Raw genomic sequence first — 55907 nt, 5'->3', positions numbered from 1 at the left:
ACGACATGGATCGAGTGCGACTACGGCCGCGGGCTCGTCGGCGCGTTCGAGCTGATCGTGTCCAATCCGCCGTACATCCCCTCGGCCGACGTCGCCGGACTCGACATCGAGGTGCGCGCGCATGATCCGCGCGCGGCGCTCGACGGCGGTGCCGACGGGCTCGACGCCTACCGCGCGCTGATTTCGCAATCTGCGGGTCTTTTGACCTCAGGAGGATTTCTGGTTGTGGAAGTCGGACAGGGTCAGAGCGGCGACGTTGAAGCGCTGATGACGGCATCCGGGTTATCCCCAACGGGGCCGCCAAAGGCCGATCTGGGGGGCATCCCGAGGGCCGTTTCCGCCCGCCGGCTGCCCCGATAAAGTCCTATTGGAACGAAAAAAAACCTCTTGGATTATCCCCCGGGAACGACTACGTTCCGGGCACAACATCGGTGCTGGCCCCGTAATCCGTTACGGGTGATGACCAGGGTTCAGCAGAGCCCGCCGATCGAAAGGTTCCAGGAACGCAGGTCATATAGAGCGCAATAGCCGAAGCTGTGCTGCTCTCGACCGCCAAGCGAACGAAAGCCTGTTATTGCGCTTGAAGACTTACGCACGAGAACTGAGCCTGTCTCAACGGGCGGAATGATTTGGTCGCTGGCGCGATTGCCGGCGGTTGGGGAACGCGTCTTTGCTGCACGCGACTTTGCTGAACGAGATGGTCGGCGACATCGAAACCACTTCGAACGGTATTGCGATTCCGTGTGCCTAGGCGCGCGCCGAATCGGACTCTGGGAATCGGACTTCTGAGAAATCGGACTGCTGAGAAATCGGACTGTGGACTGCAATAACTTCAGGGCTGGAATAAAAGGCGACAGATGAGAAACGGTCAGAACAACAAGCGGATGCGCAACCGGAATAACAACAACAATAACAACAACAATAACCGGCGCGGCCAGAATCCCCTGACACGGGTGTACGAATCGAACGGACCTGACATCAAGATCCGCGGCACGGCCTCCCACGTGGCCGAGAAATACGTTCAGCTTGCGCGCGATGCGCGCTCCTCCGGCGATCCGGTGGCCGCTGAAAACTACTACCAGCACGCCGAGCACTACTACCGGATCATCGCGGCCGCGCAGGAGCAGTTCCGGCAGAATCAGCAGCCGCCGCGCCCCGACGCCGAGGTCACCCCGACCGAAGACGGCGACGACGACAGCGACGGCTATTCGAGCTTCGGCCAGGAGCCGGGCTTCGTGCCGCAGCAGCAGCAACCTTTCATGCGCGACAACGGCCAGCAGCCGTACCAGCGCGAGCAGCAGCAGCCGCGCGAGCATCGCGAGCGCGACCAGCAGCCGCGTGAGCACCGCGAGCGCGAGCATCGTCCGCAGCCGCAATATCAGCCGCAACCGCAGAACCAGCCGCAGCCCGCGATGGCCGATGCCGGCGGCGTCGATCGCCTGCCCTCGTTCATCACCGGCGGCGCGCAGCCACAGGTCAACGGCGCCTATGAAGGCAATAATGGCGGCGCAGAACGCGGCGAACGGAGCGAGCGCTTTCCGCGCCGCCGCCGCCGTCCGCACGGACCCCGCCCCGACATGGCGGCGCAGCCCGCGCCGAGCGACGACTTCAATCCGGGCAACGAGTAATCCTGAAAATCTGTCACCCTCCCTTCACGGGGAGGGTGAATTGTCCGCGTCACGCCTCGGGTCGTGTTACGACTCTGCGTGAGTCGATTTGCGCGTCGCCGTCGAGGACGGCACCAGCACCGGACGCAATGACGGGATCAGCTGCGTGCGCTCGCGGCGCGCGGGAATCGCGCGATAGACCTGCTTGGTCGCCTCCACGATATGCACGCCGGCGAACGGCATCGACAGCGCCGCGCCGACCCGCTCCCACGCCATCGCTGAGCGCAGGAACCAGCTGCCCTGCACCGGCGGCATGAACAACGCCTCGCCCCACGACGACGGCGTGAACCAGGTCTGCCGCAACAGCTGCGTGATCTGCGCCCGCGAATAGGGCCGGCCATGGCCGAACGGCGTGGCGTCGGTGCGCGTCCAGACGCCGCGGCGATTCGGGATGATCGCGATCAGCCGCCCCGAGGGCGAGAGCACCCGCCACACCTCGCGCAGCAACCGCTCCGGGTCATCGGACATCTCCAGCGCGTGCACCAGCAGCACGCGGTCGACCGCGGCATCCGGCAGCGGCATCGAGAATTCGTCGATCAGGGTGGCCAGCGCCGGCCGGCCGGTCGGCCATTTCAGCACGCCCTGGGCCGCCGGCATGAAGGCAATGCAGCGCTCGCAGGACTCACGGAACAGGCCGAGATAGGGGGTCGGATAGCCGAGGCCGAGCACGCGCTGGCCTTCCGCGTTCGGCCACCGCGCGCGGATACCCCGGTTGATCAGTTGCCGCGCCACGATGCCGAGGCGCTGCGAATAGAAGTCGCGCAGGTCGATGACGTCCATGGTGTTTAGCCTAACACGCCCCCTGCTGCCCGGGTGCGCCGAAAATTGCATTGCCGCCGGAGCGTTAACGCCATATTTCACCCCTATATTGGGCGCGTTAAAAGCATGACCCGGAGAGATCGACACCGGTTTTTCGAAAACATCATGCTCTGAAATGTCCGTCCCGTTTGTTCGTGGAGATATCATGACCGCCGAAATTCGCACTTTCAGCTGCCTCACCGACAATTTCGGGTATTTGATCCACGATCCCGCGACCAAGGCGACCGCGTCGATCGACGCGCCGGAAGCCGGCCCGATCATCAAGGCGCTGGAGCGCGAAGGCTGGACGCTGACCGATATCCTGATCACCCATCACCATGGCGACCATGTCGGCGGCGTCGCCGAGCTGAAGCAGAAATACGGCTGCCGCGTCGTCGCCCCGCACGACCAGTCGGCCAAGATCGTCAATGTCGATCTGCGCGCCGCCAATGCCGATGTCATCAAGGTCGGCAGCCTGCTCGCACGCGTGGTCGAGACGCCCGGCCATACGCTCGATCACATCTCCTATGTGTTCGACGGCGAGAAGGCGGTGTTTGCCGCCGATACGCTGTTCTCGATCGGCTGCGGCCGGGTGTTCGAGGGCACCTACCCCATGATGTGGGACTCGCTGCTGAAGCTGCGCTCGCTGCCGGACGATTTCCGTCTCTATTGCGGCCATGAATATACCGCGGCGAATGTGAAGTTCGCGCTCACCATCGAGCCCGACAATGCGGCCCTGCAGGCGCGCGCAGCAGAGGTCACAAAACTGCGCGCCGAGAACAAGCCGACGATTCCGGTGCTGCTCGGCGACGAGAAGAAGGCCAACGTGTTCCTGCGCGCCGACGAGCCCGCGGTGGCGGCGAAGCTGCACATGAAGGGCGCCGACCCGGCGCTGGTGTTCGGCGAGCTCCGCGAGCGCAAGAACAAGTCGTGATGGCCGACCTCTCGGCTGCCGACATCATCGCGCAGCTCGCGCTGCAGCCGCATCCCGAAGGCGGACATTATCGCGAGACGTTTCGCGACGCGCGCTGCGACGCCAATGGCCGCGCGCATTCGACCGCGATCTATTTCCTGCTGGCGCGCGGCGAGCGCTCGCATTGGCATCGCATCGACGCGGTCGAGATGTGGCACTATTACGCCGGCGCGCCGCTGACGCTGCGGATTGCGGAGGACGGCGGCCCACATTCGATCACGCTCGGGCCGGATGTGGCGCGCGGCGAGCAGCCGCAGGCGATCGTGCCGGCAGACGCATGGCAGGCCGCCGAAAGCAACGGCGACTGGACGCTGGTCGGCTGCACGGTCGCGCCGGGCTTCGAGTTCGCGAAATTCGAGCTGGCGCCAAAGGGCTGGGAGCCGGCGTCGCAGGATCTTTCCCCGTCGTCCTGAGGTGCGAGCCGCGCGAGCCTCGAAGGATGAATCGGCCACAGGCGGGGCCGTCGACCCTTCGAGACGGCCGCGTTGCGGCCTCCTCAGAGTCTGACTCATAAATCACCCAACCTTAGCTGCAGCCGCGAGTCTGCGGGTCAGGAGCCTGATGTGTGCAATCAGCAGCCAGGCAGCTTCGGTTGCCACCGTCGCCTCGAAGTCCTTGGCGAGGCGGCGGCATCTGCCGAACCAAGCGAATGTGCGTTCAACCACCCACCGCCTCGGCAGAAGCTGGAAGCCTTTGACGCCTTGAGGCCGCTCGACGATCTCGACAGTCCATGGACCGCAGTCTGAGAGCGCGTCGAGGAGTTGATTTCCGCGGTAGACCCGGTCGGCAAAGACGTGGCGCAGCCGGGGGAAGTTCATCCGCACGTTCTTCAGCAGCGGTACGGCGCCATGGCAGTCCTGAACGTTGGCGGGATGAACATGAACCCCGAGGAGGAGGCCATTGGTATCCGTCACAATGTGCCGCTTGCGGCCGTAGATGCGCTTGCCTGCATCGTAGCCGCGCGGTCCGCCAGCTTGCGTGGTTGGCGCACTTTGACTGTCGATCACGGCTGCCGTCGGCTTCGGTGTCCGTCCAAGCTTTTTTCGCGCCCGTCGGACAAGCACGCTGACAATCCTCTGCCACCGGCCTGTATCCCGCCATCTATAAAAATAGCCCTGCACCGTCGAATAGGGCGGGAACTCCTGCGGCAACGCCCGCCACTGGCAGCCGGTCGAAACGATATAGAGGATCGCTTCGATCACACGACGCAGCTCCGTCTTACGCGGCCGGCCGCGCCGGTTCGCTCGCGGCAACAGGCGTCTGATCAGCGCCCACTCCGCATCGGTCATATCGCTTGCATAACGCAGATCGTCCCGCCGATATTGCTCCCGAGTGATCTTGGTCCAGGGCATCGTGCTCTCCCTCGAATCTTTGCAAATCCGATGGAATCACACCCCACTGAGATCACTCACCCATTTTTCAGTCAGGCTCTCAGGGTGACGGTGAAGCAGTAGCAACAACCTTCTTCGTAGGATGGGTAGAGCGCAGCGAAACCCATCAACTCCTGTCCCGGCGGCAAGATGATGGGTTTCGCTGCGCTCTACCCATCCTACGTTCTTTTTCTCAGCACCATATCCTTTGCCGCGATCAACCCGCCGCCGGCGATCAGGATCGCGGCGATGGCAATATTGGCGCTGGGCTTGGCGAAGCCCGCTGCGATCAGGAACGCGGTCGAGAGCAGCGGCGTCGCATAGGAGGCGGCACCGAGCACGCGGATGTCGCCGCGCTTCATGCCGATATCCCAGGCGAAGAACGCGGCCCCCACCGGACCGATGCCGAGCGCGACGACGGCGAGCCATTGCAGCGGCGTCGCGGGCCACACCGTCGTCTCCACCATCATGTGCACGAGCGCCGCAAGCACGGCGGTCGCGAGGCAGAAGCCTGCCACCGCATCGGTCGGCACCGCCTTGAGCCGGCGCGACATCACCGAATAGGACGCCCAGACGAACGCCGCGACAAAGGCGGCCGCGAAGCCTGGAATCTGCTCTTTTGTGAAGGCGCCGGTGTTGCCGGCGAACAGCAGCACGGTGCCGGCGAGCCCGAGCAGCGCGCCGACGATGTGATGCACCGCAAGCCGCTCGCCCGGCAGCAGCGACGAGAACAGCACGATCAATAGCGGCCAGAGATAATTGAGCAGGCCGGCCTCAGCCGGCGGGGCGAAGCGCAGCGCCAGGAAATACAGCGCGTGATAGCCGAACAGCCCGCCGACGCCGACGACCCAGGCGACAAGCGGCTGCTTCAACGCGCCGAAGGCTGACGGACGCAACAGGAAGCTCGCGAACGCGAACGCGGCGCCGATCGCAAAGGTCATGGCCGCGAGCTGGAACGCCGGGATAGCCCCGGTCGCGACCGTCATGACCGACAGCAGCGACCACATCAGGATGGCGGTCAGTCCGACAAGGGTGGCAGTTCGGGTCGTCATCTCAATTCAATCCGTCGTGGCCGGGCATGACTGTCCAAAGGATGGCGGTCTGCAGCCGCTCGCCGATGTCCCGGCCGGCCACGTCTTCCTTCGCGTGTGTTGCGTTGTAAAGACGAAAATGCCCGGCACAAGGCCGGGCATTCGCTACTTGATTGTGCGCGCCTGCGACGCGGCGACGCTGCTCGCGTCAGGCGTGATACTGGCCGCCGTTGACGGTCAGCGTCGAGCCGGTGATGAAGCCGGCATCGTCGGCGGCGAGGAAGACCACGGCCCGCGCGATCTCCTCGGGTTCGCCGAGCCGGGCGACCGGAATCTGCGGGATCACGTTCTTCTCGAGCACGTCCTTCGGCACCGCCTGCACCATCTCGGTATTGATATAGCCGGGGCAGATCACGTTGACGGTGATGCCGCCCTTGGCGTTCTCCAGCGCCAGCGCCTTGGTGAAGCCGATGTCGCCGGCCTTGGCCGCCGAGTAGTTGACCTGGCCGAACTGGCCCTTCTGGCCGTTGATGGAGGAGATCGAGATGACGCGGCCGAACTTGCGGGCGCGCATGCCCTCGATCACCTGGCGCGTCATGTTGAACAGCGAGCCGAGGTTGGTGTTGATCACGGCATTCCACTGCTCGACCGTCATCTTGTGGAACGCGGTATCCTTGGTGATGCCGGCATTGTTGACGAGCACGTCGACCGGGCCGAGATCGGCCTCGACCTGCTTGACGCCGGCCGCGCAGGCGTCAAACGAAGCGACGTCCCACTTGTAGACCGGAATCCCGCTCTCCGCCTTGAACTTCTCCGCCGCGGCGTCATTGCCGGCGTAGCTTGCCGCCACATTGTAGCCCGCCGCTTTCAGCGCCTTGCTGATCGCAGCTCCAATACCGCGCGTTCCGCCCGTCACCAATGCAACACGTGCCATGTCCGTTTCCTCCTTGGCCGTCTTTTATAACCGGATAACTCCGGCCTACGCACTCACAACCCCTCGAAACAAAAATGCCCGGCGCAAAGCCGGGCATCTTATTTATCAGCTCGCTTCGCGGTTGACAGATGATCTTTTCATCACCTAACCGGCCTCGCTGCCTTTTGTTCAGTCGCGTGCAACGCACATAGCGATGCCCATGCCGCCGCCGATGCACAGCGTCGCGAGGCCCTTCTTGGCATCGCGCTTCTGCATCTCGTGCAGCAGCGTCACCAGCACGCGCGCACCCGACGCGCCGACCGGATGGCCGATCGCGATCGCGCCGCCATTGACGTTGACTTTGGCCGGATCCCAGCCGAGGTCCTTGTTCACCGCGCAGGCCTGCGCGGCGAACGCCTCGTTGGCCTCGATCAGGTCGAGGTCGGCGATGTTCCAGCCGGCCTTCTTCAGCGCGGCGCGCGAAGCGGGGATCGGGCCGGTGCCCATGATCTTGGGGTCGACGCCGGCCTGGCCCCACGACACGATGCGGGCCAGCACCTTCTTGCCCTGCTTGGCGGCTTCCTTGGCGGTCATCAGCACGACGGCGGCGGCGCCGTCATTGATGCCCGAGGCGTTGCCGGCGGTCACGGTACCGTCCTTCTCGAAGGCCGCGCGGAGCTTGGCCATCGCGTCGAGCGTGGCGCCATGGCGCGGATACTCGTCGGCGTCGACCACGATATCGCCCTTGCGGGACTTGATGGTGACCGGGACGATCTCGTCCTTGAACTTGCCGGCCTTCTGCGCCGCCTCGGCCTTGTTCTGCGAACCGACCGCGAACTCGTCCTGCTGCGACCGGGTGATCTGGTACTGCTTGGCGACGTTCTCGGCGGTGTTGCCCATGTGGTAGCCGTTGAAGGCATCCCACAGCCCGTCCTTGATCATGGTGTCGATCAGCTCGAGGCCGCCCATCTTGACGCCGCCACGCAGATATTGCGCGTGCGGGGCCATGCTCATGGATTCCTGGCCACCCGCGACGACGATCGAGGAATCACCGTTGAGCAGCGCCTGGTAGCCGAGCGCCACGGTGCGCAGGCCCGAGCCGCAGAGCTGGTTGACGCCCCAGGCCGGGCTTTCCACCGGGATGCCGGCCGCGATCGAGGCCTGGCGGGCCGGGTTCTGGCCCTGCGCGGCGGTGAGGATCTGGCCCATGATGACTTCGGAGACCTGACCGCCCTCGACGCCGGCACGCTCCAGCGCCGCCTTGATGGCGATGGCCCCGAGGTCATGGGCCGGCGTGGTGGCGAAAGCGCCGTTGAAGCTACCGACGGGGGTGCGGGCGGCGCTGACGATGACGACATCGTCTGACATGGACATCTCCTATGGGTTGTAGCTGGGTTTCTCGACGGCGGGCGGCCGATTTGGCGGGCCTGTCTCTTGACGGCTATCCTGTAAACCTCGTTGAGACATGTCAATCGCACTGTCGGGCAAATCGCGCCGCGACGCACTCAAAATGACGCCCTTGGCACTTTCCTGAGCAAATCCTATGCTTTGGAATTAACCGCACAGCACAAAACTGTAGCCGAACCGCTTTGAAAATGCTTACCTTTGCTGCGATGCGTTGCATTTTGCCCTGCGGCGATGCCGTGGGGTTCCAGGTTCTTCGGTGTTGAAGTGAGAGCCCATGGCAAAATCTGAACAACCGACCACGATCAAGAAATACGCGAACCGGCGGCTCTATAATACCGGGACGAGCACCTATGTCACGCTCGAGGATCTCGCGGCGATGGTGAAGGAAGGCGAGGATTTCCTCGTCTATGACGCCAAGACCGGCGACGACATCACCCGCTCCGTGCTCGCGCAAATCATCTTCGAACAGGAAAACAAGGCCGGGCAGAACCTGCTGCCGACCACTTTCCTGCGCCAGCTGATCCGCTTCTACGGCGACAGCATGCAGATGGTGGTGCCGAAGTATCTCGAACAGTCGATCGAGACGCTGACCAAGGAACAGGAAAAATTCCGCAAGCAGATCGCGGGCGCGCTGAGCGGCACACCGTTTGCGCCGCTGGAAGAACAGGTCCGCCGCAACATGGAGCTGTTCCAGCAGACCTTCTCGATGTTCAAGCCGTTCGTGCCGCAACGCGGTGGCGGCGAGGCCGACAAGGCGCCGGAGCCCACGCCCGATGACGGCAACATCGACGATCTTCGCCGCCAGATGAAGGACATGCAGGAACGCCTCGAGCGCATGTCGCAGCCGACGAAGAAGGACGAGTAGGTCCTTATCGCCGATCGGCCGGACGCACCGGCCGCTATCGTTTCGCGCAATCCTGACGGCGGCAACTCTGCCGGCGTCAGGCGCCGCTTGCCCCGGGAAGCATGCTCTTGCGGACGATCGCGTGCACGCCCCAATTGCCGTCGGCAACCTGCGTGACGCCGAAATCGACGCCGAGCGAGATCAGCGCCAGCGCCTCGTCCTCGCTGAGACAGTAGCACTCCATCAGGAATTTGCGCGTCGCCCGGAACGCATTGCGCAGCGCCAGATCGACCGACGAGCGCTGGTAGATCTCCGACTGCGCGTTGCGCCCGAGCTCGCGCAGATAATTGCCGTAGCTGAAGCCATGCAGGATCCACTCCTCCGGCGTTTCCAAAAGCGGATGCGCCAGCCCTTCGACATGCGGCTTGGTCGCCCTGCCGCTCTTGTGCAGGATGAAGCGAAACTGGCCGGTGAGCGAAAGCTCGAGCGCGGTGCCGTTGACCTCGCCATCGCCTTGCGCGAAATGCGGATCGCCGATCGAGAACAGCGCGCCTGATACTGCGACCGGCAGATAGAGCGTGGTGCCCTTAGTAGCGCGCCAATTGTCGACATTGCCGCCGAAATAGCCGGGCGGAATCGAATCGATGATGTCGGATTCGCGCGGCGCCACCGCCATAAAGCCGAAATGCAGCCGCGCCGGAATCCGTACGCCGGCGAGCACGCCGGGCTGTTTCTCGACGGTGGCGTGATCGACCGGCACACCGGGATAATCCATCGTCTCGTGGCGCACGCCGAACGGATCGGTCTGCGGCGTCCAGCGGTAGGAATAGACGGCGTGGGCCCACTCGGCCTGCGCATCGGTCTCGAAGATCGTGATGGTCTCGCGCTTGGCCGGCGGATCGATCAGATCGTTGTACTGAAAGCCCCACCAGGCCGCGGCATTGCTGCCGAACGACTTGCCGGCGTAGGCCGGATTGGCTGATGGCCGCGGCCAGATGTCGAGGATCTGCACCTCGAGTACATCGCCCGGCTCCGCACCGCAGACATAGATCGGCCCGGTGCAGATGTGCACGCCGAACCCTTCGCCGGCGCCGCGGCCGAAGATCGAACCGTCCATCGGACCGGCGCCGCGCCGTTCGACCGACTTGCCCTCGGCGGTCCAGCGAAACACGCTCTCCGCGCCGGGATCACCCTTGATCATGCGCTCGTAATCATCGAAGGCATGCTGGGTCAGCGTCTCGATCGTCACCACCGCGCCCGACTGCACGCTCATGACGGGCGGGATGGCGCGGCTGAGATAGCCCCAATGCGCGGTCTCCCTGGACACCTTGAGATGGTGATGCGAGGCGCCCCGCCCTTCCGGCACAGCCCCCGCCGGTTCAACCGGTACGATCGGCTCCAGCGGCGCAACCGTCTCGCGCGCAACCGGGCTTGACGCGAGATTTGGCGCGAGCCGCAGCACCGTTGCGGTGCCACGCGCCAGCCGCGGCCGGCCGCGCGTGCGCTCGCCCTCCACATCACGAGGCACCGCCTTGCGGAAGTCGCGCGGCGAGGTGCCGTAGGTCGCGCTGAACATCCGGCTGAAATGCGCCTGATCGGTGAAGCCCCAGCGGTAGCTGATTTCGGCGATGCGCTGGTCAGCATAGTTCGGATCGATCAGATCATTGCAGCAGCGTTCCAGCCGCCGCTCACGCACATAGGCCGAGAACGTCGTGTTCTGCCGTTCGAACAGCCGTTGCAGATAGCGTTGCGACAGCCCTTCCTGCCGCGCGATGTCGGCGATGGTCAGGCCGGCATTGCCGAGCTGGGCCTCGATCGCGGCATCGACCCGGCGCAGATGGCCGGCCTGGACCTGCGTCATCGCTTCTGCATCGAGCCGCGTCTCGCCGAGCAGCGCGCCGGCGACGAGTTCGGTGACCGCGACCTCGGCGGTGACGAGATCGGCCTTGTCCAGGATCGCGAAATTGCCGCCCAGGGTCCGCATCACCGGACGCACGGACGCAGCGGCGATCGTCGCGCCGAGCACGGCCGGCAAACGCAAGCGATTATGCCCGAGCCGGCCGAGCAGCCGCTCACGTGGCAGTTCGAGCAACAGGATCTCGAAATCCTCGCGCAAGGTCATCCGCCACGGCGATTGCAGGTCACACACCGAGACGTCGTTGTCGGCAAACTCGCAGCTGCGTTGGCCGGACGTGATGCTGCCGCGGCCGTATCCGTGGAAGATGATGGCGACCCGCGCCGGCATTCCCGGCGAGGCCGCATGACCGCTGCAGACGATCTGCTGCTCGGTGGAACGCAGCAGCGCGAGCTGGCCGCCGCTGGTCGAGCGCTTCGCGGTCAATTCGCCGAACTGGAATTGGCCGGCCTCCGGCAATTCGCAATCGAGCTGCAAACCGGCCAGCGCCTCGCGCCAGACCTCCCGCCGGTTTTGCCGCGGGATCGCATCGACCGAAACCCGATAGGTCGTCGCGACCATCACCCCTCCAGGCCGCAGCACCGCAGCGTTCCACTCACAGAGCCGTGAACGCAGCCTGCACCGATTGCAGGCAGGCGGCAAGCGTGTTGCGACGGCACATGTTGCCCAGCCTGCGTGCAACGCGCGGAAGCGGCCGCTTTCGCGTGGCAGCGCTATCAGCGGCGAACGCAGTGCAACTTGATCGAATGCGCCCAAATTCTTGACCGCTCCGGCCATGCCGCGATGCGAAGACGGCCGCCGCAGATGCCTTGCACGCTGTTGCACAGGCCTTTGCGCCGCGACGACAGCAAGCGCGCCGACAAATTATTGGGCGCGCCCGGTCATGTCGGAGCGGCGCGGCACCATGCACTCTCATGCGCACTTTCGATCCAAGGAGGAGCTCAAGATGTGCGCAGGTGACGACAAGAACTGCCCGGACTTCGAATTGCATCATCGCCAGTTCAAGGAGACGCTCGACCGCGAACGCCGTTCGTTCCTGCGCTCAAGCTTCGCGGCGGCGGGCGGCGCCGCGGCAATGACCGCCGGCGGCATCTCGCTGGTGACGCCGAAAATGGCGGCCGCCGCCGAGAAGCATCAGCCGGCGCAGCGCGCCTATCACCATTTGCCAGCGAATGCCGACACCGTGCATTGGGGCTATTTCAGCAAATCGCTGAAGCCGCGCGTCGAGATCAATTCCGGCGACTTCATCACCATCGAGGCGCTGACGCATCACGCCAATGACGATGCCGAGCGCATGGTCAAGGGCGATCCCGGCGTCGAGAGCGTCTATCTCTGGACCAAGGAGAAGAAGGGCGTGAACCGGCGCGGCGCCGGCCCGATGGATGCCTCGCTGTTCGGACGCGGCGCCGGCGAAGGCCTCGGGGTGCATATCTGCACCGGGCCGGTGTTCGTGCGCGGCGCCGAGGAAGGCGACGTGCTCGAGCTGCGCATCATCGACGTCGCGCCGCGGCCCTGCGCCAACCCGAAATTTTCCGGCAAGGCGTTCGGCAGCAACGCCGCGGCATCGTGGGGCTTCCATTACAAGGATCTGCTCACCGAGCCGAAGCCGCGCGAGGTGGTCACCATCTACGAGGTCGACGCGACCGGCGAGCGCAACTGGGCGCGCGCCGTCTACAATTTCACCTGGACGCCGCAGACCGATCCGTCCGGCGTGGTGCACAAGACGATCGATTATCCCGGCGTCCCGGTCGATCATTCGACCGTCAAGGAGAACCACGGCATCCTGAAGAACGTGCGCATCCCGGTGCGTCCGCATTTCGGCGTGATCGGGCTCGCGCCGAAGGAGGCCGAGTTCGTCGATTCGATCCCGCCGAGCTACACCGGCGGCAACATCGACAATTGGCGTATCGGCAAGGGCGCCACGATGTATTACCCGGTGGCGGTCGAGGGCGGGCTGCTCTCTGTCGGCGACTCCCATGCTTCGCAGGGCGATTCCGAACTGTGCGGCACCGCGATCGAATGCTCGCTCAACGGCACCTTCCAGATCATCCTGCACAAGAAGGCCGACCTCGCCGGCACCGCGCTGGAAGCGCTCGACTACCCGATGCTGGAGACCCAGGACGAATGGCTGGTGCACGGCTTCAGCTATGCCAACTATCTCAACGAGCTCGGCTCCAGCGCGCAGACCGAGATCTACAAGAAGTCGTCGGTCGACCTCGCTCTGCGCGACGCCTTCCGCAAGATGCGCAAATTCCTGATGACGACGAAGAAGCTGACCGAGGACGAGGCCATCTCGCTGATCTCGCTCGGCGTCGACTTCGGCGTCACCCAGGTGGTCGACGGCAATTGGGGCGTCCATGCAGTGATCCGCAAGGACATCTTCGCCGGCGGCGAGAGCTGAAGAAAAGGCCTGAAGCGTGGCGGTCAGCCGAAGAAGGACGAGCATGGCTTTGCGCCGCGCACCTCACCCAACGTCGCCCCGGCGAAAGCCGGGGCCCATAACCACAAATGTCGGTTGTTTGAAGCAAACGTCTGCCAGATCGCTTCATCGAGAGGCTGCGGCGTATGGGTCCCGGCTTTCGCCGGGACGACACCGTTGATTTGGCGAACAGATCAGCCCGTGGCGGGCACGGGCTTCTCCGCCGACGCGTTCCACGGGCGGTCCGGCGAGGCGAGGCCGATCAGGCGGCCCTGGATGAAGTCGCAGCCCCATTCGCGCAGCATCACGGCGGCTTCCTCGTCCTGCACCCATTCGGCGACCGTCTTGATCTCGAGGCGGCGGGCGAGATCGATCAGCGTTTGCACGAAAGCGCGGTCGTCGGCCGAACGCACGATGTTCTGCACGAAGGCGCCGTCGATCTTCACGATGTCGACGCCGAGCTTGCGCAAGTTGCGGAACGAGGTGTAGCCGGCGCCGAAATCGTCGATCGCGATCCGGCTGCCGAAGTTCTTCAGGCGCGTGACAAAGCCGCGCACGTCGTCGATATCCTGGATCGCCACCGTCTCGGTGATCTCGACGATCAGCCGCTCGCCGACGCCGGGATGCGCGCGCATCAGGGATTCGATGGTGGCCCACCAGTCCGGATCCATCGTGGTGTCGGGCGAGATGTTGAGGCTGAGCTGTACGCCGGGAGCGGCAGCGAGCTCGGCGATGGCGAGCTCCAGCACACGGTGATCGACCAGCCGGATCAGGCCGAGCCGCTCGGCGACCGGCACGATATCGGGCGCGAGCAGCGCGCGGCCGTCGTCCTGCTCCATCCGGACCAGGCACTCGTAGAACGCGGGCTGCCGCAGGCGCGCATCGACCACGGGCTCGAAGCCGATCACGATGCGGCGCTCGTTCAGCGCGGTGACGATCTCGTCGGTGACGCGGATGTTGACGCGGCGCTGGGCGTCGCGCTCGACATTCGGCTTCCACAGCGCGAACGATCCGGCGCGGCGGCTCTTGGCCGCGTCCAGCGTCTCCTGGGCGCGATTGACCGCCTCCTCCGCCGACCGCGCATGGCGGGGAATGGTGACGGCGCCGATCGAGACCGTCACCGATACCGGGCCGGACTTGGTCGGCACCACCTCGTCGCGAACCGCGGCGAGGAAGCGCTCGGCCGCGACATTGGTATCGTCGACGGTGCAGTTGCGCAGGATCAGGCCGAACTTGTTGCCGGAGAAGCGGCCGAGCATGTCGCCGCTGCGCAGCCGCGCACGAATCCGCTTCGCGACCTCGGCGATGACGGCGTCGGCGACATCGAAGCCAAAGGCATCGTTGACGCGCGCGAGGTGATCGATGCCGATCAGCATGAAGGCGCAGGAGGAGCGGAAGCGCGCGCACTCCTCCATCGTCTCGGCGAGCGAGGCGATCAGATGGGTGCGGTTGAGCTCATTGGTCAGCGGGTCGTGCCGCGACAGCTTCAGCAGCTGCTCGTCGCGGGCATGCCGCTCATTGTTGATGCGGACGACGCCCTGCACGCGCGCCGGCCTGCCGTCGGCGCCGGCAAACCAGCAGCCGGTCTCCTCGATCCAGATCACCGGCGCCGAGGTGACGGCCCGCACGCCATATTCGATCCGGTAGGGAACGCCCTCCCCGCCGCGTACCGGCGCCGGCGCGCCGAGCGCATCGGATCGCACCGAGCGCGATGGCTCGATCAGCTTTGCAAGCTCGGCGCCGCTCGCCAGCGCCGCGACCGGGATATCCGGGAAGACCGCCGCCACATTGTCGCTCCAGGCGATCGCATCGCTCGCGAGGTCCCAGGCGAATGTCGCTTGGCCGAGCGAGGCGAGGATGCTGGCAGCTGGCGGGACAGGGGGCATCGAACATGTCTCGATTTGGGACGGCGCCCGGTGATTCTACACGCTCTCAAGATAGTGGTTCCGGCGAATCCAACGCTAGGTGAAGTTGATAAATAATCTGGAAACCACGTTTTCGACTGTCCGGGAACGAACTGGGGACGGCGGGCATGACCCTTGCCACAGGGGTGTTGCGGAGGGCCGCAACGTCCCAAACTATGACGCTCCAACGGGTCGCAGACGATGCCGGATATCGATCAATCGGAAATCCTCGACGGCGAGTGCACCGGCGATGCTGCGGCGGCCAGCACGGCGCTGGTGCCGCTGGCCGCGACCACCCATTGGGCGCCCAAGATCCCGCTGCCGCATGCCGATCCGTCGTTTGTGGCTCATCTGATCGCGACCGCCGCACACGAACCGCAGACGCGCGGGCAGGGGCGTGGGTCATTGGCCGACGCGCAGAGCGCTTACGGCCCGCATGTCGACGAACGCCGCAGCGTGGCGCGGCGGACCCGGCAGATCATCTAGGAAAATATCAGCGCTGCGGCGCGTCCGACGGCGGATGGCCGCCCGGCTGCAAATCCGGCGAGGTCACCGTCGGCTTTGGCGCGGACTGATCGAGTAGCACGGATTCCGCAACCGACGTCGCCGAGGGGACCGGTGCGGCCGGTGGCGGCGCGGCAGGCGCCGGCGCGGCGACAGGCGCGGGCTCAGGCCGGGGTGCCGGCTCCGCTACGGGTGCAGGTTGCGATGCCTCAGCTGCCGCAGGGTGCGCCCTGCCGGCGCTGGGCGCCGGTGCGACCACCGCACGGCGGCGGGTGCGCAGCGCAATTCCGGAAATGAAATCGACCAGCGCCAGCAGCGTGAGCAGGCCATAGGTCGAGTTGCCGAATTTCGGCCAGAGCACGAATTCGGCAGCGGCGGCGCCGAACACGATCAGCGACAGCAGATGGTCGGTGAGATATTTCGCGCCGGGGCGCGCGCCCTTGATGACCTCGAGCAGCAACAGCAGTACGGCGGCGGCGAGCAGCATGTCGCTGAGCGTGATCTGCCACTGCTCGCCCGACAGCAATGTCAGCCTGATCAGCGGGTCCGTGAACGACACGCCGGGCATCAGGAAAGCGATGATGTTGTAGACCGCGAGCGGAACGAGCAGCAGCGGAAAACCGACCATCGGGGCTTGCGCCTTATTCAGGGAGAACCAGCAATGCGGCGACGCTCATTGGCCTCGCCGCGGACGCGCCCGTCTTGGCCGCACTCGTTGACCGAATTCAGGCGCCGCGCCGCATGGCTGCGGCGCGTGGACCGAATGTCCGATCAGGACTCTTTCTTGGCCTTCAGGACCTGACGGCCCTTGTACATGCCGGTCTTCAGGTCGAGGTGGTGCGGACGGCGCAGTTCGCCGGAGTCCTTGTCCTCGACATAGGTCGGGGTCTTGATCGCATCGGCCGAACGGCGCATGCCACGGCGCGACGGCGAGGTTTTTCTTCTGGGAACGGCCATGACGGTGTCCTCTAGGGGTGTTGCGGAGGCATCGTCCGAAATGCGGACGGCTCAGCGCTTCGAAGCGCAAGCTGCGATGCCGGTAAGGCCGCGCTTATAGAGGAAGGCACTGCGTAAAGCTAGGGCCGGAGACAGCAAAAAGCGCCCGAAATCGGCCTCAGGAGCCGCGATTTTCGCGCCAGCAGCGCGTCACGGAGTTGGCCCGGACCATATAGGTGGCGGACAGCCTGCGGACCCCCGGGCCCGGGTTCCGGGCGCTCCTCTTGACCGGATTCGGCAGGATCGCCGCCAAAAGCGCGGCCTCGCGGGCTGACAGCCCCGCGGCGGACCGGCCGAAGGCATATTGGGCGCCGGCTTCGGCGCCGAACTGGCCGGACGGGCCCATTTCCGCGATATTGAGGTAGATTTCCAGGATCCGCTGCTTGGGCAACACGAGATCGATCCAGAGCGCCAGCGGCAGTTCCAGCCCCTTGCGGATCACGCTGCGGCCGGACCACAGGAACAGGTTCTTGGCGACCTGCTGGGTGATGGTCGAGCCGCCGCGGGCCACCTCGCCATCCTCGGCGTCGTCGAGCACCTCGCGCAGCGCGCCCCAGTCGATGCCCCGATGCTTGCAGAAATGGGCATCCTCCGAGCCGACCACGGACCGCGCCAGATAGGGCGACATCGCGCCGAAATCGATCCAATGCCGCGTCACCGGGGCCCCGCGCAGGGTCCGCCAGGCCATCAGCGCCGAAACCGGATGGCCGGTACGGTAGAACGGCGCCACCAGATACGGCAGCAACAGCAGGGCCAGCAAAAGCAGCAACAAAATTCGGACGATGCGCAAAGCAGGGTTTCCGGGGAGGACCATTCCAGGAAGGATTTGGGACCCGCCCGCCAGAACACGGCCGGCGCCGTCGACGTCTGCGGGATAATTCACGGTTTTTCCAGCACTTTTAAGGCGCATTCCGTCGCAGGGCGGGAATTGACGAAGCCGATGCCATCAACGATTGTCCGGCCGAAAATCGATCTGGAGCAATTCTTAATGACGACCGGTACTGCAGAGTTTTCCAAGCGGCTGGACCAGACCGCGGAGGATACCGAAGCCCTGCTCGCCAAACTGCTGTCCGACGCGACCGAAAGCGACGAAATCGTGCGCCCGAAGCGGCTGATCGAGGCCATGCGCTATTCGAGCCTCGGCGGCGGCAAGCGGCTGCGGCCGTTCCTCGCGGTCGAGAGCGCGGCGGTGTTCGGCATCCCACGCGAATCCGCGCTGCTGGTCGGCGCCGCGCTGGAATGCATCCACTGCTACTCGCTGATCCACGACGATCTGCCGGCGATGGACAATTCCGATCTGCGCCGCGGCCGCCCGACCCTGCACAAGGCCTATGACGACGCCACCGCGATCCTCGCCGGCGACGCGCTGCTCACCATCGCCTTCGACATCATCACCCGCGATGCGATCCACAAGGACGCCCAGGTCCGCCTGCTCCTGACCCGCGCGCTGGCGCGCGCCTCCGGCGTCGGCGGCATGGCCGGCGGCCAGATCCTCGACCTTGCCGGCGAAGGCCGCTTCGGCGACCGCGAGCCGGTCGACGTCGCGCGCCTGCAGCAGATGAAGACCGGCGCGCTGCTCCGTTTCGGCTGCATCGCCGGCGCGATCCTCGGCCAGTCCTCGCAAAAGGAGTACCAGGCGCTCGACGATTACGGCAAAGCGCTCGGTGAAGCCTTCCAGATCGCCGACGATCTGCTCGACGTCGAGGGCGACGCCGCCGCGCTCGGCAAGCCGGCCGGCGCTGACGCCGCGCTCGGCAAGACCACGTTCGTCACCCAGCTCGGCATCGATGGCGCCAAGCAACGCGTGCGCGACCTCCTGGCGCGTGCCGACGCCGCGCTGTCGGTATTCGGCGACCGCGGCGAGGTGCTGCGGGCGGCCGCCCGCTTCGTCGCCGAGCGCAAGAACTAGCCGAGAGCAACGCGCGAAATGAACAAGGAGATCGACGACCGCCTTGTTCGCTTCCGCAAGCTGCCGCTGCCGGTCCGCGTCGTCGTGGGCCGGCCGCGCACCTTCGGCTCGATCGCTTTCGGCATCCTGGCTGCGCTGCTGGTGCCGGGAGCAGCGCGCATCGTCACGCGCCTGCTCGCGGGCTGGGATGCCTTCGCCGCGCTGTATCTCGTGCTGGCCTATGTGATGATGCTGCGCTGTGGCGTCGCCCATATCAAGCGAAGCGCCATCCTGCAGGACGACGGCCGTTTCCTGATCCTGCTGCTGACCGCGTTCGGCGCGCTGGCGAGCCTCGCCGCCATCGTGTTCGAGCTCGGCGCATCGAAGGGCAGCCCGGCCGGACTGGCGCTGGCAATCGTCACCATCACGCTGTCATGGGCCGTGGTGCACACCGCGTTCGCGCTGCACTACGCCCATGAGTATTACCGCGGCAAGACGCCCGGCGGCCTGCAGTTTCCGAGCGGCGACGAACATGCCGACGCCGATTACTGGGACTTCGTCTACTTCTCGTTCGTGATCGGCATGACCGCGCAGGTCTCAGACGTCGGCATCACCGACAAGATCATCCGCCGCACCGCGACCGTGCACGGCATCATCTCGTTCGTGTTCAACACCGCGCTGCTCGCCCTGATGGTGAACATCGCCGCGAGCGCAATCTAGCTGCGCGGCATGATGAGATGCCGTGCGCAGGGCGGTCGGCAAGGGCTACAAGCAGCACGCCGATGACGTCGTGCGAATTTATTCCCCGCCTTGCGTCACGTGCTCCTGATATTGCGGCAGATCGTCCGATATCGCGTACCACGGCGCCTTGGAGCCGACGAAGATATGGGCGGTCGGCCGGATCGCCGGCGCATCGCGCAGCGTGCCCATCGCAACATGGACATAGGCGCCGTCACGGACCAGCGAATAGAGCAGCGAGCCGCAGCGGCCGCAATGCGCGTCGTGGGTGCGCTCATCGCCATAGATCAGGAGCCCGTCAGCGCCGCCGACCACGGTGAATTTGTCGCGCGCGATTCCCGCGAACGGCTTGAACGCCGATCCCGTGGTGCGCCGGCAGTTCGAGCAGTGACAATTGAGCGCATAGGCAAACGCGTCGGCCACCTCGTAGCGCACGTCGCGGCAGAAGCATTCGCCGGTCAGGATATGTTCGTTCGAATTTGCAGATGCGGTCACAACTCGTCCCTCACGCAGAATTTTGTCGCCGGCCATGGCGCAATCTAGCGGTTCATGGCTAAATCCTGGAGCCCTTTCCGTTCCGATTGAATCGGAACGGGGGCTCTAGATTCGAGCCTGACGCGTTTTCTCCACGCGAACCGGCACCCGCTTCGCTCGAAAACGCTCCAGCCGATCCAATCCTGCCGGGAGGACCAACCAATGAGCCAAGATCGATCCAGCGTCGAAAGCGTCGTGCAAACCTATTTCGACGGTCTCTACGAGAGCAATGCCGACAAGCTCGCCGAGGCTTTTCATCCGAGCGCCGATTTGCGCTGGGTGGAGAAGGGCGAGCTGAAGGTCCTGACCGTGCCGGACTGGCTTGCCTTGGTGCGCAAGCGCACCTCGGCGAAGGCCGAAGGCAAGCCGCGCGAGGATTTTATCGTCACCATCGACCGCTCCGACGACAACACCGCCTTCATCAAGGTGCGCTGCCAGCTGCCGCCGCGCTATTTCACCGACTATCTGGTGGCGATGAAGCTCGCCGACGGCTGGCAGATCGTCTCGAAGTCGTACCGCTACGACCTCAGGGATTGATCGACCGGGCGCGGCGCGCCCGCGACGGCTTTGTGACGCGCCCCCTGCGGTCCGGCTCCGGCCGGACCGCATTGACTGGCGCTGGTTTCCGGGCGAATTGAGCCCGTTATGGAAGCCAAGTTTCAGATTTTTCTCACTTTGCTCGGCGTGCTGGCGGGAACCGCCCTGGTGGCGCGGCGGACCGATATCGCGCCCGCGATCCTGCTGCTGCTGGTCGGCATCGTGCTCGCCTTCGTGCCGGGCATGCCGTCGCTGGAACTACCGCCCGAGCTGGTGCTGCTGGTGGTGCTGCCGCCGCTGATCTATTCGGCGAGCGTCGCGATGAGCTGGCGCGAGTTCAAGGCCAATCTACGGCCGATCATCCTGCTGTCGGTCGGCTGCGTGATCTTCACCGCCTTCATGGTCGCGGCCGCGACCCATTATCTGATCGGCCTGCCCTGGAGCATCGGCTTCCTGCTCGGCGCCATCGTCGCGCCGCCCGACGTGGTCGCGCCGCTGGCGATCGCCCGCAGGCTCGGCATGCCCCGCCGCATCCTGGTGGTGCTCGAGGGCGAAGGGCTCGCCAATGACGCGACCGCGCTGATTCTCTACCGCTTCGCGCTCGCCGCGATCACCACCGGGCTGTTCTCGCTGCCGAAGGCGACCGGCACTTTCCTCGTCATCGTCGCCGGCGAGATCGCGTTCGGCACCGCGGTCGGCTGGCTCAGCCTGCGCGCCCGCCGCCGCGCCAGGGATCCGCAGGTCGAGATCACGCTGTCGCTGATCACGCCCTACCTCGCCTACTGGATCCCGGAGCATTTCGGCGGCAGCGGCGTGATCGCGACCGTCGCCTGCGGCCTCTACATGAGCTGGAACGGGCCGCTGCTGATCTCGGCCGCGACGCGCCTGCAGGGCATCTTCTTCTGGGACCTGATCATCTATCTGATCGAGGGCCTGCTGTTCCTCTTGACCGGCTTCCAGATGCGTTCGCTGTACGAGAAGTCGAAGTCGTTCCCGCTGCACGACATCCTCACCGCGACCGTGCTGGTCGCCGTCATCGTGATCGTGGCGCGCTTCGTCTGGGTGTTTCCCGGCACCTATCTGCCGCGCTGGATCAGCCGACGCGTGAGCGAGCGCGATCCGCTGCCGTCGTGGCGGGCGGTGTTCGTGGTCGCCTTCACCGGCGTGCGCGGCGCGGTCTCGCTCGCCGCGGCGCTGGCGCTGCCATTGACGCTGCCGAGCGGAGACGCCTTCCCGTATCGCGACCTGATCCTGTTCGTCGCCTTCGGTGTGATCTTCGTGACGCTGGTCGGGCTCGGCCTCACTCTGCCGCCGGTGGTGCGCTGGCTCGGCCTCGCCAGGGACGGACGCAGCGAGCACATCGCCGAGCACGAGCAGGAGATCGCGGCGCGGCGCGAGGCGCTGAACGCCGCGCTGAAGTCGCTCGATGCCATCACCGACGACCGCGAGCTTTCCGACGAGGTCATCAAGCTCTTGCGCTCGCGGCACGAGATCCGGATCAACCAGCTGCCCGACTCGCTCAATCCCGACACGCACGACGTCTCCGCCACCGGCACCGAGCTGACGCGGGAGCTGATCGCCTCCGAGCGCAAGTTCATCCATATGCTGCTGCGCGACGGCAAGATCACCGACGAGACCAGGCGGCGGATCGAGCGCGACCTGGATCTGGAGGAGGCGAGCCTGTCGAACCGCGAGTATCGCAGGATTCCGTTGTAGCGCGCGGTATCTCCACCCGTCGTCCCGGCGAAGGCCGGGACCCATTACCACAAGTACCAATTGGTTTGCGGGCTGGAGCCACGCCGCGCTTCAACAACGCAACCCTGTGGTTATGGGTCCCGGCCTTCGCCGGGACGACAGTGGATATCATTCCGCCGCGGCGTTCTGGCCGGGACCGCCGACGAAGCCGGCGGGGTCGCCGAACCGCTCGATCATGACGGCGGTGAGGTCCTTGGTCTTGCTGGTGACGCAGGCGCCGGAGCGCACGGTGTAGCGGTCCTGATGCTGAGCATGCGGCGGCGCCTCGCCCTTTTGCAGCGCGCGGGCCGCCTCCATGACCAGCTTGCGGAAATGCATGATGCCGAGATCGGTCGGGCCGAGATGCTCGCGGGTACGGTCGGCGATCGGGCCCTGGCTGTCCTGCACCGCGGCGTCCTGCTCGGAGACGCCCTTGATGCCGGTGTAGCTTTTGGTCCGCTGCAGCTTGCGGTCGATCAGATAGTCGTTGGCCTTGTTGCGCAGCGGCACGTAGTTCTCGTCGACGACAGCCATCACGCCGTTGCCGTTGGCGTAGCCTTCGCGCTCGGCATCGGTCAGCGGCCGATGGGGATTCCACGCATAGGTGTAAATCCAGCAATTGGTGTCGGTGACCGGCACGAAGGTCTGGCCGAACATGTTCTCGCCCGGCATCGAGCTCGGCGCGTAGCTGTGGAACGGCATCAGGAACTGGGCGATGCGCCAGTAGATGTTGTCGCTGCCGGTGAGCCGTCCGCCCGCCACCGTGAGGCCGGCCTCATGCGGATTGATCTTGATGACGGGGCGCGGATCCTCGGCGATCCAGCGCATGTGATCGGTCGCGACCCGCGTCAGCGGGTTCACGAAATGCTTCTTGATGTCGAGGATCTCGTTCTCCTCCTTCTCGAAGGAGAGGTGTGCGAAGGTGAAATGCGCGGTGTCGATCGAGCCTTCCACCGCCTGCACCCAGTTGCAGTCCTGCCACTTCTTGGTGACGAAGCGGTGCGAGGCCGGCAGCAGCGCCATCTCCAGCGCCGGCAGCTCGGGCATCTGATCGGCCGGGCCCATATAGGCCCAGATCATGTCGCCCCATTCACGCACCGGATAGGACTTGATCCGGATCAGGTCCTTTGCGTTGAGGTCGGGATACGAGGTCGGCATGTCGACGCAGCGGCCGTCGGTGTCGAACTTCCAGCCGTGATAGACGCAGCGGATGCCGCATTCCTCGTTGCGGCCGAGCCAGAGATTGGCGCCGCGATGCGGGCAGTACTGGTCGATGACGCCGACCACGCCTCTCGTGTCGCGGAAGGCGAGCAGCTCCTCGCCCATCACGACGATCTTCTTCGGATCGCTGTCCGGCTCCGGCAACTCCTCCGACAGCAGCACCGGAATCCAGAACCGCCGCAGCAATTCGCCCATGCCGGTCCCCTCACCGGATTCGGTGAGGAATTTGTTGTCCTCGGCGCGAAGCATGGGCGGTCTCCCGATGGCATTTTTTCAGTTCGTAGTTCGTAGGATGGGTGGAGCGCAGCGATACCCATCAACTTTTTGAGCCGCACGATGAGACGATGGGTTTCGCGGAGTTTATCATCGGGCCGCGCGTTGCGCGGACCCGTTGGCTCTACCCGTCCTACGCACCACGCAATTCCTCACACCGGCCGCTCTCCCTTCACGGTGACGCGGGTGCCGGAGCGGGTGTGCGGCCAGTAATCCCACATCGCGCGATGCTGGGCGCAGCGGTTGTCCCAGAACGCGATCGCGTTCTCGGTCCAGCGGAAGCGGCACTGGAACAGCGGGTTCTCGGCGTGCTGGTAGAGATAGGCCAGCATCGCGTCGCTCTCGTCGCGCGGGATGCCGACGATGAAGCGGGTGAAGCCGCGATTGACATAGAGCGACTTCTTGCCGGTCACCGGATGGGTGCGGACCACCGGATGCTCGGCGCGGGGATATTCCCGTTTGTCGGCGACGCCGTAGTTGGCATACAGGCCACGATAGGTCTGTTCGCCGTCATGCAGCGCGGTCAGCCCGTCGAGATAGGCCTTCATGCGGTCCGACAGCGCCTCATAGGCGGCGTACATGTTGGCGAACAGGGTGTCGCCGCCGCGCGGCGGGCACTGCTTGATGTAGAGGATCGAACCCATCGGCGGCTCGAGATCGCAGGACACGTCGGTGTGCCAGCCCTCGCCATTCGCGCGTGGCGAATCCTTGTCGGCATAGATCTTCATCAGCGCCGGATCGCCCTCGTTGGGCGCGGCCGGATGCACATGCAGCTCGCCGAACTTGCGGCCAAAGGCGAGATGCTGGTCGGGGCTGATGTGCTGGTCGCGGAAGAAGATGACGAGGTTTTCGGCGAGCGCGCGATGGATCTCGTCCATCTGGCGGTTGGAGCGCGCATCGTCGCCAACGAGCTTGCCGATATCGACGCCGGAGATCTCCGCGCCGATGATCGGCGTCAGCTTCTCGACGCCGATGGTCTCATAGGGCTCGGATTGGTCGGCGAGGTGGCGGTAGCGCGGACCCTGCTTGCCGGACAGCGAGCTCATGGGCGTTCTCCCAATCATTCTTGATTGGGAGCATCGTAGCGAGCATCGACGGAAGCGCAATCTGCGCCCCAAACATATCTGTCGTCCCGGACAAGCGCAGCGAAGCGGAGCGCAGATCCGGGACCCATAACCACAGGGTCGCGTTTTGCGGAGGCTGGTAACCCGCATCTCGCGCCACAACCACATCCTGTGGTTATGGGTCCCTGCTCCCGTGCGCAATTGCGCACTAGGCAGGGACGACGGTTGAGTGTGGGTCACGCGCGGAGTGAAACTACTCCGCGGCGCCGGCCTGCTCCGGCAGCTTGGCGCCGTTGCCGTAGCGCTGGTCGATATAGTCGATCACCAATGCCTTGAAGTCGGCGGCGATGCCCGGACCGCGCAGGGTGCGGAACTTCTTGCCGTCGACGAAGACAGGCGCGGCCGGCGCTTCGCCGGTACCGGGCAGCGAGATGCCGATATTGGCATGCTTGGATTCGCCCGGGCCGTTGACGATGCAGCCCATCACCGCGACGTTGAGCTGCTCGACGCCCGGATACTTGGTCTTCCAGGCCGGCATCTCGTCGCGGATGAAATCCTGGATCGAGCGCGCCAGCTCCTGGAACGTGGTCGAGGTCGTGCGGCCGCAGCCCGGGCATGCCGCAACCAGCGGCACGAAGGTACGGAAGCCCATGGTCTGCAGCAATTCCTGCGCGACCTGCACTTCCAGCGTGCGATCGCCGCCGGGCTCCGGCGTCAGCGAGATGCGGATGGTGTCGCCGATGCCCTGCTGCAGCAGGATGCCCAGCGCGGCCGAGGAGGCCACGATGCCCTTCGAGCCCATGCCGGCCTCGGTGAGGCCGAGATGGATCGCATAATCCGAGCGGCGCACCACTTCCTGATAGACCGCGATCAGGTCCTGCACGGCGGAGACCTTCGCCGACAGGATGATCCGGTTCTTCGGCATGCCGAGCTCTTGCGCGCGCGCCGCCGACAGCAGCGCCGACTGCACCATCGCCTCGCGCGTCACGGCGCGGGCATCGCGCGGATTCGCAGACGCCGTGTTCTCGTCCATCAGCTTGGTGAGCAGCTCCTGGTCGAGCGAGCCCCAATTGGCGCCGATGCGCACCGGCTTGTTGTTCTTGTTGGCGATCTCGATGATGTCGGCGAACTGCGTATCGCGCTTGTTCTTGAAGCCGACATTGCCGGGATTGATGCGGTACTTGTCGAGCGCTTCGGCGCAGGCCGGATATCCGGCGAGCAGCTTGTGGCCGATATAGTGGAAGTCGCCGATCAGGGGCGTGGTGATGCCGCGCTTGCGCAGGCCGTCACGGATGTGCGGCACGGCAGCGGCGGCTTCCTCGCGGTCGACGGTGATGCGGACCATCTCGGAGCCGGCGCGGGAGAGCGCGGCGACCTGGGCGATGGTGCCGTCGACATCGGCGGTGTCGGTGTTGGTCATCGACTGCACGACGATCGGCGCGCCGCCGCCGACGGCGACGTTGCCGACCATGACCTGCGTGGTTTCGTGCCGCGGCGCGGGGCCGGCGACGTCGTCTTGCGGCAAAATCTCGGGCTTGTTCATGGCGTCTCGAATATCAGGTTTTGGTGACATTCACCAAGGGGGCGATGGGCCTCGCGCGCGACGGACCAAACGACCATATTTCGGAGTGAATTCAACAGCTTATGGCGCCGATTGAGGCCAAACGCAAGCCATGCAGCGGCGTCCTGCATGCCCAGCTATATTGGACCGGATTGGGGTGAATCAAAGGGCAAAGTGACAGCTTTTCATATGATCTGGCGCATCTTAGCATCCCGTTAAACACACACCGGGAGGACGCAAAATGGCCGGCAACAGCGAGCTGATCACCACGGCGGAACTTGCCGAGATCCTGACCCGGCCGGACCTTCGCCTGTTCGACTGCACGACCTATCTGGAGCCGGCCCCCGCCGGCAGCAACGTTCCCTATATTGTCGTCTCGGGCCGCCAGACGTTCGAGGCCGGCCACATCCCGGGCGCGAATTTCCTGGATTTGCAGGCCGAATTCTCCGAGGCCAATACCCATCTGCGTTTCATGATGCCGCCGACAGCGCAGCTCGAAGCCGCGTTCGGCCGCCACGGCATCTCGGCGGGCAGCCGCGTCGTGCTCTATTCGATCGGCACCGCAATGTGGGCGACGCGGTTCTGGTGGATGCTGCGCTCGCTCGGCTTCGAGGGTGCCGCCGTGCTCGACGGCGGCATCGACAAATGGACCGCCGAAGGACGCGACATCGAGACCGGACTTGCCGGCGGCTATCCGCCGGCGACGTTTCCGGCGCGGCCGAAGGACGGCATGTTCGCCGACAAGCATGACGTGCTCGCCGCGACCACGGAGGGCGACACCGTCATCGTCAACGCGCTCGGCCCGCAATTCTACAAGGGACTGGAGCCGAGCCGTTACGGCCGGCCCGGCCGCATCCCCGGCAGCGTCAGCGTGCCGGCGGCGACCTTGATCGATCCCAAGGCCAAGACGTTCGTGCCGCTTGAGGAGGCCGAAGCAACCTTCGCCGCGCAAGGCATCACCAGGGACAAGCGCGTCGTCGCCTATTGCGGCGGCGGCATCTCCGCGACCATCGACCTGTTCCAGCTGCATCGGCTCGGCTACGACAATCTCACGCTCTATGACGGCTCGATGGGCGAATGGGCGAAGGATGAGTCCCTGCCAATCGAGAGGGGGTAGTGGACAGGCGCGATGTCTCCTCCGTCGTCCTGGCGAAGGCGAATTTGCTTGTGAACGGGAAAGCGGCCCCCAGCGTCGCGCGACAACCGACAGTTGGGGTAATGGGTCCTGGCCTTCGCCAGGACGACGCTGAATGTTTGGCGCGCCGATGAGGCATACATCCGCATTCTCGTGACATGAATCGTCGGAGTCTTGAGGCGATCAAGCCGGCTTCTTGACGATCTCAAGGCCGCGGGCCGCCAATTCCTTCAAGATGCTCCGTGCGAGGTGGGAGCACTCATCCGGCTTGATCCAGCACGCGCTCCGCCAGTCCGGATCATCCTCCTTGGAGTATGCCGTGAACGCGGACCGGATTCCGGCTTCAATTGCATCGGTGGCATCGGTTGGCATCGGCGCGCCTCCAACGGCATCCCTCGCATGGGAGCCTTCGTGGAGGCGATGTTGACGTAAATCGATACCGTCCGCAATTGCGCCTGAAGGCCACAATTGTCCGCTCAGCAATAGGGAAACGTAAATCTTCGCCGCTAGAGTGCTGCCGTCTGCCGGAGATGGTCGTGCATCCCACCGTGTCGATCGCCACCTGTTTCAGGAAGTATGCTGATTTCACCGGACGGGCTTCGCGCGCCGAGTTCTGGTGGTTCTTCGGCTTTTGTCTGCTGCTCCTGCTCGCAGCCCATCAGCTCGACAAGACGGTCTACGCCGCCGTCGCAATAGCGCTGCCGCTGTTTGCCGTGACGGCCCGGCGCTTCCACGACAGTGGCCTGACCACCGGCCTTGCGGTGTTCTTCGCCGTTGCGCCGTTTGTCATCTTCTACTTCTTTTCCGCTGTCCAGGATCGCATCGAGGCATGGTTTGGCGTGCACGTGCCGTATGGATTGATCGCCGCGATCCCGGCGACCTGCGCCTTTGCTTTCTCTGCCTTCTGCTTCCTCGCCGCACTCGGCCGCCGAGGCCTGCAGACCGCTTCGACGGCACGGGCGAGGTCCGGCGTCGATTCATCGGAAGCAAATCCGGCCGTGCTCGCCAGGCAAGAGGCGGAACGCAAGGTCTCCGGTTTTTCCAAAGCCGTCATGGCCGTATTCGCGATCCCGGCGGATGGCGGGGCGTCGGCCGGCGCCGACAAGACCGACCCCGGCGTCACCGCCGCGTGCGGGATCGTCGTCGATCTCTGCGCGCGTTACGGACACGGCATCACCTCACCGCCATTCAACGCGCTGTTTTCCGGATCAGGGGCGCGACTTGAGGCCGCCGGCTGGCACGCCCTACCGGACGGCGGCGCGGAGATCGACCTGAACCATCGCGCAAGCACCAGCATCGTGCGCAATTGCGCAGTTGAACTGCGCAAGGACGCGGGACAGACCGACATTGCCGGCCTGCTGCGCAAGGAGAAAGAGCAGTTGCAGGCGGCCGAGACGGCGACGCCGGAACAGGATCGGACGACAGCCTATTACGCGCTCGACGGAGCGGGCGCAGCCGGATTCATTGCGATCGAGAAGCTGCGTCAAAGCTACAACACCTATTTCCGAATCCGCATCTGCCTTGCCGAAGGGCATGGGCGCGCCGCGATGGAGACCCTGCGATCGTCGACGCTCTACCAGGCATTTCGCCACGCGTTCTCCGATGGCGCGCCGCCCTATCCCGCGTTCGGCCAGAGAATCATCAAGGGCTATCAGCCGATCCTCTACCGGGACGGGCTCGGCATCTCACTCGAGGTCACCGATCTCGGAGCCGGGAGCGCAAAAATGCTTGCCGACCGCGGGCTGCATCTTCCGCCGGTCTATGTCGATTTCGAGATGCATGAGCGGATGATGTAACGGGATTGCGCTCCGGTTGTCTGCGGCATTCCGCTCCTCTTTGCTCGTCATCCTGAGGCGCGAGCTCTTGCGAGCCTCGAAGGATGAACGGCCCGGCTGCCGGCTGGGCCGTCGTGCTTCGAGACGCGCGTTCCGCGCTCCTCAGCATGACGGGGAGAGAGTTGAGCGCACGGCACCCAGGATAACCTCACGCCGGCACGTTGGGATCCGGCGTCACCTTCGGGTCGGGCTTGTTGACGAGATAGAGCCCGGCGATCACCAGCAGCGCGGCGACGCCGAACACCGCCGTCAGCGTGTCGTGCATGATGAAATAGGCCGCGACGACGCCGAACAGCGGCGTGACGAAGGTGAAGGCCGACAGCTTGCTCGCGGAGTAGGTTTTCACCATCGCGAACCAGATGACGAACGTGCAGCCCACCACCCAGACCGCCTGATAGGCGAGCAGCGAGATCGACAGCGCGCTCGGCACATGCTCGATGCGCTCGCCCGCGATCCAGGCGGCGAAGCCGAGGATCGGAATCGAGATCGCGACCTGGTAGCCGAGCGCCTTTTCCGGCGCGGCCTTGCGCAAGCCTGTGCCCTTGGCGACCAGCGTGGTTGCCGCCCACAGCGCGCCGCCGCCGACCACCATGAGGTCGCCGAGCAGCACCTTGGCATCGACGTTCGGCTGCGGCACGCCGATCGCGAGCGCGACGCCGGCAAAGCTCAGCGCAAGCCCGCTCCACTGCACGGTCGAGAGACGCTCGCCGAGGAATTGGTGCGAGCCGAGCGCGACGAAGAACGGCGCGGTGTAGAGGAACACCGAGGCGCGCGAGGCCGAGGTGAAGACCAGTCCGGTGAAAATCAGCACGAACTCGCAGCCGAACATCAGCCCGGCGATGATCCCGGGCACGAGCGTGCCGTCGCCCTCGAAGAATTTGACCCCGCGCAGGCGGCCGACGATCAGCATCACCGGCAGCGCGCCGGCGGAGCGGATCATCGCCTGCAGCATCGGCGGCACGTCGGGCAGCGCAAGCTTGACCGCGAGCTGGTTGAAGCCCCAGCTCACGCACAGCATCAGCATCACGGCGATGGCGCCGGGCGGCAGCCCGTGTCCGACGCTGACGGGCCTCGTGACGCTGGCGGAGATCGCTTGGGTCGACATGTTTCCTCGCGGGCCGGCTTGGTGCCGTGTTGTTAATTGCCGGTTGGGCTCCCTCGCCCCGCTCTTGCGGGGAGAGGGTTGGGGTGAGGGGCCGTCGCCGCAAATTCGATAGAGGCGAGCGTGCGGAGAGTCCCCCTCACCCGAAATTCGCTACCGCGAATTTCGACCTCTCCCCGCAAGCGGGGCGAGGTAGCTCGAAAGCAGTGCGAGTTAGCTGAAACCATCGCGCCATCTACGTCTTCTGGCAATGCGCGCAGGTGCCGGCGATCTCGACGACGGAGAGTTTCGGGATGAACCCCGAGGCCCGCGCCGCCGCGGTCAGGCTTTGCGCGACGGGGGCGGCCGGGATCTCGCCGACCGAGCCGCAATGGTCGCAGATCAGGAACGCCACCATCGAGGTCTCGTCATGGTCATGCGCGCAGGCGAGGAAGGCGTTGCGGCTCTCGATGCGGTGCACGAGGCCGTTCTCCATCAGGAAGTCGAGCGCGCGGTAGACGGTAATCGGTGCCGGCCGCGGCATCGTCTTGGCCAGCTCGTCGATCACCTCATAGGCGCCGAGCGGGCGATGGCTCGACAGCAGCGCCTGCAGCACCTGACGGCGGATCGGGGTGAATTTCTGGCCGCGGCGCGCACAAACCTGCTCGGCATGCGCCATCGCGTCCGCGGCGCAGCGGCCGTGATCGTGGTCGGGGGCAGGAAATGTCGGCTTGGCCAGGCTCATTGCCTCGATATGTAGCATTTGCGCGCCCGTTCCCAAAGCCCGGCTCCAAACCCCGGTCCGTCGCCGCGTTGCAGCCATGCCCGCAATGCGGGGCAGCCTCGCGTTAACCCGGCATGCAGAAATCATAAGCAAGCTTATTATATCCTAAGCTTATGGAGGCAGGATCGATGCGCGGTTCCGTGGACACCGATTTCTTGTTTACGCTGGGCGAAGTGTTCCGGCTGATCCGCGTCTATGCGGACAAGGAGGCCGCACGCTACGGCATCACCCGCGCGCAATGGGCCGTGCTGTCCAAGGTGGAACGCCAGGAAGGGTTGAAACAGACCGAGCTCGCCGAGCTGCTCGAGGTGCAGCCGATCACGCTGACGCGGCTGATCGACAAGCTCTGCGACAATGGCTGGATCGAACGCCGCAGCGACGAGAACGATCGCCGCGTGAACCGCCTCTATCTGAAGAAGGCCGCCCGCCCGCTGCTCGGCAAGCTCGCCGGCCTCCGCTCCGAACTCACCGCGACCGCGCTCGAGGGCATCAGCCCCGCTGACGCGTATCGCCTGCTCACCCAATTGGAATCGATCAAGGAAAACGTTCGCAATGCCATCCAGACCCCAGCCGGCGAGCCCTCCCGAAAGGAACAGCGCTATGGCTGAACCCGTCCTCAAGCTGGCTCCCGAGCAGAAGAGCAATCCGGGCGAGCCCACCCCGTCGGGCAAGGCCAGCCGCGCGCCGCGCCGTCGCCTGATGGCGGGCCTGCGGCGCTATCGCCGCATGCTGCTGCTGGTCGTGCTGCCGACGCTCGCTGCGATCGGCGGCATCGTGTTCTATCTCAATGGCGGCCGCTATGTCGGCACCGACGATGCCTATGTCGGGGCGCAGAAGGTGCTGATCACGCCGGAAATCTCCGGCAAGATCGACAAGATCGTCGTGAAGGAAGGCCAGCACGTCAAGAAGGGCGACGAACTGTTCGAGATCGATCCGGTGCCGTTCCGCCTCGCGGTGGCGCAGGCCAAGGCCGCGCTCGACCAGACCAGGACCACCTATGACAACCTGGTCGACAACATCAAGATCAACGGCAGGATGCTGGAATTCGCCCAGCAGAGCATCGAATTGAAGAAGCGCGACGTCGATCGCAAGTCGACACTGGCCAAGCAGAATTTCGGCTCGCAGCTCGACCTCGACAATGCGGCGAATGCGCAAGTGACGGCCGAGAGTCTCGCGCAATACATCAGGCAGCAGATCTCCAAGGACAAGACGCAGCTGCTCGGCGATATCGACCTGCCGATCGAACAGTTCCCGCCCTACGCCCAGGCCAAGGCCAAGCTCGACGACGCCCAGCGCAATCTCGACCACACCGTGCTGCGCGCGCCGATGGACGGCGTCGCGACCCAGGTCGACCAGATCCAGCTCGGCCGCTTCGTCGCCGCCGGCTCGCCGGTGTTCTCGATCATCGATGTCGACCATCCCTGGGTCGACGCCAATCCGAAGGAAAGCGACTTCACCTATGTCGCGGTCGGCCAGCCGGTTGAGCTCGACGTCGACGCGTTCCCGAACCATCGGTTCAAGGGCAAGGTCGGCTCGCTGTCGCCCGGCACCGGCGCGCAGTTCGCGATCCTGCCGCCGCAGAACGCGACCGGCAATTTCGTCAAGGTGGTGCAGCGCGTGCCGGTGCGGATCTATTTCGACGAGAACGATCCGTTCGTGAAGAAGCTGAAAGCCGGCATGAGCGTCTACGCGACGATCGACACCAACCACCGCCGTACGCTGGCCGGCCTGCTCGGGCTGGCGCCGGCCTCGGCGCACCCGGACCACGAGTAGAGAGAAGAAGCGGTCGATCATCGACCGCAGAGACAGTGCGCCCCCTCTCCCGCTTGCGGGGGAGGGGGTTTCCAACGCTCGAACAGGACCGACCTGAATGAATGCACCGTCACCATCCGCCGTACCCGGCATGCGCCGGAACATGGTGACGATCTGCGCGATGACCGCGACGATCATGCAGGCGCTCGACACCACGATCGCCAACGTCGCGCTGCCCTATATGCAGGGCTCGCTGTCGGCCTCGCAGGACCAGATCAACTGGGTGCTGACCTCCTACATCGTCGCGGCCGCGATCATGACCGCGCCGGTCGGCTGGATCGCCAACCGCTATGGCCGGAAGCGCATCTTCATCATCTGCTCGGCCGGCTTCACCGTCGCCTCGGTGTTCTGCGGCCTGGCGCAGGACATCAACCAGATGGTGCTGTTCCGCCTGCTGCAGGGCGTGTTCGGCGCGGCGCTGGTGCCGCTGTCGCAGGCGGTGATGCTCGACTCCTACGCGCTGCATGAGCGCGCGAAAGCGATGTCGATCTGGGGCATGGGCGTGATGATGGGCCCGATCATGGGACCATCACTGGGCGCGTGGCTGACCGAGACCTATTCCTGGCACTGGGTGTTCTTCGTCAACCTCCCGTTCGGTGCTATCACGGTGCTCGGGCTCGCGGTCTTCATGGACGAGACCAAGCAGGACCTCAATCTGCGCTTCGACTGGTTCGGGTTCGGCGCGCTCGCGGTTGCGATCGGTTCGCTGCAGCTCGCGCTCGACCGCGGCGAGCAGCTTGGCTGGCTGGAATCCAACGAGATCATGATCGAATTCATCGTCTCCGCGGTCGGCTTCTACTATTTCTTCGCCCATTCGCTGACGACCAGCCGGCCCTTCATCCAGTTCGCGCTGTTCAAGGACAAGAACTTCCTCGGCGGCTGCGTGTTCATGACTGTCATGGGCCTCGTGCTGTATTCGACCATGGCGCTGTCCTCGCCCTATCTGCAGAACGTGGTCGGCTACCCGATCATCACCGCGGGTCTGTTGTTGGCGACCCGCGGCGCCGGCACCTTCGTCGCGATGATGCTGGTCGGCCGCATGATGCGCTACATCGAGGCGCGCACGCTGATCGTCTCCGGCCTGGCGCTGACCGCGGCCTCGCTGTTCCAGATGACCGGCTGGACCGACATGACGCAGGCCAACGAGATCATCGTCGTCAGCGTGATCCAGGGCTTCGGCTTCGGCCTCGTGTTCGTGCCGCTGTCGACGGTGGCGTTCATGTCGCTGCCCAACCATCTGCGCACCGACGGCACCTCGATGCTGACGCTGCTGCGCAACGTGGCAAGTTCGGTCGGCATCTCGATCGTGATCGCGCAGCTGACGGAAGGCGGACGGCGGATCTACGCAAAGCTGTCGGAGCAGATCAATCCGTTCAACCACGCGCTGCAGATGCCCGACGTATCGGGCATGATCAACCTCAACACCGATGCCGGCCGCGCGATGGCCGACAAGATGGTGGCGGCGCAGTCGCAGATCATCGCGTTCTCGCACGACTACCAGCTGGTGATGCTGTTCATCCTGGTCTCGATCCCGCTCGCGCTGATGATCGGCTCGACCAAGGCCACGCTGCGCTCGCAGTCGGCGCCGTCGGACCATGCCGCGGTGATGGAGTAGGTTTTCGCCCTACGTTCTCCGAGTGTCGGGGCGATTGGTCACACCGTCATCCTGAGGCGCGAGCACTTGCGAGCCTCGAAGGATGCACGGCCCCGTTGGTGGCCGTCGACCCTTCGAGACGCGCTACGCGCTCCTCAGGGTGACGGTGAAAGAGTGAGGACGCCCCCTCCGAAAGCGCAAGACGCCGCAGCCGCGAGCCGCGTTGACTTTCCGACCTCGCCTCCCAATACTCCGCGAAAACAAGCAGGACCCGTCACACAACTGACGGTTTCAGGGGAGGACGCGATGCCGACTTCACGCAGGACGCTGCTGAAGACTTCAGCGGCTGCCGCCGCTGCTTTCAGCTTGGATTGGACACGGGCGCAGGCGCAGGCCGAGACGGTCCGGATCGGCGTGATCTACGACCTGACAGGCCCGTTCGCCGCCGGCGGCTCGGTCGCCTCCTCGATCGGCACCCAGATCGCGATCGACCTCGTCAACGAGAAGGGCGGCATCGGTGGCAAGTACAAGATCGCGCCGGTCAACGTCGATTCCCAGAGCAAGCCCGATGTCGCGATCAACGAGGCCAATCGCCTGATCGACCAGGAGAAGGTCGACATCCTCAACGGCGTGTTCGCAAGCTCCCACGCGGTGCCGCTCGCCGCCAAGGTCGAGCAGCAGAAGCGGATCCTGTGGATCACGACCGCAGTCTCGACCGCCGTGTTCAAGGACAAGAACCTGCAATACGTATTCCGCGCGCAGATCCATTCCGACCAGTACGGCCAGGCCTTCGCGAGCTTCATCAACGAGCACGCCAAGGCCAAGCTCGGCATGGAGCCGAAGGACGTTAAGGTGGCGCTGATCCATGAGGACGGGCCCTATGGCGTCGGCGTCGCCGCCGCGGACGAAGCCTTCGCCAAGGAGGTCGGGCTCCAGGTCGCGCTGAAGGAGGGCTATTCCGCCTCCGCGCCCGATCTCTCGGTGCTGGTCACCAAGCTGAAGCGCGCCAAGGCCGACGTGATCTCGCATGCCGGCTACAATCCCGACATCACGCTGTTCCTGCGCCAGGCACGCGAGAGCGGGCTGAAGTTCAAGATGCTGTTCGGCGCCGGCGCCGGCTACAGCCAGCTCGACAAGCTGCGCGCGACCTTCGGCGCCGACATCGACAATTTCTGCAACATCGATCCGGTGCCGGCGCAGCTGCTCGATCCCGCCAAGCTCGCGCCGGGAATCGGCGACCTCACCAAGACCATGGTCGCGCGCTACCGCGAGAAGACCAATGCGACCGAAGTGCCGCCGCACTGCTCGATGGGCTTCAACCAGACCTGGATCCTGCTCAACAATGTGCTGCCGGTCGCCAAGGAGAAGTATGGCGGCTTCGATCCCGAGGCGATCCGCAAGGCGGCGCTCGACGTCGACATCCCCGCAGGCGGCACCATCCAGGGCTATGGCGTGAAGTTCTATCCGCCGGGCACGCCGCTGTCCGGCCAGAACGAGCGCTCGACGCCGGTCGTGATGCAGAACGCCGGCGAGCGCATCACCGTGGTGTGGCCGACCAATATCCGCACCCAGGATCCGGTGTTTCCGCTGCCGAAGGGATCGGTCTACGCGGCGTAGCGTGGCGACGAGGCGAGACTGCCGCCGCATCGGGGCTGCGCTCCCTCGCCCCGCTGTTGCGGGGAGAGGGTTGGGGTGAGGGGCTTCTCTCCGCGAATGCGATCGCGATGAGACCTGTACCCCCTCACCCGGATTGCATCTGGCGATGCAATCCGACCTCTCCCCGCAAGCGGAGCGAGGTGAGGTGAGATGTCGCCTCGCCGCTCGAGCGAATGACGCGGTGACAACCTCTCATCCGGCGCGCTGTGCGCGCCACCTTCTCCCACAAGGGGAGAAGGGAAGAGCAGCCGCAGGGTAACCAAAAGGAGTGCGACGACGTACCAGACTCACATGCTGCTCTCGACTCCGTCATCCTGAGGTGCGAGCGGAGCGAGCCTCGAAGGATGGACGGCCCGGCATACGCACTATGGGACGAGAGCAATCACGCTGCTCCTCCCGCGCCGTTACAGCACCACCCGCCTGCCCTCATCCGCCGCCCAGTAGCCGGCGTAGTTCACCCTGGTCGTCTCATACGCCAGCGCGAGGTCCGCAAGGGGCTGCCGGCCGGTCGCAATGCATTCCATGAAGTCCTGGATCTCCTGCAGGTAGCCGCGGGTCCATTCCTCCTCGAGACAGACATATTGCCAGCCGGTTTTGCGATCGACCTTTTCGCTGATGTAGACCGAGGCAAGCTTCTCCTCGGAGGTCTGGTAGCTGGTCAGATGCGTGTTCGGGGTGATGTTGGCGAATAGCGAGCCGCCGCTCGTATAGGTCTCGATCAGGTTGCGCACGCCGCCCATGATCATGTCGCCGGAAAACACCGTGGCCTTGGTGCCGTCGGAGAAGGTTGCGGTCAGCGTGCCCCAATCCTCGACATCGACCGGATTGGCCTTGATGTAGGCGCGCTCCTCGGATTTAAGGCCGGCGGTGACATTGCCGACGTCGCAGGTGACGCTGGCGACCGTGATGGTCTCGCCGCGCGCGCGGGCTTCGACCTGCTTGAGATAGAGCACCGCCGACAGGGGATGACAGCCCATCCGGATCAGCGAGCCGCCGCCGCTCATCGCCCACTCGGCGGCATGCGCCGCATGCGAGCCGGAATGGCTCTCCTCGCCCTTCATGAACAGGATCTTGTCGCCTGTGGCGCGGATGATCTCCGCGGTCTTGGTCACCGCCGGCGCGTAGATCCAGTCCTCGGCATACATGAAGAGTTGTCCACTTCGCTCGATCGCGGCGCGGGTCACCTCCATCTCCTCCATCACCCGCTGGTACATCAGCGCTTTCGGCACGTGCCTGCCGATCGGCGCCTTGTCACCGTCGCGGCCGAAATAACCGCTGAACGGCTTCTCGCAGATCACGTGCTTGCCCGCCTGCATCGCCTCGACGATCATCCCGGCATGCAGATTGGGCGGCGTGCAGATGTCGATAACGTCAAGCTCGCGGTCGGCGATCAGCTCGGCGAAGCTGCGATAGGCGTTCGGGATTGCGTGCTTGCGCGCGAACGCATTGACATGATCGCCGCGCGCCGCGACTGCCCTCACCTCGACGTCGACGCCATAGACGCGCCGATAGGCAACCATATGCAGCTCCGACACGAAGCCGCAGCCGGCCAGCCCGATCCTGATTTTTGTCATTTTGTGTCTCCGCCCCTCAGGCGGGCGCAGAGTAGCGTGCGGCCATCACCGCGTCGAACGCATTTGCCATGACATCCGTCGAAGGCATCATTGTCGTGAACAATTCGAACGCGTCCGCTGCTGCGTAGATCGCAAGATCGCGCCCGGTCAGAACTTTGGCGCCCTTGGCCTTGGCCGCCAACAGCAGCGGCGTCCACAGCGGCGTGTAGACGGCGTCGGCGACCCACATCGACGGATGCAACAAGCCGTCCGGCACAGGACTGTCGCGGCTCGGCAGCATGCCGACCGGCGTTGCGTTGACGACGCCGGTCGCGCCATCGACCGCGGCCTCGATGCCGGCGACACCACGAACCGCATGACGGCCGGCCAACTGGCCGGCCAGCCACGCGACCTTCGCGGCATCAGCGTCGAAGATGCGGAGCCCACCAACGCCGAGGATGGCGAGCGCGAAGGCGATCGCCTTGCCGACGCCGCCGGCACCGATCAGCGCGATCGGGCCGCGCGGCGCTGACGCAAGCAGCGGCGCGATTGCGCGCGCAAAGCCGGTCGCGTCGGTGTTGTGTCCGACCAGCCGCGTGCGATCGACGACGATGGTGTTGACCGCGCCGATCGCACGCGCATCGGGTGAGAGGTCGTCGAGCAGCTCAACCACCGCCTCCTTGTAGGGAAAGGTGACATTGACGCCGGCAAAGCCGAGCCGCCGGATGCCGTCGAGCATCGCGCGCAGCTCGTCGCGGCCGGCGCCGTTGACCTCGATGAGCTGGTAGTGGACGCGAACGCCGAGCGCTGCTGCGGCCGCTTCGTGCATCGCAGGCGCCGCCGAATGCGCGATCGGATAGCCAATCAGCCCCGTCAGGAAACGGTCGCGCATTGTCCCTCACGTCAGTCGCGTTCAGCTCATGCGGTCGAGCCGAGCATAGCTGTCTTCCATGCCGTGCTCCATGCCGGTCGCGAGCATCGCTGCGCGCGTTTCGGCATCCGGCAAGGTCATCCGCATCGTCATCAAGGTGCCGTCGCCGTCGGGCGCAAAGCGCGTCTCGACATGATTGTCCGGCGTCGGGTCCGGCAGATGCATGCGCTCGACATGCACGATGCGGCTGAACGGTTCGAGCGCGAGATATTCGCCGGTCAAATGAAAGCCGCCGCCCTTCCCGTCGGTCCATTCGTAGCGGATCCTGCCGCCGGGCTTCGCCTCGCTGATGCAGACCGGCATGGTCCAGTCGTCGGGACCGAGCAGCCATTTCTGCAACAGCTCCGGCTCGGTATGCGCCCGATACACCGCCTCCGGCGGCGCGACGAAGCGCCTGATCACGACGACATAGCGGTCGCCTTCGGTCTTCAGCGTCAACTTGCTCATGGGGATACCCTTCACTGCTCAGGCTTCATTGCGGCCAGCACGTCGTCCAGCCGGTCGTAATTGGTTTCCAGCGCACGGCGCAGCATGCCGAGCCATTGATCGATCTCGGCCACCGCCGTCGGCGCGAGCCGGCACGGCCGCTTGGTGCCTTCGATGCGCCGCACGATCAGGCCGGCGCCCTCGAGCACCTTGAGATGGCGGGAGATCGCGGGCTGGGTCATGTCGAACGGCTCGACTAGCTCCATCACAGTCGCCTCGCCCAGCGCGAGGCGCGCCAGGATCGCCCGGCGGGTCGGGTCGGCGAGCGCGGAAAAGGCGGCATCGAGGTTGGCCATGTTTGATCTCAAATCAGTTATATAACTTATATATTATATAACTTATCACGCATGATCAAGCAAAATCCGTTGCGGCGAACGCGCGCAGCGGATTTTTCGGTCGTCCCCCGATGTTGGATTGGCGCGCCGCTGGCGGCGCGCAGCTAGACGTCGAAGAACACGGTCTCGTTGTCGCCCTGCAGATGGACGTCGAAGGTGTAGACGCTGCCCGCGCCGGCCTTGCGCCTGGCGATCAGCGTCGCGCGGCGGTCGGCCGGCACCAGTGCGAGCGTAGAATCAGCGGCGTTGCCGGCTTCGTCGTCGAAATAGATCCTTGTGTAGAGGTGCAGCAGCATGCCGCGCGCGAACACCGCGAGCCCGATATGCGGCGCCTGCGGCTTGCCGTCGGCATCCGGCACCACGCCCGGCTTGATGGTGTCGAAGGCGTAGCCACCGCTCTTGTCGGTGCCGCAGCGGCCAAAGCCCTTGAAGCTCGAATTGGGCAGCGCGCGCGCATCCTGCGGATCGGAGAAGCGGCCCTGGCTATCGGCCTGCCAGATCTCCAGCATGCAGTCCGGGATCACGGCGCCGTCGCCGTCATAGACCTTGCCCTCGACGCGGATGCGCTCACCCGAGACGTCAGGCGTCAGAAGGTTGTTGGTAAAAGCGTCGTTCCATTCATATTCGCCGTTCGGCGTCAGGCCATACTTGAAATAGGGGCCGACGGTCTGCGAAGGCGTGATTCCATCAGGACGCGGGTTCGACACTTACCTGGTCTCCATCGGCGTGGCACTCTGCCCGCGCAGCACGATATCGAAGCGGTAGCACAGCGCCCATTCCGGCTTGGTGTTCTCGAGATCGAACGACGAGATCATCCGCGCCCGCGCCTTCTCGTCGGTCACCGAGTTGAAGATCGGATCGAACGGAAACAAGGGATCGCCGGGGAAATACATCTGGGTCACCAGCCGCGAGACGAACGAGTGGCCGAACACCGAGAAGTGGATATGCGCGGGCCGCCAGGCGTTATGGTGATTGCCCCACGGATAGGCGCCGGGCTTGATGGTGATGAACTTGTAATAGCCCTTGGCATCGGACTGCGTGCGGCCGGCGCCGGTGAAGTTGGGATCGAGCGGCGCCGGGTGCTGGTCGACGACATGGATGTAGCGGCCGCAGGCATTGGCCTGCCACAGCTCGACCAGCGTGTTGGGCACGCCGCGGCCGTCCTCATCGAGCACATAGCCGTGCACAATGATGCGCTCGCCGAGCGGCTCGCCCTTGGCCTGGATGGTGAGATCGTTGTCGTGCGCGCGCACGGTCTCATGACCGTAGACCGGCCCGGTCAGTTCCGAGAGCGTGTGCCGCATCGGGATCAGCGGCTTTTGCGGCGAACGCTTGATCGCGCTCCGGTACGCAGGCGACAGGCGCGCGGGATGGACGCTGTTCGAAGCGACAGGGTAGATCAACGTCATGAGCTTTCTCCAGACCGGATTGCCGCCCGCGCCGGATATCAGGCCGGCGCCTTGAAATCGTAGGAGATGCGCCCAGCCGGCAGATAGAACAGTGCGATGACCGCGCCGCCCCTGACCTCCGGATAGTGCCGGCTGCCGGGATCCGGCGCGGTCCAGCCCGGCCCCTGCCAGCCCTGCAGCCCCTTCAACTGCGCGCCCTTGTCGAGGGGAACGACGAGGTTGAGCTCGCCATAGGGGTGACCATGATATTGCCCGCGCAGCACGTCGTGATCGTCCTCGTCCTTGAAGCGGCGCGGATCGGTGCTGTTCATGTAGACCGCGGTGATGCTGAACTGGAACGTCTCGGGGACCGGCTCGAGGATGCGGCTGCGCCGATAGTTCGGACCTTCCACCTCCTGGTTCGCCGCCCAGCCCTCCTCGACTCCCATTTTGATGAGGCGGGCGAGATCCTGGTACAGCGCGCTGTCCTCTCCATAGGTCTCGTTGAGCCATCGCTCCATCGCCGCGCTCGGCGTCATGTCCTTGACCTCGCGCAGAAACGGAATGCTGCGTTCGATAAGCTGTTCCCGGCTTCCCATGACTTTCTCCTGTCTAATCCTCGAAACCCTTGAAGGAGGCGAATGCCTCCAGTTCCGCGCGCGGCATCAGCCGCGTGCGCGACCGCTCCCTGGGGTGGCCCATCGAGATCCCGCAGGCCACCATCTGCTCGGCGGGGATCGACAGCAGCGGACGCAAGATCCGATGGAATCTGGCGAAGGTCTCCTGCGGACAGGATTGCAGCCCGCGTCCGACCGCCGCCAGCATCACGTTCTGGATGAACATGCCGAGATCGAGCCAGCTTCCCATCGCCAGGCGTCGATCGATGGTGACGATCAACCCAACCGGCGCGCCGAAGAACATGAAGTTCTTTGCGGTCTGCCGGCTCCTCGCCGCAGCGTCGCTTTGCGCGATCCCGAGCGAGTCATAGAACAATCGCCCGAACTCCTGACGACGGCCGAGATACGGCTCGGGGAAAGCGCTGGCGTAGTATTGATATTCGGAGACGTGCTCGTTCGGCTCGTTCTCATACGCATCCAGCAGCGCAGCCGACACCTCGGTCTTGGCGACGCCGGCGAGCACGTAGACGTGCCAGGGCTGGATGTTCGCGCCGCTCGGCGCGAACCGCGCCACGCGCAGGATCTGCTCGATGGTCGATCGGGAGACCGGACTGCCGGAGAACTCGCGGCACGACAGCCGGCCGGCGATCACCTCGTCGATTGGATTGCGCGCGGCTCCGCACGCCACATCCCGGTCGATCACGACTTCTTCACGAGCGAGCATCCGCCGCCCTCCATCGGTCTGAAGGCCTCTTCACCCGGGATGGTGGCCAGCAGCTGGTAGTAGTCGAACTGGTATTTCGACTCTGCCGGCGACTTGACGCGGAACAGATACATGTCGCGGACCAGCCGGCCGTCGGGACGGATCCTGCCGTTGCGGGTCATGAAATCGTTCACCGGCAATTCGCGCATCTTGGCGGCGACAGTCGGCCCATCGAGCGTGCCGGCGGCTTCGACCGCCTTGAGGTAGTGCATGACCGCGCCATAGGTGCCGGCGTGGATCATGGTGGGCACCTTCTTCGTCTTCTCGATGAAGCGCTTCGACCACGCCCGCGTCTCGTCGTTGAGGTCCCAGTAGAACGCCGAGCTCAGCATCAGGCCTTGCGCACTCTGCAGCCCAAGGCTGTGAATGTCGGCGATGAAGACGATCAGGCCGGCAAGCTTCTGCCCGCGCGTCACCCCGAACTCGCCGGCCTGCTTCACGGCGTTGATGAAGTCGCCGCCGGCGTCGGCGAGCGCGATCACGTCGGCCCTGGAGGCCTGCGCCTGCAGCAGGAAGGACGAGAAATCGGGCGTGTTGATCGGGTGTTTCACGGCGCCGACCACCTTGCCGCCGGTCGTGTCGATCACCTTGCGGCTGTCGGCCTCAAGCTGCGCACCGAGCGAGTAGTCGGCCGAAAGAAAGAACCAGGACCTGGCGCCGAGGCGCGAAATCGCCCTCGTCGTCCCCTGCGACAGCGCATAGGTATCGTAGGTCCAGTGGATGCCGGTCGGCGAGCACTCGTCGCCGGTCAGCCGGGACGTTGCCGCGCCGGTGGCGAGAAACAGCTTCTTCTTGTCGCGCGTGATGCCCTGCACCGCCAGCGCGACCGCGGAATTCGGGACATCGAGAATGGCCTCGACATTGTCGTTCTCCAGCCAGCGCCGGGCAATCGCCGAGCCGATATCCGCCTTGTTCTGATGATCGCCGGCAACGATCTCGATCGGGCGGCCGAGCACCTTGCCCTTGAAATCGTCCACCGCCATTTGCGCCGCGACCACCGAGCCCTGGCCGCCATTGTCAGCGTACAGCGACGACATGTCGGTCAGCACGCCGAGCCTGACCGGCCCGTTCTGTGCAATCGCCGACGTCGCCGTCGCCACCAGCATCAACGCCAGTCCGATTGATTTACGCGCGCCACTTCGGGCCAACATCACCCAGGCCTTCATCGCTTTTCTCCTCCCAACCCGGTGCCGGCAATCTTGGCCAGAACGCCGCGTTGCGGAAGTGAAAGTCTTGCAGAGTGATCCTGAACCGGCTTCAGATGGCAGGTGGTGACGACACGGCTATACGCTCGTGGAGAATCCGCTCGGTTGCATCCGCCAGACGCCTGGCCTTAACTGCCGTCGATCGCGGAATTTTGCCGAGGCGAGCGATCTGCCATAGACGGGGACTCTCAACGTGTCCGTTTCCTTCAAGACCCTGGATCTGAATCTGCTCAAGGTATTCGACGCCGTCATGGAGGAGCGCAGCGTGCTGCGGGCCAGCCAGAAGGTCGCGCTGAGCCAATCCGCTGTCAGCCACTCTCTGGCGCGGCTGCGCGAGATGCTGGATGACGACCTGTTCGTGCGCACGGCCACCGGCATGCAGCCGACCGCGCGCGCGTTGACGATGGCGCCGCAGGTTCGCCAGGCGCTGCGATCGCTGGAGGCAGCGGTCGAGCTGCCGACCTTCGCTCCAGCAGCCTCCACCAAGCCGTTCACGCTGGCCGCCAACGACTTCACGACGATGGTGCTGGCGCCGCCGCTCCTGAAGATCCTGGGCCGGGAAGCTCCTGCGATCGACCTCACCATCAAGCCGGTGACGCGGATCGATCTTGCCGAGCAGATCGACCTCGGCCGCATCGACGTCGCGATCGGCGTGTTCTCGTCGCCGCCGAGCCGTTTCCGCACGGCGCTGCTGTTCGAATATAATGATGTGCTGATCGTCGGCAAAAGGCGCAAGCTTGGCCGGCTCGACAAGGCAAAGCTCGCGACCTTGCCGTTGGTCGTGGTGTCCTTTGGCGGCGAGCAGGAAGGCGCGATTGGCGGCTTCATCTCCGAGCGCGGACTCGCCAGGCGTTCGGAGATGTACGATCGCCCCGCGCTCGAACGGGCGCTGTCCGACAGCGACCGGCCGCCGCGGATCGCGGTCTCGCTGCCGCACTTCCTTGCCCTGCCCGCACTGCTGATCGATTCCGAGTTGGCTGCGATCGTCCCGCGGCCGCTGGCGCGTGCACTCGAGCAGGCACATGCGATTACGACCTATGAACTGCCTTACACCACGACGCCCGTGGAAGTTCGGCTGCTCTGGCACGAACGCGTCGAGGACGAGCCTTCGCACGAATGGCTTCACGAGGTGCTCCGGCGCGCCACCGAAGAGCTGCGGCGCGGCGGCTAGCGGCCGGGCTAGACGTCGAAGAACACGGTCTCGTTGTCGCCCTGCAGATGGACGTCGAAGGTGTAGACGCTGCCCGCGCCGGCCTTGCGCCTGGCGATCAGCGTCGCGCGGCGGTCGGCCGGCACCAGTGCGAGCGTAGAATCAGCGGCGTTGCCGGCTTCGTCGTCGAAATAGATCCTTGTGTAGAGGTGCAGCAGCATGCCGCGCGCAAACACCGCGAGCCCGATATGCGGCGCCTGCGGCTTGCCGTCGGCATCCGGCACCACGCCCGGCTTGATGGTGTCGAAGGCGTAGCCACCGCTCTTGTCGGTGCCGCAGCGGCCAAAGCCCTTGAAGCTCGAATTGGGCAGCGCGCGCGCATCCTGCGGATCGGAGAAGCGGCCCTGGCTATCGGCCTGCCAGATCTCCAGCATGCAGTCCGGGATCACGGCGCCGTCGCCGTCATAGACCTTGCCCTCGACGCGGATGCGCTCACCCGAGACGTCAGGCGTCAGAAGGTTGTTGGTAAAAGCGTCGTTCCATTCATATTCGCCGTTCGGCGTCAGGCCATACTTGAAATAGGGGCCGACGGTCTGCGAAGGCGTGATTCCATCAGGACGCGGGTTCGACACGTTACTTGGTCTCCATCGGCGTGGCACTCTGCCCGCGCAGCACGATATCGAAGCGGTAGCACAGCGCCCATTCCGGCTTGGTGTTCTCGAGATCGAACGACGAGATCATCCGCGCCTGCGCCTTCTCGTCCGTCACCGAGTTGAAGATCGGATCGAACGGGAACAGCGGATCGCCCGGGAAGTACATCTGGGTCACCAGCCGCGAGACGAACGAGTGGCCGAACACCGAGAAGTGGATATGCGCGGGCCGCCAGGCGTTATGGTGATTGCCCCACGGATAGGCGCCGGGCTTGATGGTGATGAACTTGTAATAGCCCTTGGCATCGGACTGCGTGCGGCCGGCGCCGGTGAAGTTGGGATCGAGCGGCGCCGGGTGCTGGTCGACGACATGGATGTAGCGGCCGCAGGCATTGGCCTGCCACAGCTCGACCAGCGTGTTGGGCACGCCGCGGCCGTCCTCATCGAGCACATAGCCGTGCACAATGATGCGCTCGCCGAGCGGCTCGCCCTTGGCCTGGATGGTGAGGTCGTTGTCGTGCGCGCGCACCGTCTCATGACCATAGACCGGGCCGGTCAGCTCCGAGAGCGTGTGCCGCAGCGGGATCAGCGGCTTCTGCGGCGAACGCTTCACGGTGGAACGATAGTCCGGCGACAGCCGCGCCGGATGGGCCGCAAGCGATTGCAGCGGGTACAACAAGGTCATGGCGAATTCCTCCGCGGCCCACGCGCCCGGTGAGCTCACGTCAGATCATTATAATGCATAACCAAATTGGGGAAGGGCTGTTTTCAGCCCCTCCAAGCCATTGGCTTAATTAAGTTTTTCGATCGCGACCGCAACGCCCTGACCAACTCCGACGCACATAGTTGCCAAGGCAAGCTTCCCGCCCCGCTTCTCCATGCCGTGCACGGCGGTCAAGACCAGCCGCGCGCCGCTCATGCCGAGCGGATGGCCGAGCGCGATCGCGCCGCCATGCGGATTGACGAAATCGGCGTCTTCCTTGACGCCGAGCTGGCGCAGGCAGGCGATGCCCTGCGAGGCGAAGGCCTCGTTGAGCTCGATCAGGTCGAAGTCCGACACCTTGATGCCGAGGCGCTCGACCAACTTCTTCGTTGCCGGCACCGGACCGATGCCCATGATGCGCGGCGGCACCGCGGCCGAGGCAAGGCCGAGGATTTTTGCGCGCGGCGTCAGGCCGTGCTTCTTCACCGCGGCTTCGGAAGCGAGGATCATCGCGGCGGCGCCGTCATTGACGCCGGACGCGTTGCCCGCGGTCACTGTGCCCGGATTGCGCACGATCGGCTTCAGCTTGGCGAGACCTTCGAGCGTGGTCTCCGGACGCGGATGCTCGTCCTTGTCGACGGTGATCGGGCCGGCCTTGCCGCCGGGCACTTGGATCGGAACGATCTCCTCGGCGAAATAGCCCGACGCAATCGCCGCGCCCGCACGCTGCTGCGAGCGGATCGCCATCGCATCCTGATCGGCGCGCGACACCTGGAATTCCTCAGCGACGTTCTCGCCGGTCTCTGGCATCGCATCGACGCCGTACTGCGCCTTCATCAGCGGATTGATGAAGCGCCAGCCGATTGTGGTGTCGTAGATCTCGGACGAACGCGAGAAGGCTTCCGCGGCCTTGCCCATCACGAACGGCGCGCGCGTCATCGATTCGACGCCGCCCGCGATCGCGAAATCGATCTCGCCAGCGCGGATGGCGCGGCCCGCAGCGCCGACTGCATCGAGGCCGGAGGCGCAGAGCCGGTTCAGGGTCTGGCCGGGAACCGACTCCGGCATGCCTGCGAGCAGCAGCGCCATGCGCGCAACGTTGCGGTTGTCTTCGCCGGCCTGGTTGGCGCAGCCGAAATAGACCTCGTCAACCTCGTTCCAATTGAGCGTCGGGTGCTTGGCCATCAGCGCCTTGATCGGGGCCGCCGCGAGATCGTCGGCGCGTACTTTGGCGAGCGAGCCGCCGAAACGGCCGATCGGGGTCCGGACGGCATCGCAAATGAACACATCACGCATTGAATCTCTCCCTGAATGCCGCGACTTAGGCGCTGGATCTGCTGGAACTTGAGATCGGTTTTAGGAGCGTGCCCGCGGCAGGTCAATTGATGCGGCTGCGCGCCCCGCACGCATTGCCGTGAGGGCTGACATAATTGGCGCCGTGGACAGGGTGGAAAACCCCGACTTCGCGGATAGGACCGCGCGACGAAATTTTGTAGTTTCCGCCCCCTCATGACAGTCCAGCAGCCCATCCCCGTTCCGCCCGAGCCCGCTCCTGCCGCCGAGGCGCCGTCGCGCGTCACGCCGATGATGGAACAGTATCTGGAAATCAAGGCCGCCCATCCCGGCCTGCTGCTGTTCTACCGGATGGGCGACTTCTACGAACTGTTCTTCGAGGATGCGGAGATCGCCTCCCGGACGCTCGGCATCGTGCTGACCAAGCGCGGCAAGCATCAGGGCATGGACATCCCGATGTGCGGCGTTCCGGTCGAACGCTCCGAGGATTACCTGCATCGCCTGATCGGCGCCGGCCATCGTGTCGCGGTGTGCGAGCAGACGGAAAATCCCGCGGAGGCCAAAGCCCGCGGCAACAAGAGCGTGGTCCGCCGCGGCGTGGTGCGGCTGGTGACGCCGGGCACGCTGACCGAAGACACCCTGCTTGACGCCCGCACCAACAATTACTTGATCGCGATCGCGCGCGCCCGCGGCTCGGCCGGTGCGGATCGTCTTGGCCTTGCCTGGATCGACATTTCGACCTCCGAATTCATGGTGACGGAGTGTGCGACCGCGGAGCTCGCGGCGACGCTGGCGCGCATCAATCCGAACGAGGCCATCGTCACCGATGCGCTCTACAGCGACAGCGAGCTGGCGCCGACCTTGCGCGAACTGCCGTCGGTGACGCCGCTGACCCGCGACGTGTTCGACAGCGCCACCGCCGAGCGGCGACTCTGCGACTATTTCGCGGTCGCGACCATGGACGGCCTGTCAGCGATGTCGCGACTGGAGGCGACCGCCGCGGCCGCGGCCGTCACCTATATCGACCGCACCCAGGTCGGCAAGCGTCCGCCGCTGTCGCCGCCGGCGCGCGAGGCCGCCGGCACCACGATGGCGATCGATCCGGCGACCCGCGCCAATCTCGAACTGACGCGCACGCTCGCCGGCGAGCGCCGCGGCTCGCTGCTCGATGCGATCGACTGCACCGTCACCGCGGCGGGCTCGCGCCTCCTGGCGCAGCGCCTTGCCGCGCCGCTCACCGACGTCGCCGTGATCGCGCGGCGGCTCGATGCCGTCTCGGCCTTCGTCGCGGATTCCGCGGCGCGCGAGGACGTCAGGACCGTGCTGCGCGCGGCGCCCGACATGTCGCGCGCATTGGCGCGGCTCTCGGTCGGCCGCGGCGGCCCGCGCGACCTCGCCAGCCTGCGCGACGGCATCCTCGCCGCCGACCAGGCGCTGGAGCTGCTGGCGCAGCTTTCCAATCCGCCGGCCGAGGTTTCGACCGTGATGGCGGCGCTACAGCGCCCCTCGCGCGATCTGGCGCAGGAATTCTCCCGCGCACTCTCCGAGCAGCTTCCGCTGATCAAGCGCGACGGCGGTTTCGTCCGCGAGGGTTATGAGGCCGCGCTCGACGAAAGCCGCAATTTGCGCGACGCCTCGCGCCTCGTCGTCGCCGCGATGCAGGCGCGTTATGCCGAGGATACCGGCATCAAGACGCTGAAGATCCGGCACAACAACGTGCTCGGCTATTTCGTCGAGGTCACCGCGCAGCACGGCGACAAGCTGTTCGCGCCGCCGCTGAATGCAACCTTCATCCATCGCCAGACGCTGGCCGGGCAGGTCCGCTTCACCACCGCAGAGCTCGGCGAGACCGAAGCCAAGATCGCCAATGCCGGCGAGCGCGCGCTCAATCTCGAGCTCGAGATCTTCGAACGCCTGAGCGCGATGGCGCTCGCGGCGAGCGATGATCTGCGCAACGCCGCGCATGCCTTTGCGATGCTCGACGTCGCGACGTCATTGGCCAAACTTGCGATCGACGACAATTACGTGCGGCCCGATGTCGACGGCTCGCTCGGTTTTGCGATCGAGGGCGGACGGCATCCGGTGGTCGAGCAGGCACTGAAGCGCGACGGCCAGCCGTTTATCGCCAATGCCTGCGACCTGTCGCCGGCGCCGGGCCAGAAATCCGGTCAGCTCTGGCTGATCACCGGTCCGAACATGGCCGGCAAGTCGACCTTCCTGCGCCAGAATGCGCTGATCGCGCTCTTGGCACAGATCGGCTCTTACGTGCCGGCGTCGCGGGCGCGGCTCGGCATCGTCGACCGGCTGTTCTCGCGCGTCGGCGCCGCCGACGACCTGGCGCGCGGACGCTCGACCTTCATGGTCGAGATGGTCGAGACCGCGGTGATCCTGAACCAGGCCAGCGAACGGTCGCTGGTGATCCTCGACGAGATCGGCCGCGGCACGGCAACGTTCGACGGGCTGTCGATAGCCTGGGCCGCGATCGAGCATCTGCATGAGAGCAACCGCTGCCGCACGCTGTTCGCGACGCATTATCACGAGCTGACCGCGCTCTCGGCGAAACTGCCGCGGATGTTCAACGCCACGGTGCGGGTCAAGGAGTGGCAGGGCGACGTCGTGTTCCTGCACGAGGTGCTGCCGGGCTCGGCCGATCGCTCCTACGGCATCCAGGTCGCAAAACTCGCCGGCCTGCCGCCGGCCGTGATCACGCGCGCCAAATCGGTGCTGGCAAAACTCGAAGCCCAGGACCGCGGCCAGACCGCGCGTGCTTTGGTCGACGACCTGCCGCTGTTCGCCGTCCCCTCCCGCGCCGCCAGTGAGGACAAACCGCCGAGCGAGGCGGATTTGCTGGTCGAGGCGGTGAAGGCGCTGCACCCCGACGAGATGTCGCCGCGCGAGGCGCTGGATGCGCTGTATGCGCTAAGGGCGAAGCTGCCGAAGGGGTAGCTCCTGTCGTCATTCCGGGATGGTCCGAAGGACCAGACCCGGAATCTCGAGATTCCGGGTTCGATGCTTCGCATCGCCCCGGAATGACGGCGTCAACGTTTTACTTTCCTCCGCCCGAGCTGCCACAGCACCAGATTCCAGACGATGCAGGTAGCGAGCGCGCAGCAGAGGCCGATCGGCGAGCCGAATTGCAGCACCGCGACGTGCAGCACCGCAACCCCGAGGCCAAAGCCCATCAGGCCCCAGGCGCTGTTGGCGAGCACGGCGGCGGTGGCGGGGCCGCCGATGCGCGGATGCAGGATCAGCATCATCGAGGAGAACACGATCGGAAACAGCGCCATGACGCCGGTGACGCGCGGGCCGACCCAGCTTGACGCTGTAACCACGGTGCCGACCAGGCTTGCGACCAGCGCGGCGCGCAGCGGAATGTCGTACCAGCGCCGCGCGATCAGCGGCATTTTCGCGACATGCCGATAGGGCCTCAGCAGCGGGATGCAGATCGCAAAGGTGATGGCGTTGACGATCAGCCCGGCGGCGAGCGACCACTCGAACTGGCGGATGATGGTGGCGAGCACCAGCCACACCGCGATCGCGCTGCCCGCGCTGATCCACATGCTGAAGCGCTGCGCCAGCACGGCGTAGGTCAGGCCCATATAGATCGTGGCGGCGTTGACCGGCAGGCTCGCCAGCGCGCCCTCGGCGATGAAGGCCGCGTCATGGTCGAGCGCGAGGAAGGTGTAGGACGGCCCGGCCGAGATCGGCAGGGTTGCGATCAGCGCGCCGATCACCGGTCCCGAACGCTCCGTGATGATGGACGCGCTGACCACGAATGCGGCCGCAACCGCCATGCGCAGCACGAGGATCAGGACGAAGTGGAGTTCGGGGGACATTCTGCGTCATCCCGGCGAAGGCCGGGATCCATAACCACGACTGTTCGTGTGGAACGAAAGCCGTCGGACAGCGCGGCTTGAACCGATGGGACACGGCGTCTGGGCCCCGGCTCCCGTGCGCAATTGCGCACTAGGCCGGGGCGACGCGCTAAACCCGCTGCATCGTCACCGACACCTTCGGGCCGTTCTTGATGGTCTGATAGACCACGCAATAGCGCTCGGTGAGTTTCAGCAAGAGGTCGAGCTTGTCCTGCGGCGCGTCGGTGCCGATCTCGAAGCGCAGGCGGATCTCGCGGAAGCCGACCGGGGTCTCCTTGTCGACGCCGAGCGTGCCGCGGAAATCGAGATCGCCCTCGGCGAAGACATTGCCGGGCTTCAGCGGCACTTCGATCGCGGTGGCGACCGATTTCAGCGTGACGCCGGCGCAGGCGACCAGCGCTTCCAGCAGCATGTCGCCGGAGCAAAGTTCGAGCCCGGAGCCGCCGGTAGCGGGGTGGAGGCCGGCGATCGCGAGCGCACGGCCGGTCTCGACCTTGCAGGCGATGCTCTCATTGTCGATCGAGCCCTTGGCCTTCAGCGTGATCACGGCGGCCTGGGGGTCGGTCTTGTAGCGCTCCTTGATCGGAGCCTGCATTGCGCGGAGTTCGGCGGAGTCCATGGGTCTGCTCCCGGCTATTCTTCTTAAAGCGCGATGAGACTCAGGCTGAAATCGTCATCGCGCTTTAGATTCTTGTTTTAGCATGATCTTTTCGGAAAACCGCTTCACACTTTTCCGGATCATGCTCTAGCCGATGTAAGGCCTTAAGGAGCGGATGTCACCACCACATCGCCTCGCCGGCGCTCGATTTGTCGGTGACGTCCCGCACCGTGCGGTCCAGCGAGCGGTCGAGCGCGGTCAGCACGCGGCGTTTGAAGGTGTCGAACAGCTCCGATTTCCGGTCGCGCGGCCGCGCCAGGTTGATGGTGATCTCCTCGAATAGCCGGCCCGGCCGCGGCCGCATCACCAGCCCGCGGTCGGCGAGCACCACGGCCTCGTCCACGTCATGGGTGACCAGGATCAAGGTCGGCCGCGTGTCGGCCCACAGATCGAGCAGATGATCCTGCAGATCGCGCCGCGTGAAGGCATCGAGCGCCGAGAACGGCTCGTCGAGCAGCAGCACTTCGGGCTGCGGCACCAGCGCGCGGGGCGATCGCGACCCGCTGCGCCTGGCCGCCGGACAATTCGCGCGGCCAGGCCGCGGCCTTGTCGGCAAGGCCGACGCGGGCGAGCGCCGCCACGACGCGCGCGCGCCTCGCCTCGGCCGGAAGGCCGGCGAGGCCGAAGCCGATATTGTCGGCGACGCTGAGCCAGGGCAGCAGCCGTGGCTCCTGGAAGATGATCCCGATCTTGGCGTGCGGCGATGATATCACCGCATTGTCGAGCGTCACGCTGCCTGAAGAGGCGCGGTCGAGGCCGGCGATGGCGCGCAACAGCGTCGACTTGCCGCAACCCGAGCCGCCGATGATCGCGATGATCTCGCCGGGCGCAATCTCGGCCGAGAACCGCTCCAGCGCGTGGACACCGTTCGGATAGGTCTTGCCGACGTCCTTGAGAGCCAGCATCACTGCCCTCCCCGTGCGCCGAACGCGTCCTGCCAGCGCAGCAGCGGTGCGGCGGCGACCTCGATCAGCCAGTCGGTGAGCTTGCCGAGGATCGCGAAGATCACGATCGCGGCGAGGATCTGCGCCGGCTTGCCGAGCTGCTGGCCGTCGAGCAGAAGGTAGCCGAGGCCTTCGGAGGCGCCGATCAGTTCGGCCGCGACCACGAACATCCACCCCAAACCGAGCCCGACCCGCAGCGCAACCACATAGGCCGGCAGCACGGCGGGCAACAGGATGCGGCGGATCATCGCCGGTCCGGACAGGCGGAACACGCGGCCGACCTCGACGATCTTGCGATCGACCGACAGGATTGCGCCCATCACGCCGAGATAGATCGGAAAGAACACGCCGACCGCGATCAGCGCGACCTTCGAGGTCTCGAAGATGCCGAGCCAGAGCACGAACAGCGGCACCCAGGCGAGCGAGGGGATCGCGCGCAACGCCTGCACCGTCGGATCGAGCAACCGCTTGGCGAAATCCCAGTAGCCGGAGATCGCGCCCATGATGGTGCCGGCGACGACGCCAAGCGCAAAGCCCGCGCCGACCCGCCACAGCGTCGCGAGGATATGGCGCGACAGCTCGCCGCTCTTGGCGAGCTCAATGATGGTCTCGAACACCTTTGACGGCGGCGGCACCAGGCGGCCGTTGGAGTAGCCGAGAGAAACAACGAGTTCCCAGCCCAGCGCCAGCGCGACCGGCAGCACAAGCCCGAGCACCGGCCGCGCATAGCGCGACCACCGCGCAGGTGCACCGGGCGGGGCCGTCTGTTCCAGCGCGGGCAGGTCAACGGTCATGGCCATAGCAAGAACTATTCTTCCGGCGGGATCGCAAGGTGGGGCCAACTCCATCCACGTCGTCCCGGCGAAGGCTGGGACCCACAACCACAGGGCATGGTAATCAAGCGAGCTGGGGCCACAGCCTTGTCCAGCAATAGAGCCCTGTGGTTATGGGTCCCGGGTCGCGCTTCGCTTGCCCGGGACGACGAAGGTTAGTTTGACGACGGAGGTTGGCTTGACGACAGCGGTTAGTTGGTGGGCAGCGGGACCTGATCGTCGATCAAGGAATCCAGCGCGGCCTTGACGTCGGTCTTGGCGTCGATCACGCCCGCCTGCTGCAAGGCGAGGCCGGCGGCGAGGATCGATTCGCGCTGGGCACTGCCGATCCGGCTGTGGGTCAGCTCGGTGCGTTCCTTGAGCTGCTTGTCGACCACGGCATCCGGCAGCTTGGTGACCGCGATGAAGGTCTTCTTCAACTCGTCATAGTTGGCCAGCGAATATCTCCGCGCTTCCTCGTACGTCGCGAGCACGCGGCGGACGATATCCGGATGCGCCTTCAGAAACTCCTCGCGCACATTGAGGATGCCCCAGGTGTTGGCTTCCGCCTTGCGGTAGAACAGCTTTGCGCCGTCCTCGACCTCCGCCTGCGCCATCATCGGATCGAGACCGGCCCAGGCGTCGACATCGCCGCGGATCAACGCGGTCTTGCCGTCGGCGTGCTGCAACAGCACCGGCGTGATGTCCCTTTCGGTGAGACCGGCGCCGAGCAGCGCACGAACCAGGAAGATGTGCGGATCGGTGCCACGCGTCACCGCGACGCGCTTGCCCTTGAGGTCGGCGACGGACGCGATCCTGGAGTCCTTGGTCGTGACCAGGGCGGTCCATTCGGGACGCGAATAGACATAGATCGACTTGATCGGGTTGCCGTTGATCTTCGCAACCAGCGCGGCCGAACCCGCCGTCGAGCCGAGATCGATCGAACCGGCGTTGAGGAATTCGAGCGCCTTGTTGGAGCCGGCCGACTGCACCCAGACGATGTTGATGCCGTCCTTGGCGAACTCCTTTTCCAGCAGGCCCTTCTGCTTCAGGACCATCGACACCGGATTGTAGGTCGCCCAGTCGATCCGGATCTCCTTCAGTGCGTCGGCGGCGCGCGCCGCGCCGGGCAGCAAGGTCGAGACCGCGAGCAGCGCAGCGAACGTGCGCCGGGAAAATTCTTGCATTCGTCGCCCCCTCGATCAGTTTAGAAACAATCATTTATTTCAATGAGTTATCCTTGCGGTCAACGAGAAAATCTCTACCCTCTACGAGATGGCGCGAGAACGATCTTGCTCGAAGCGCCGCCATGAGAGCATGGAGCTGCTGTCGTTATACTTTGGTCAGTGACAGCAACGGCTCCGTCCGATATCGGATGAACCTATGGACAGCGTCGTAGCCGAGGCCCGCCCTGAAGCGGATGATCGTTTCGAGACCGAGCGGATCACCGCGGCGGTGAATGCACTTGCCGAACGGCATGCCGGCCGCGAGGACCAGTTCCGCGCCGCGATGGCGCAGTTGCTCAAGGCCGAGCTGATCGCGGCGCGCGCCACGGCGCAGGCGCTGCTGCTTAAGGACCGTCACGGCCGGCGCTGCGCCGAACGGCTCTGCTTCGTGCAGGACGAGATCATCCGCATCCTCTATGCGGCGGCGACCCGGCACCTCTATCACTCGCCGATCCCCTCGGGCGCCGAACGCATGGCCGTGGTGGCGACCGGCGGCTATGGCCGCGGGCTGATGGCGCCGGAGTCCGACATCGATCTGTTGTTCATCCTGCCCTACAAGCAGACCGCCTGGGGCGAACAGGTTGCCGAGGCGATTCTCTATTGCCTCTGGGACATGGGGCTGAAGGTCGGCCACGCCACGCGCTCGGTCGATGAATCGATCCGTCAGGCGCGCGGCGACATGACGATCCGCACCGCGATCCTGGAGACCAGGTTCCTGACCGGCGACCAGCCGCTTTATGACGAGCTGGTCGAGCGCTTCGACAAGGACGTGGTGCAGGGCACCGCGTCGGAATTCGTCACCGCCAAGCTTGCCGAGCGCGAGGAGCGGCATCGCCGCGCCGGCCAGTCGCGCTATCTGGTCGAGCCCAACGTCAAGGACGGCAAGGGCGGCCTGCGCGACCTGCACACGCTGTTCTGGATCGCCAAATACGTCTACCGCGTGCGCGAGACCGACGAGCTGCTGGAACGCGGCGTGTTCGACGCGCAGGAATACCGCACCTTCCGCCGCTGCGCCGACTTCCTGTGGTCGGTGCGCTGCAATCTGCACTTCTTCGCCGGACGCGCCGAGGAACGGCTGTCATTCGACATGCAGCGCGAAATCGCGGTCCGCCTCGGCTACACCTCGCATC

Annotated in this window: 52 protein-coding genes and 1 pseudogene (2 of these 53 cut by a window edge); 20 read left to right on the top strand and 33 right to left on the bottom strand. The window is 65.3% G+C overall.

Annotation, left to right across the window (positions count from 1 at the left end):
• On the top strand, positions 1-360 hold the end of the coding sequence (prmC, locus tag ACVIHF_RS36765) for a peptide chain release factor N(5)-glutamine methyltransferase (RefSeq protein ID WP_456793432.1). The gene continues 528 nt to the left of window position 1, outside the view; 360 of the gene's 888 nt are visible here — the last part of the coding sequence; its start codon lies beyond the left edge, outside the window; it ends in the stop codon at positions 358-360.
• Between the two features lie 497 nt (positions 361-857).
• On the top strand, positions 858-1628 hold the full coding sequence (locus ACVIHF_RS36760) for a DUF4167 domain-containing protein (protein ID WP_253606028.1): 771 nt from the start codon (positions 858-860) through the stop codon (positions 1626-1628).
• Between the two features lie 66 nt (positions 1629-1694).
• Here the strand turns inward: ACVIHF_RS36760 and ACVIHF_RS36755 are convergent, their stop codons facing one another.
• Entirely contained in the window at positions 1695-2447 is a 753-nt protein-coding gene (locus ACVIHF_RS36755; RefSeq protein ID WP_028343579.1) for a class I SAM-dependent methyltransferase, read from the bottom strand.
• Positions 2448-2631: 184 nt separating this feature from the next.
• Between ACVIHF_RS36755 and gloB the strand changes: the two genes are divergently transcribed.
• Together gloB and ACVIHF_RS36745 are read left to right on the top strand one after the other, a co-directional pair.
• Positions 2632-3399 (top strand): hydroxyacylglutathione hydrolase, encoded by a 768-nt coding sequence (gene gloB / locus ACVIHF_RS36750; protein ID WP_456793431.1) that lies wholly within the window; start codon positions 2632-2634, stop codon positions 3397-3399.
• A complete protein-coding gene (locus tag ACVIHF_RS36745) occupies positions 3399-3851 on the top strand; it encodes a cupin domain-containing protein (protein ID WP_456793430.1) in 453 nt (150 codons plus the stop codon). Before gloB ends, ACVIHF_RS36745 begins: the two co-directional genes overlap by 1 nt.
• Positions 3852-3953: 102 nt before the next feature.
• Here ACVIHF_RS36745 and ACVIHF_RS36740 read toward each other — a convergent pair whose 3' ends face one another.
• From ACVIHF_RS36740 to ACVIHF_RS36725, 4 genes are all read right to left on the bottom strand, one after another.
• Entirely contained in the window at positions 3954-4790 is an 837-nt protein-coding gene (locus ACVIHF_RS36740) for an IS5 family transposase (RefSeq protein ID WP_253608194.1), read from the bottom strand.
• Positions 4791-4987: 197 nt separating this feature from the next.
• Positions 4988-5860 (bottom strand): aromatic amino acid exporter YddG, encoded by an 873-nt coding sequence (gene yddG, locus ACVIHF_RS36735; protein WP_456778079.1) that lies wholly within the window; start codon positions 5858-5860, stop codon positions 4988-4990.
• A 187-nt stretch (positions 5861-6047) separates the two neighbouring features.
• Positions 6048-6773, bottom strand: coding sequence for an acetoacetyl-CoA reductase (gene phbB, locus ACVIHF_RS36730; RefSeq protein ID WP_092083092.1), 726 nt, complete (start codon positions 6771-6773; stop codon positions 6048-6050).
• Between the two features lie 168 nt (positions 6774-6941).
• Entirely contained in the window at positions 6942-8120 is a 1179-nt protein-coding gene (locus ACVIHF_RS36725) for an acetyl-CoA C-acetyltransferase (RefSeq protein WP_016841132.1), read from the bottom strand.
• Between the two features lie 313 nt (positions 8121-8433).
• Here ACVIHF_RS36725 and phaR point away from each other — a divergent pair, with 313 nt between their 5' ends.
• A complete protein-coding gene (phaR, locus tag ACVIHF_RS36720) occupies positions 8434-9024 on the top strand; it encodes a polyhydroxyalkanoate synthesis repressor PhaR (RefSeq protein ID WP_057015574.1) in 591 nt (196 codons plus the stop codon).
• A gap of 76 nt (positions 9025-9100) precedes the next feature.
• Here phaR and ACVIHF_RS36715 read toward each other — a convergent pair whose 3' ends face one another.
• The gene (locus ACVIHF_RS36715; RefSeq protein ID WP_253606020.1) at positions 9101-11479 is read right to left on the bottom strand and encodes an acetamidase/formamidase family protein; all 2379 of its coding nucleotides are present in this window, start codon (positions 11477-11479) and stop codon (positions 9101-9103) included.
• Positions 11480-11864: 385 nt separating this feature from the next.
• On the opposite strand from ACVIHF_RS36715, the gene ACVIHF_RS36710 reads away from it, so the two are divergent.
• A complete protein-coding gene (locus ACVIHF_RS36710) occupies positions 11865-13319 on the top strand; it encodes an acetamidase/formamidase family protein (protein ID WP_456793429.1) in 1455 nt (484 codons plus the stop codon).
• A 212-nt stretch (positions 13320-13531) separates the two neighbouring features.
• Here ACVIHF_RS36710 and ACVIHF_RS36705 read toward each other — a convergent pair whose 3' ends face one another.
• Positions 13532-15223 carry a putative bifunctional diguanylate cyclase/phosphodiesterase gene (locus ACVIHF_RS36705; protein WP_456793428.1) on the bottom strand — a complete coding sequence of 564 codons (1692 nt, stop codon included), beginning with the start codon at positions 15221-15223 and terminating at the stop codon, positions 13532-13534.
• Positions 15224-15442: 219 nt separating this feature from the next.
• On the opposite strand from ACVIHF_RS36705, the gene ACVIHF_RS36700 reads away from it, so the two are divergent.
• Positions 15443-15727: a hypothetical protein gene (locus ACVIHF_RS36700; protein ID WP_456793427.1), complete on the top strand. Its 285-nt coding sequence runs from the start codon at positions 15443-15445 to the stop codon at positions 15725-15727.
• A 7-nt stretch (positions 15728-15734) separates the two neighbouring features.
• Here ACVIHF_RS36700 and ACVIHF_RS36695 read toward each other — a convergent pair whose 3' ends face one another.
• From ACVIHF_RS36695 to mtgA, 3 genes are all read right to left on the bottom strand, one after another.
• Positions 15735-16373: a hypothetical protein gene (locus tag ACVIHF_RS36695; RefSeq protein ID WP_456793426.1), complete on the bottom strand. Its 639-nt coding sequence runs from the start codon at positions 16371-16373 to the stop codon at positions 15735-15737.
• 143 nt (positions 16374-16516) lie between these two features.
• On the bottom strand, positions 16517-16702 hold the full coding sequence (gene rpmF / locus ACVIHF_RS36690) for a 50S ribosomal protein L32 (RefSeq protein ID WP_021077536.1): 186 nt from the start codon (positions 16700-16702) through the stop codon (positions 16517-16519).
• Between the two features lie 157 nt (positions 16703-16859).
• Positions 16860-17531, bottom strand: a complete 672-nt coding sequence (mtgA, locus tag ACVIHF_RS36685; RefSeq protein WP_229162861.1) for a monofunctional biosynthetic peptidoglycan transglycosylase — start codon at positions 17529-17531, stop codon at positions 16860-16862.
• Positions 17532-17729: 198 nt separating this feature from the next.
• On the opposite strand from mtgA, the gene ACVIHF_RS36680 reads away from it, so the two are divergent.
• Positions 17730-18650, top strand: coding sequence for a polyprenyl synthetase family protein (locus ACVIHF_RS36680; RefSeq protein WP_057015582.1), 921 nt, complete (start codon positions 17730-17732; stop codon positions 18648-18650).
• 18 nt (positions 18651-18668) lie between these two features.
• Entirely contained in the window at positions 18669-19349 is a 681-nt protein-coding gene (locus tag ACVIHF_RS36675; RefSeq protein WP_168859166.1) for a DUF1345 domain-containing protein, read from the top strand.
• 78 nt (positions 19350-19427) lie between these two features.
• Here ACVIHF_RS36675 and ACVIHF_RS36670 read toward each other — a convergent pair whose 3' ends face one another.
• Entirely contained in the window at positions 19428-19862 is a 435-nt protein-coding gene (locus ACVIHF_RS36670) for a GFA family protein (RefSeq protein WP_310883107.1), read from the bottom strand.
• Positions 19863-20063: 201 nt separating this feature from the next.
• Between ACVIHF_RS36670 and ACVIHF_RS36665 the strand changes: the two genes are divergently transcribed.
• On the top strand, positions 20064-20438 hold the full coding sequence (locus ACVIHF_RS36665) for a nuclear transport factor 2 family protein (RefSeq protein ID WP_016847513.1): 375 nt from the start codon (positions 20064-20066) through the stop codon (positions 20436-20438).
• A 108-nt stretch (positions 20439-20546) separates the two neighbouring features.
• Complete coding sequence (locus ACVIHF_RS36660; RefSeq protein ID WP_456793425.1) at positions 20547-22154, top strand: Na+/H+ antiporter; 1608 nt, start codon at positions 20547-20549, stop codon at positions 22152-22154.
• Positions 22155-22301: 147 nt separating this feature from the next.
• Here ACVIHF_RS36660 and ACVIHF_RS36655 read toward each other — a convergent pair whose 3' ends face one another.
• From ACVIHF_RS36655 to ispG, 3 genes are all read right to left on the bottom strand, one after another.
• A complete protein-coding gene (locus tag ACVIHF_RS36655) occupies positions 22302-23642 on the bottom strand; it encodes a Rieske 2Fe-2S domain-containing protein (protein ID WP_172646347.1) in 1341 nt (446 codons plus the stop codon).
• Positions 23643-23818: 176 nt separating this feature from the next.
• Complete coding sequence (locus ACVIHF_RS36650) at positions 23819-24712, bottom strand: TauD/TfdA dioxygenase family protein (protein WP_028343560.1); 894 nt, start codon at positions 24710-24712, stop codon at positions 23819-23821.
• A 271-nt stretch (positions 24713-24983) separates the two neighbouring features.
• Positions 24984-26273, bottom strand: a complete 1290-nt coding sequence (gene ispG / locus ACVIHF_RS36645; protein WP_456793424.1) for a flavodoxin-dependent (E)-4-hydroxy-3-methylbut-2-enyl-diphosphate synthase — start codon at positions 26271-26273, stop codon at positions 24984-24986.
• A gap of 259 nt (positions 26274-26532) precedes the next feature.
• Between ispG and ACVIHF_RS36640 the strand changes: the two genes are divergently transcribed.
• Entirely contained in the window at positions 26533-27408 is an 876-nt protein-coding gene (locus ACVIHF_RS36640; RefSeq protein WP_456793423.1) for a sulfurtransferase, read from the top strand.
• 554 nt (positions 27409-27962) lie between these two features.
• Entirely contained in the window at positions 27963-29222 is a 1260-nt protein-coding gene (locus ACVIHF_RS36635; RefSeq protein WP_456793422.1) for a DUF805 domain-containing protein, read from the top strand.
• A 187-nt stretch (positions 29223-29409) separates the two neighbouring features.
• On the opposite strand, the gene ACVIHF_RS36630 is transcribed toward ACVIHF_RS36635, so the two are convergent.
• On the bottom strand, positions 29410-30366 hold the full coding sequence (locus ACVIHF_RS36630; RefSeq protein ID WP_456793421.1) for a DMT family transporter: 957 nt from the start codon (positions 30364-30366) through the stop codon (positions 29410-29412).
• A gap of 232 nt (positions 30367-30598) precedes the next feature.
• Positions 30599-31087: a Fur family transcriptional regulator gene (locus ACVIHF_RS36625; protein WP_026191999.1), complete on the bottom strand. Its 489-nt coding sequence runs from the start codon at positions 31085-31087 to the stop codon at positions 30599-30601.
• 167 nt (positions 31088-31254) lie between these two features.
• Between ACVIHF_RS36625 and ACVIHF_RS36620 the strand changes: the two genes are divergently transcribed.
• The 4 genes from ACVIHF_RS36620 to ACVIHF_RS36605 all read left to right on the top strand — a co-directional run bounded on the left by ACVIHF_RS36620 (position 31255) and on the right by ACVIHF_RS36605 (position 36149).
• Complete coding sequence (locus ACVIHF_RS36620) at positions 31255-31734, top strand: MarR family winged helix-turn-helix transcriptional regulator (RefSeq protein ID WP_456793420.1); 480 nt, start codon at positions 31255-31257, stop codon at positions 31732-31734.
• Positions 31727-32899 carry an HlyD family secretion protein gene (locus ACVIHF_RS36615; protein ID WP_456793419.1) on the top strand — a complete coding sequence of 391 codons (1173 nt, stop codon included), beginning with the start codon at positions 31727-31729 and terminating at the stop codon, positions 32897-32899. Before ACVIHF_RS36620 ends, ACVIHF_RS36615 begins: the two co-directional genes overlap by 8 nt.
• Before the next feature lie 97 nt (positions 32900-32996).
• Positions 32997-34553, top strand: coding sequence for an MDR family MFS transporter (locus tag ACVIHF_RS36610; RefSeq protein WP_456793418.1), 1557 nt, complete (start codon positions 32997-32999; stop codon positions 34551-34553).
• A 285-nt stretch (positions 34554-34838) separates the two neighbouring features.
• A complete protein-coding gene (locus tag ACVIHF_RS36605) occupies positions 34839-36149 on the top strand; it encodes an ABC transporter substrate-binding protein (RefSeq protein ID WP_057016785.1) in 1311 nt (436 codons plus the stop codon).
• 443 nt (positions 36150-36592) lie between these two features.
• Here the strand turns inward: ACVIHF_RS36605 and ACVIHF_RS36600 are convergent, their stop codons facing one another.
• The 9 genes from ACVIHF_RS36600 to ACVIHF_RS36560 all read right to left on the bottom strand — a co-directional run bounded on the left by ACVIHF_RS36600 (position 36593) and on the right by ACVIHF_RS36560 (position 43427).
• Entirely contained in the window at positions 36593-37762 is a 1170-nt protein-coding gene (locus ACVIHF_RS36600) for a Gfo/Idh/MocA family protein (RefSeq protein ID WP_456793417.1), read from the bottom strand.
• A 16-nt stretch (positions 37763-37778) separates the two neighbouring features.
• A complete protein-coding gene (locus tag ACVIHF_RS36595; RefSeq protein WP_310882226.1) occupies positions 37779-38633 on the bottom strand; it encodes a shikimate dehydrogenase in 855 nt (284 codons plus the stop codon).
• A gap of 21 nt (positions 38634-38654) precedes the next feature.
• Entirely contained in the window at positions 38655-39119 is a 465-nt protein-coding gene (locus tag ACVIHF_RS36590; RefSeq protein ID WP_310882225.1) for an SRPBCC domain-containing protein, read from the bottom strand.
• 11 nt (positions 39120-39130) lie between these two features.
• The gene (locus tag ACVIHF_RS36585; RefSeq protein WP_092090579.1) at positions 39131-39454 is read right to left on the bottom strand and encodes an ArsR/SmtB family transcription factor; all 324 of its coding nucleotides are present in this window, start codon (positions 39452-39454) and stop codon (positions 39131-39133) included.
• A gap of 143 nt (positions 39455-39597) precedes the next feature.
• Complete coding sequence (gene pcaG / locus ACVIHF_RS36580; RefSeq protein WP_310882224.1) at positions 39598-40200, bottom strand: protocatechuate 3,4-dioxygenase subunit alpha; 603 nt, start codon at positions 40198-40200, stop codon at positions 39598-39600.
• Positions 40201-40902 carry a protocatechuate 3,4-dioxygenase subunit beta gene (gene pcaH, locus ACVIHF_RS36575; RefSeq protein ID WP_253605996.1) on the bottom strand — a complete coding sequence of 234 codons (702 nt, stop codon included), beginning with the start codon at positions 40900-40902 and terminating at the stop codon, positions 40201-40203.
• A gap of 38 nt (positions 40903-40940) precedes the next feature.
• On the bottom strand, positions 40941-41480 hold the full coding sequence (locus ACVIHF_RS36570) for a 4-hydroxylaminobenzoate lyase (RefSeq protein ID WP_028344386.1): 540 nt from the start codon (positions 41478-41480) through the stop codon (positions 40941-40943).
• Between the two features lie 13 nt (positions 41481-41493).
• Positions 41494-42222 (bottom strand): nitroreductase, encoded by a 729-nt coding sequence (locus ACVIHF_RS36565; protein WP_253605995.1) that lies wholly within the window; start codon positions 42220-42222, stop codon positions 41494-41496.
• Positions 42198-43427, bottom strand: a complete 1230-nt coding sequence (locus ACVIHF_RS36560; protein WP_375167044.1) for an ABC transporter substrate-binding protein — start codon at positions 43425-43427, stop codon at positions 42198-42200. The genes ACVIHF_RS36565 and ACVIHF_RS36560 overlap by 25 nt, the downstream gene beginning before the upstream one ends.
• Before the next feature lie 232 nt (positions 43428-43659).
• On the opposite strand from ACVIHF_RS36560, the gene ACVIHF_RS36555 reads away from it, so the two are divergent.
• Positions 43660-44637, top strand: a complete 978-nt coding sequence (locus ACVIHF_RS36555) for a LysR family transcriptional regulator (RefSeq protein ID WP_076824662.1) — start codon at positions 43660-43662, stop codon at positions 44635-44637.
• Positions 44638-44645: 8 nt separating this feature from the next.
• Here ACVIHF_RS36555 and pcaG (ACVIHF_RS36550) read toward each other — a convergent pair whose 3' ends face one another.
• The 3 genes from pcaG (ACVIHF_RS36550) to pcaF form a co-directional block, all read right to left on the bottom strand.
• Positions 44646-45248 (bottom strand): protocatechuate 3,4-dioxygenase subunit alpha, encoded by a 603-nt coding sequence (gene pcaG, locus ACVIHF_RS36550; protein WP_310882224.1) that lies wholly within the window; start codon positions 45246-45248, stop codon positions 44646-44648.
• A gap of 1 nt (position 45249) precedes the next feature.
• The gene (pcaH, locus tag ACVIHF_RS36545; protein ID WP_456793416.1) at positions 45250-45951 is read right to left on the bottom strand and encodes a protocatechuate 3,4-dioxygenase subunit beta; all 702 of its coding nucleotides are present in this window, start codon (positions 45949-45951) and stop codon (positions 45250-45252) included.
• A gap of 105 nt (positions 45952-46056) precedes the next feature.
• Positions 46057-47265, bottom strand: a complete 1209-nt coding sequence (gene pcaF / locus ACVIHF_RS36540) for a 3-oxoadipyl-CoA thiolase (protein ID WP_028337987.1) — start codon at positions 47263-47265, stop codon at positions 46057-46059.
• Positions 47266-47478: 213 nt separating this feature from the next.
• Between pcaF and mutS the strand changes: the two genes are divergently transcribed.
• On the top strand, positions 47479-50208 hold the full coding sequence (gene mutS, locus ACVIHF_RS36535) for a DNA mismatch repair protein MutS (RefSeq protein ID WP_253638115.1): 2730 nt from the start codon (positions 47479-47481) through the stop codon (positions 50206-50208).
• Between the two features lie 92 nt (positions 50209-50300).
• On the opposite strand, the gene ACVIHF_RS36530 is transcribed toward mutS, so the two are convergent.
• From ACVIHF_RS36530 to ACVIHF_RS36510, 5 genes and pseudogenes are all read right to left on the bottom strand, one after another.
• Positions 50301-51098 carry a hypothetical protein gene (locus ACVIHF_RS36530; protein ID WP_225647055.1) on the bottom strand — a complete coding sequence of 266 codons (798 nt, stop codon included), beginning with the start codon at positions 51096-51098 and terminating at the stop codon, positions 50301-50303.
• Between the two features lie 148 nt (positions 51099-51246).
• Complete coding sequence (locus tag ACVIHF_RS36525; RefSeq protein ID WP_456793415.1) at positions 51247-51756, bottom strand: OsmC family protein; 510 nt, start codon at positions 51754-51756, stop codon at positions 51247-51249.
• Positions 51757-51913: 157 nt separating this feature from the next.
• Positions 51914-52700, bottom strand: a pseudogene (locus ACVIHF_RS36520) (ABC transporter ATP-binding protein).
• The gene (locus ACVIHF_RS36515) at positions 52700-53533 is read right to left on the bottom strand and encodes an ABC transporter permease (RefSeq protein WP_253609849.1); all 834 of its coding nucleotides are present in this window, start codon (positions 53531-53533) and stop codon (positions 52700-52702) included. Before ACVIHF_RS36515 ends, ACVIHF_RS36520 begins: the two are co-directional and overlap by 1 nt.
• Before the next feature lie 230 nt (positions 53534-53763).
• Positions 53764-54738 (bottom strand): aliphatic sulfonate ABC transporter substrate-binding protein, encoded by a 975-nt coding sequence (locus ACVIHF_RS36510; protein ID WP_456793414.1) that lies wholly within the window; start codon positions 54736-54738, stop codon positions 53764-53766.
• Between the two features lie 196 nt (positions 54739-54934).
• On the opposite strand from ACVIHF_RS36510, the gene ACVIHF_RS36505 reads away from it, so the two are divergent.
• Positions 54935-55907 carry the 5' portion of a [protein-PII] uridylyltransferase gene (locus ACVIHF_RS36505; protein ID WP_253605983.1) on the top strand. The gene runs 1820 nt beyond the window's last position, so 973 of the gene's 2793 nt are visible here — the first part of the coding sequence; its start codon is at positions 54935-54937; the stop codon falls past the right edge of the window.

Source organism: Bradyrhizobium sp. USDA 4506 (assembly GCF_054058795.1).
This window is presented reverse-complemented; position numbering and strand designations above follow the sequence as displayed.

Excerpts from the sequence above, each read along its gene's own strand:
- ACVIHF_RS36760 (WP_253606028.1), top strand. The coding sequence starts at position 858 with ATGAGAAACGGTCAGAACAACAAGCGGATGCGCAACCGGAATAACAAC.
- ACVIHF_RS36755 (WP_028343579.1), bottom strand. The coding sequence starts at position 2,447 with ATGGACGTCATCGACCTGCGCGACTTCTATTCGCAGCGCCTCGGCATC.
- gloB (WP_456793431.1), top strand. The coding sequence starts at position 2,632 with ATGACCGCCGAAATTCGCACTTTCAGCTGCCTCACCGACAATTTCGGG.
- ACVIHF_RS36745 (WP_456793430.1), top strand. The coding sequence starts at position 3,399 with ATGGCCGACCTCTCGGCTGCCGACATCATCGCGCAGCTCGCGCTGCAG.
- ACVIHF_RS36740 (WP_253608194.1), bottom strand. The coding sequence starts at position 4,790 with ATGCCCTGGACCAAGATCACTCGGGAGCAATATCGGCGGGACGATCTG.
- yddG (WP_456778079.1), bottom strand. The coding sequence starts at position 5,860 with ATGACGACCCGAACTGCCACCCTTGTCGGACTGACCGCCATCCTGATG.
- phbB (WP_092083092.1), bottom strand. The coding sequence starts at position 6,773 with ATGGCACGTGTTGCATTGGTGACGGGCGGAACGCGCGGTATTGGAGCT.
- ACVIHF_RS36725 (WP_016841132.1), bottom strand. The coding sequence starts at position 8,120 with ATGTCAGACGATGTCGTCATCGTCAGCGCCGCCCGCACCCCCGTCGGT.
- phaR (WP_057015574.1), top strand. The coding sequence starts at position 8,434 with ATGGCAAAATCTGAACAACCGACCACGATCAAGAAATACGCGAACCGG.
- ACVIHF_RS36715 (WP_253606020.1), bottom strand. The coding sequence starts at position 11,479 with ATGGTCGCGACGACCTATCGGGTTTCGGTCGATGCGATCCCGCGGCAA.
- ACVIHF_RS36710 (WP_456793429.1), top strand. The coding sequence starts at position 11,865 with ATGTGCGCAGGTGACGACAAGAACTGCCCGGACTTCGAATTGCATCAT.
- ACVIHF_RS36705 (WP_456793428.1), bottom strand. The coding sequence starts at position 15,223 with ATGCCCCCTGTCCCGCCAGCTGCCAGCATCCTCGCCTCGCTCGGCCAA.
- ACVIHF_RS36700 (WP_456793427.1), top strand. The coding sequence starts at position 15,443 with ATGCCGGATATCGATCAATCGGAAATCCTCGACGGCGAGTGCACCGGC.
- ACVIHF_RS36695 (WP_456793426.1), bottom strand. The coding sequence starts at position 16,373 with ATGGTCGGTTTTCCGCTGCTGCTCGTTCCGCTCGCGGTCTACAACATC.
- rpmF (WP_021077536.1), bottom strand. The coding sequence starts at position 16,702 with ATGGCCGTTCCCAGAAGAAAAACCTCGCCGTCGCGCCGTGGCATGCGC.
- ACVIHF_RS36680 (WP_057015582.1), top strand. The coding sequence starts at position 17,730 with ATGACGACCGGTACTGCAGAGTTTTCCAAGCGGCTGGACCAGACCGCG.
- ACVIHF_RS36675 (WP_168859166.1), top strand. The coding sequence starts at position 18,669 with ATGAACAAGGAGATCGACGACCGCCTTGTTCGCTTCCGCAAGCTGCCG.
- ACVIHF_RS36665 (WP_016847513.1), top strand. The coding sequence starts at position 20,064 with ATGAGCCAAGATCGATCCAGCGTCGAAAGCGTCGTGCAAACCTATTTC.
- ACVIHF_RS36660 (WP_456793425.1), top strand. The coding sequence starts at position 20,547 with ATGGAAGCCAAGTTTCAGATTTTTCTCACTTTGCTCGGCGTGCTGGCG.
- ACVIHF_RS36655 (WP_172646347.1), bottom strand. The coding sequence starts at position 23,642 with ATGCTTCGCGCCGAGGACAACAAATTCCTCACCGAATCCGGTGAGGGG.
- ACVIHF_RS36650 (WP_028343560.1), bottom strand. The coding sequence starts at position 24,712 with ATGAGCTCGCTGTCCGGCAAGCAGGGTCCGCGCTACCGCCACCTCGCC.
- ispG (WP_456793424.1), bottom strand. The coding sequence starts at position 26,273 with ATGAACAAGCCCGAGATTTTGCCGCAAGACGACGTCGCCGGCCCCGCG.
- ACVIHF_RS36640 (WP_456793423.1), top strand. The coding sequence starts at position 26,533 with ATGGCCGGCAACAGCGAGCTGATCACCACGGCGGAACTTGCCGAGATC.
- ACVIHF_RS36630 (WP_456793421.1), bottom strand. The coding sequence starts at position 30,366 with ATGTCGACCCAAGCGATCTCCGCCAGCGTCACGAGGCCCGTCAGCGTC.
- ACVIHF_RS36625 (WP_026191999.1), bottom strand. The coding sequence starts at position 31,087 with ATGAGCCTGGCCAAGCCGACATTTCCTGCCCCCGACCACGATCACGGC.
- ACVIHF_RS36620 (WP_456793420.1), top strand. The coding sequence starts at position 31,255 with ATGCGCGGTTCCGTGGACACCGATTTCTTGTTTACGCTGGGCGAAGTG.
- ACVIHF_RS36615 (WP_456793419.1), top strand. The coding sequence starts at position 31,727 with ATGGCTGAACCCGTCCTCAAGCTGGCTCCCGAGCAGAAGAGCAATCCG.
- ACVIHF_RS36610 (WP_456793418.1), top strand. The coding sequence starts at position 32,997 with ATGAATGCACCGTCACCATCCGCCGTACCCGGCATGCGCCGGAACATG.
- ACVIHF_RS36605 (WP_057016785.1), top strand. The coding sequence starts at position 34,839 with ATGCCGACTTCACGCAGGACGCTGCTGAAGACTTCAGCGGCTGCCGCC.
- ACVIHF_RS36600 (WP_456793417.1), bottom strand. The coding sequence starts at position 37,762 with ATGACAAAAATCAGGATCGGGCTGGCCGGCTGCGGCTTCGTGTCGGAG.
- ACVIHF_RS36595 (WP_310882226.1), bottom strand. The coding sequence starts at position 38,633 with ATGCGCGACCGTTTCCTGACGGGGCTGATTGGCTATCCGATCGCGCAT.
- ACVIHF_RS36590 (WP_310882225.1), bottom strand. The coding sequence starts at position 39,119 with ATGAGCAAGTTGACGCTGAAGACCGAAGGCGACCGCTATGTCGTCGTG.
- ACVIHF_RS36585 (WP_092090579.1), bottom strand. The coding sequence starts at position 39,454 with ATGGCCAACCTCGATGCCGCCTTTTCCGCGCTCGCCGACCCGACCCGC.
- pcaH (WP_253605996.1), bottom strand. The coding sequence starts at position 40,902 with ATGACGTTGATCTACCCTGTCGCTTCGAACAGCGTCCATCCCGCGCGC.
- ACVIHF_RS36570 (WP_028344386.1), bottom strand. The coding sequence starts at position 41,480 with ATGGGAAGCCGGGAACAGCTTATCGAACGCAGCATTCCGTTTCTGCGC.
- ACVIHF_RS36565 (WP_253605995.1), bottom strand. The coding sequence starts at position 42,222 with ATGCTCGCTCGTGAAGAAGTCGTGATCGACCGGGATGTGGCGTGCGGA.
- ACVIHF_RS36560 (WP_375167044.1), bottom strand. The coding sequence starts at position 43,427 with ATGAAGGCCTGGGTGATGTTGGCCCGAAGTGGCGCGCGTAAATCAATC.
- pcaH (WP_456793416.1), bottom strand. The coding sequence starts at position 45,951 with ATGACCTTGTTGTACCCGCTGCAATCGCTTGCGGCCCATCCGGCGCGG.
- pcaF (WP_028337987.1), bottom strand. The coding sequence starts at position 47,265 with ATGCGTGATGTGTTCATTTGCGATGCCGTCCGGACCCCGATCGGCCGT.
- mutS (WP_253638115.1), top strand. The coding sequence starts at position 47,479 with ATGACAGTCCAGCAGCCCATCCCCGTTCCGCCCGAGCCCGCTCCTGCC.
- ACVIHF_RS36530 (WP_225647055.1), bottom strand. The coding sequence starts at position 51,098 with ATGTCCCCCGAACTCCACTTCGTCCTGATCCTCGTGCTGCGCATGGCG.
- ACVIHF_RS36525 (WP_456793415.1), bottom strand. The coding sequence starts at position 51,756 with ATGGACTCCGCCGAACTCCGCGCAATGCAGGCTCCGATCAAGGAGCGC.
- ACVIHF_RS36515 (WP_253609849.1), bottom strand. The coding sequence starts at position 53,533 with ATGACCGTTGACCTGCCCGCGCTGGAACAGACGGCCCCGCCCGGTGCA.
- ACVIHF_RS36510 (WP_456793414.1), bottom strand. The coding sequence starts at position 54,738 with ATGCAAGAATTTTCCCGGCGCACGTTCGCTGCGCTGCTCGCGGTCTCG.